Origin of the sequence: Amphritea pacifica (assembly GCF_016924145.1) — a bacterium.
Lineage (GTDB): Bacteria > Pseudomonadota > Gammaproteobacteria > Pseudomonadales > Balneatricaceae > Amphritea > Amphritea pacifica.
The window spans coordinates 1-57,671 of sequence record NZ_JAFFZO010000016.1 but is presented as its reverse complement, the minus strand read 5'-3'; the positions used below and the strand labels follow the sequence as shown (position 1 = coordinate 57,671).

General features: G+C 51.3%; 50 protein-coding genes (1 of these 50 running past the window's edge). 39 read left to right on the top strand and 11 right to left on the bottom strand.

Features of this window, described 5'->3' with window-relative positions; all coding sequences use genetic code 11:
- Nucleotides 1–351 carry the end of an HD-GYP domain-containing protein gene (locus tag JW499_RS10785; protein WP_205210603.1) on the top strand. The gene continues 462 nt to the left of window position 1, outside the view, so 351 of the gene's 813 nt are visible here — the last part of the coding sequence; its start codon lies off the left edge, out of view; the stop codon is at nucleotides 349–351.
- A 39-nt stretch (nucleotides 352–390) separates the two neighbouring features.
- Here the strand turns inward: JW499_RS10785 and JW499_RS10780 are convergent, their stop codons facing one another.
- Nucleotides 391–3,567, bottom strand: coding sequence for an EAL domain-containing protein (locus JW499_RS10780; RefSeq protein ID WP_205210602.1), 3,177 nt, complete (start codon nucleotides 3,565–3,567; stop codon nucleotides 391–393).
- 327 nt (nucleotides 3,568–3,894) lie between these two features.
- Here JW499_RS10780 and JW499_RS10775 point away from each other — a divergent pair, with 327 nt between their 5' ends.
- The 17 genes from JW499_RS10775 (at nucleotide 3,895) to JW499_RS10695 (ending at nucleotide 26,532) form a co-directional block, all read left to right on the top strand.
- Complete coding sequence (locus JW499_RS10775; protein ID WP_205210601.1) at nucleotides 3,895–5,727, top strand: ABC transporter ATP-binding protein; 1,833 nt, start codon at nucleotides 3,895–3,897, stop codon at nucleotides 5,725–5,727.
- A gap of 72 nt (nucleotides 5,728–5,799) precedes the next feature.
- A complete protein-coding gene (locus JW499_RS10770; RefSeq protein ID WP_205210600.1) occupies nucleotides 5,800–6,549 on the top strand; it encodes an ABC transporter permease in 750 nt (249 codons plus the stop codon).
- A complete protein-coding gene (locus tag JW499_RS10765; RefSeq protein WP_205210599.1) occupies nucleotides 6,546–7,451 on the top strand; it encodes a DMT family transporter in 906 nt (301 codons plus the stop codon). Before JW499_RS10770 ends, JW499_RS10765 begins: the two co-directional genes overlap by 4 nt.
- 51 nt (nucleotides 7,452–7,502) lie before the next feature.
- Nucleotides 7,503–8,135, top strand: coding sequence for a LysE family translocator (locus JW499_RS10760; RefSeq protein WP_205210598.1), 633 nt, complete (start codon nucleotides 7,503–7,505; stop codon nucleotides 8,133–8,135).
- Between the two features lies 1 nt (nucleotide 8,136).
- Nucleotides 8,137–9,168, top strand: a complete 1,032-nt coding sequence (locus JW499_RS10755; RefSeq protein WP_205210597.1) for an NAD(P)H-dependent flavin oxidoreductase — start codon at nucleotides 8,137–8,139, stop codon at nucleotides 9,166–9,168.
- Between the two features lie 162 nt (nucleotides 9,169–9,330).
- A complete protein-coding gene (locus JW499_RS10750) occupies nucleotides 9,331–9,813 on the top strand; it encodes an FKBP-type peptidyl-prolyl cis-trans isomerase (RefSeq protein ID WP_205210596.1) in 483 nt (160 codons plus the stop codon).
- A gap of 942 nt (nucleotides 9,814–10,755) precedes the next feature.
- A complete protein-coding gene (locus JW499_RS10745) occupies nucleotides 10,756–11,949 on the top strand; it encodes a hypothetical protein (RefSeq protein ID WP_205210595.1) in 1,194 nt (397 codons plus the stop codon).
- The gene (locus JW499_RS10740; RefSeq protein ID WP_205210594.1) at nucleotides 11,946–12,758 is read left to right on the top strand and encodes an Imm49 family immunity protein; all 813 of its coding nucleotides are present in this window, start codon (nucleotides 11,946–11,948) and stop codon (nucleotides 12,756–12,758) included. The genes JW499_RS10745 and JW499_RS10740 overlap by 4 nt, the downstream gene beginning before the upstream one ends.
- A 464-nt stretch (nucleotides 12,759–13,222) precedes the next feature.
- Nucleotides 13,223–14,032, top strand: coding sequence for an Imm49 family immunity protein (locus tag JW499_RS10735; RefSeq protein WP_205210593.1), 810 nt, complete (start codon nucleotides 13,223–13,225; stop codon nucleotides 14,030–14,032).
- A gap of 254 nt (nucleotides 14,033–14,286) precedes the next feature.
- Nucleotides 14,287–15,207 (top strand): AAA family ATPase, encoded by a 921-nt coding sequence (locus JW499_RS10730; RefSeq protein WP_091353747.1) that lies wholly within the window; start codon nucleotides 14,287–14,289, stop codon nucleotides 15,205–15,207.
- 35 nt (nucleotides 15,208–15,242) lie between these two features.
- Entirely contained in the window at nucleotides 15,243–16,247 is a 1,005-nt protein-coding gene (locus JW499_RS10725) for a DUF58 domain-containing protein (protein ID WP_205210592.1), read from the top strand.
- Nucleotides 16,244–18,232 (top strand): transglutaminase TgpA family protein, encoded by a 1,989-nt coding sequence (locus JW499_RS10720; protein WP_205210591.1) that lies wholly within the window; start codon nucleotides 16,244–16,246, stop codon nucleotides 18,230–18,232. Before JW499_RS10725 ends, JW499_RS10720 begins: the two co-directional genes overlap by 4 nt.
- 87 nt (nucleotides 18,233–18,319) lie before the next feature.
- The gene (locus JW499_RS10715; protein WP_205210590.1) at nucleotides 18,320–19,045 is read left to right on the top strand and encodes a M48 family metallopeptidase; all 726 of its coding nucleotides are present in this window, start codon (nucleotides 18,320–18,322) and stop codon (nucleotides 19,043–19,045) included.
- Nucleotides 19,046–19,299: 254 nt separating this feature from the next.
- Nucleotides 19,300–21,093: a methyl-accepting chemotaxis protein gene (locus JW499_RS10710; protein WP_205210589.1), complete on the top strand. Its 1,794-nt coding sequence runs from the start codon at nucleotides 19,300–19,302 to the stop codon at nucleotides 21,091–21,093.
- A 338-nt stretch (nucleotides 21,094–21,431) separates the two neighbouring features.
- Complete coding sequence (locus JW499_RS10705; protein ID WP_205210588.1) at nucleotides 21,432–22,550, top strand: porin; 1,119 nt, start codon at nucleotides 21,432–21,434, stop codon at nucleotides 22,548–22,550.
- A gap of 224 nt (nucleotides 22,551–22,774) precedes the next feature.
- On the top strand, nucleotides 22,775–23,938 hold the full coding sequence (gene nosP / locus JW499_RS10700; RefSeq protein WP_205210587.1) for a nitric oxide-sensing protein NosP: 1,164 nt from the start codon (nucleotides 22,775–22,777) through the stop codon (nucleotides 23,936–23,938).
- The gene (locus JW499_RS10695) at nucleotides 23,935–26,532 is read left to right on the top strand and encodes a hybrid sensor histidine kinase/response regulator (protein WP_205210586.1); all 2,598 of its coding nucleotides are present in this window, start codon (nucleotides 23,935–23,937) and stop codon (nucleotides 26,530–26,532) included. Before nosP ends, JW499_RS10695 begins: the two co-directional genes overlap by 4 nt.
- 117 nt (nucleotides 26,533–26,649) lie before the next feature.
- Here JW499_RS10695 and JW499_RS10690 read toward each other — a convergent pair whose 3' ends face one another.
- Nucleotides 26,650–27,318: a response regulator gene (locus tag JW499_RS10690; protein WP_205210585.1), complete on the bottom strand. Its 669-nt coding sequence runs from the start codon at nucleotides 27,316–27,318 to the stop codon at nucleotides 26,650–26,652.
- 494 nt (nucleotides 27,319–27,812) lie between these two features.
- Between JW499_RS10690 and JW499_RS10685 the strand changes: the two genes are divergently transcribed.
- Nucleotides 27,813–29,942 carry a sensor domain-containing diguanylate cyclase gene (locus tag JW499_RS10685; RefSeq protein WP_205210584.1) on the top strand — a complete coding sequence of 710 codons (2,130 nt, stop codon included), beginning with the start codon at nucleotides 27,813–27,815 and terminating at the stop codon, nucleotides 29,940–29,942.
- Here JW499_RS10685 and JW499_RS10680 read toward each other — a convergent pair.
- Genes JW499_RS10680 through JW499_RS10665 form a run of 4 tightly spaced genes read right to left on the bottom strand, consistent with a single transcriptional unit; the run spans nucleotide 29,902 to nucleotide 33,660 of the window.
- Entirely contained in the window at nucleotides 29,902–30,693 is a 792-nt protein-coding gene (locus tag JW499_RS10680) for an ABC transporter permease (RefSeq protein WP_205210583.1), read from the bottom strand. The two genes, JW499_RS10685 and JW499_RS10680, sit on opposite strands and share 41 nt — an antisense overlap.
- On the bottom strand, nucleotides 30,690–31,415 hold the full coding sequence (locus JW499_RS10675; protein WP_205210582.1) for an ABC transporter ATP-binding protein: 726 nt from the start codon (nucleotides 31,413–31,415) through the stop codon (nucleotides 30,690–30,692). The genes JW499_RS10680 and JW499_RS10675 overlap by 4 nt, the downstream gene beginning before the upstream one ends.
- A gap of 45 nt (nucleotides 31,416–31,460) precedes the next feature.
- Entirely contained in the window at nucleotides 31,461–32,441 is a 981-nt protein-coding gene (locus tag JW499_RS10670; RefSeq protein WP_205210581.1) for a YVTN family beta-propeller repeat protein, read from the bottom strand.
- A 37-nt stretch (nucleotides 32,442–32,478) separates the two neighbouring features.
- Nucleotides 32,479–33,660, bottom strand: a complete 1,182-nt coding sequence (locus JW499_RS10665; RefSeq protein WP_232846346.1) for an ABC transporter substrate-binding protein — start codon at nucleotides 33,658–33,660, stop codon at nucleotides 32,479–32,481.
- 157 nt (nucleotides 33,661–33,817) lie between these two features.
- On the opposite strand from JW499_RS10665, the gene JW499_RS10660 reads away from it, so the two are divergent.
- From JW499_RS10660 to JW499_RS10635, 6 genes are all read left to right on the top strand, one after another.
- Nucleotides 33,818–34,258, top strand: coding sequence for a cupredoxin domain-containing protein (locus tag JW499_RS10660; protein ID WP_205210579.1), 441 nt, complete (start codon nucleotides 33,818–33,820; stop codon nucleotides 34,256–34,258).
- Nucleotides 34,259–34,311: 53 nt separating this feature from the next.
- Nucleotides 34,312–35,130 carry a tetratricopeptide repeat protein gene (locus JW499_RS10655; protein WP_205210578.1) on the top strand — a complete coding sequence of 273 codons (819 nt, stop codon included), beginning with the start codon at nucleotides 34,312–34,314 and terminating at the stop codon, nucleotides 35,128–35,130.
- A 395-nt stretch (nucleotides 35,131–35,525) separates the two neighbouring features.
- Nucleotides 35,526–35,969: a cytochrome c-550 PedF gene (gene pedF, locus JW499_RS10650; protein ID WP_205210577.1), complete on the top strand. Its 444-nt coding sequence runs from the start codon at nucleotides 35,526–35,528 to the stop codon at nucleotides 35,967–35,969.
- A gap of 12 nt (nucleotides 35,970–35,981) precedes the next feature.
- The gene (locus JW499_RS10645; protein ID WP_205210576.1) at nucleotides 35,982–36,887 is read left to right on the top strand and encodes a substrate-binding periplasmic protein; all 906 of its coding nucleotides are present in this window, start codon (nucleotides 35,982–35,984) and stop codon (nucleotides 36,885–36,887) included.
- Nucleotides 36,888–37,140: 253 nt separating this feature from the next.
- Nucleotides 37,141–37,425, top strand: coding sequence for a hypothetical protein (locus JW499_RS10640; RefSeq protein WP_205210575.1), 285 nt, complete (start codon nucleotides 37,141–37,143; stop codon nucleotides 37,423–37,425).
- Between the two features lie 176 nt (nucleotides 37,426–37,601).
- The gene (locus JW499_RS10635) at nucleotides 37,602–39,365 is read left to right on the top strand and encodes a PQQ-dependent methanol/ethanol family dehydrogenase (protein ID WP_205210574.1); all 1,764 of its coding nucleotides are present in this window, start codon (nucleotides 37,602–37,604) and stop codon (nucleotides 39,363–39,365) included.
- Between the two features lie 171 nt (nucleotides 39,366–39,536).
- Here the strand turns inward: JW499_RS10635 and JW499_RS10630 are convergent, their stop codons facing one another.
- Nucleotides 39,537–40,373, bottom strand: a complete 837-nt coding sequence (locus JW499_RS10630) for a 23S rRNA (adenine(2030)-N(6))-methyltransferase RlmJ (RefSeq protein ID WP_205210573.1) — start codon at nucleotides 40,371–40,373, stop codon at nucleotides 39,537–39,539.
- Between the two features lie 115 nt (nucleotides 40,374–40,488).
- Nucleotides 40,489–40,992, bottom strand: coding sequence for a helix-turn-helix transcriptional regulator (locus JW499_RS10625; protein ID WP_332873970.1), 504 nt, complete (start codon nucleotides 40,990–40,992; stop codon nucleotides 40,489–40,491).
- Between the two features lie 141 nt (nucleotides 40,993–41,133).
- Here JW499_RS10625 and JW499_RS10620 point away from each other — a divergent pair, with 141 nt between their 5' ends.
- Entirely contained in the window at nucleotides 41,134–41,739 is a 606-nt protein-coding gene (locus JW499_RS10620; protein WP_205210572.1) for a cytochrome b/b6 domain-containing protein, read from the top strand.
- Between the two features lie 65 nt (nucleotides 41,740–41,804).
- Here JW499_RS10620 and JW499_RS10615 read toward each other — a convergent pair whose 3' ends face one another.
- Complete coding sequence (locus JW499_RS10615) at nucleotides 41,805–42,710, bottom strand: LysR family transcriptional regulator ArgP (RefSeq protein WP_205210571.1); 906 nt, start codon at nucleotides 42,708–42,710, stop codon at nucleotides 41,805–41,807.
- 106 nt (nucleotides 42,711–42,816) lie between these two features.
- Between JW499_RS10615 and JW499_RS10610 the strand changes: the two genes are divergently transcribed.
- On the top strand, nucleotides 42,817–43,443 hold the full coding sequence (locus JW499_RS10610; protein ID WP_205210570.1) for a LysE/ArgO family amino acid transporter: 627 nt from the start codon (nucleotides 42,817–42,819) through the stop codon (nucleotides 43,441–43,443).
- A 29-nt stretch (nucleotides 43,444–43,472) separates the two neighbouring features.
- On the opposite strand, the gene JW499_RS10605 is transcribed toward JW499_RS10610, so the two are convergent.
- A complete protein-coding gene (locus JW499_RS10605; protein ID WP_205210569.1) occupies nucleotides 43,473–45,032 on the bottom strand; it encodes a methyl-accepting chemotaxis protein in 1,560 nt (519 codons plus the stop codon).
- Nucleotides 45,033–45,335: 303 nt separating this feature from the next.
- On the opposite strand from JW499_RS10605, the gene exaC reads away from it, so the two are divergent.
- From exaC to JW499_RS10555, 10 genes are all read left to right on the top strand, one after another.
- Entirely contained in the window at nucleotides 45,336–46,856 is a 1,521-nt protein-coding gene (gene exaC, locus JW499_RS10600; RefSeq protein ID WP_205210568.1) for an acetaldehyde dehydrogenase ExaC, read from the top strand.
- Between the two features lie 468 nt (nucleotides 46,857–47,324).
- On the top strand, nucleotides 47,325–47,738 hold the full coding sequence (gene arfB, locus JW499_RS10595) for an alternative ribosome rescue aminoacyl-tRNA hydrolase ArfB (protein WP_205210567.1): 414 nt from the start codon (nucleotides 47,325–47,327) through the stop codon (nucleotides 47,736–47,738).
- A 39-nt stretch (nucleotides 47,739–47,777) separates the two neighbouring features.
- Nucleotides 47,778–47,954: a DUF3012 domain-containing protein gene (locus tag JW499_RS10590; protein ID WP_205210566.1), complete on the top strand. Its 177-nt coding sequence runs from the start codon at nucleotides 47,778–47,780 to the stop codon at nucleotides 47,952–47,954.
- Nucleotides 47,955–48,115: 161 nt separating this feature from the next.
- Nucleotides 48,116–48,187 (top strand): pyrroloquinoline quinone precursor peptide PqqA, encoded by a 72-nt coding sequence (pqqA, locus tag JW499_RS10585; protein ID WP_003243383.1) that lies wholly within the window; start codon nucleotides 48,116–48,118, stop codon nucleotides 48,185–48,187.
- A 78-nt stretch (nucleotides 48,188–48,265) separates the two neighbouring features.
- Nucleotides 48,266–49,213, top strand: coding sequence for a pyrroloquinoline quinone biosynthesis protein PqqB (gene pqqB, locus JW499_RS10580; RefSeq protein ID WP_205210565.1), 948 nt, complete (start codon nucleotides 48,266–48,268; stop codon nucleotides 49,211–49,213).
- Between the two features lie 11 nt (nucleotides 49,214–49,224).
- Complete coding sequence (pqqC, locus tag JW499_RS10575) at nucleotides 49,225–50,010, top strand: pyrroloquinoline-quinone synthase PqqC (RefSeq protein WP_205210564.1); 786 nt, start codon at nucleotides 49,225–49,227, stop codon at nucleotides 50,008–50,010.
- Nucleotides 50,007–50,300 carry a pyrroloquinoline quinone biosynthesis peptide chaperone PqqD gene (gene pqqD / locus JW499_RS10570; protein ID WP_205210563.1) on the top strand — a complete coding sequence of 98 codons (294 nt, stop codon included), beginning with the start codon at nucleotides 50,007–50,009 and terminating at the stop codon, nucleotides 50,298–50,300. Before pqqC ends, pqqD begins: the two co-directional genes overlap by 4 nt.
- Entirely contained in the window at nucleotides 50,275–51,450 is a 1,176-nt protein-coding gene (gene pqqE / locus JW499_RS10565; protein ID WP_205210562.1) for a pyrroloquinoline quinone biosynthesis protein PqqE, read from the top strand. The genes pqqD and pqqE overlap by 26 nt, the downstream gene beginning before the upstream one ends.
- Nucleotides 51,451–51,497: 47 nt before the next feature.
- Nucleotides 51,498–53,510, top strand: a complete 2,013-nt coding sequence (locus JW499_RS10560) for an alpha/beta hydrolase family protein (RefSeq protein ID WP_205210561.1) — start codon at nucleotides 51,498–51,500, stop codon at nucleotides 53,508–53,510.
- 110 nt (nucleotides 53,511–53,620) lie between these two features.
- Complete coding sequence (locus tag JW499_RS10555; protein ID WP_205210560.1) at nucleotides 53,621–54,199, top strand: PhnA domain-containing protein; 579 nt, start codon at nucleotides 53,621–53,623, stop codon at nucleotides 54,197–54,199.
- A 41-nt stretch (nucleotides 54,200–54,240) separates the two neighbouring features.
- On the opposite strand, the gene JW499_RS10550 is transcribed toward JW499_RS10555, so the two are convergent.
- Nucleotides 54,241–55,200, bottom strand: coding sequence for an integron integrase (locus JW499_RS10550; RefSeq protein WP_205210559.1), 960 nt, complete (start codon nucleotides 55,198–55,200; stop codon nucleotides 54,241–54,243).
- Between the two features lie 337 nt (nucleotides 55,201–55,537).
- Between JW499_RS10550 and JW499_RS10545 the strand changes: the two genes are divergently transcribed.
- The gene (locus tag JW499_RS10545; protein WP_205210558.1) at nucleotides 55,538–56,242 is read left to right on the top strand and encodes a tetratricopeptide repeat protein; all 705 of its coding nucleotides are present in this window, start codon (nucleotides 55,538–55,540) and stop codon (nucleotides 56,240–56,242) included.
- A gap of 54 nt (nucleotides 56,243–56,296) precedes the next feature.
- Nucleotides 56,297–57,514 carry an SEC-C metal-binding domain-containing protein gene (locus tag JW499_RS10540; protein WP_205210557.1) on the top strand — a complete coding sequence of 406 codons (1,218 nt, stop codon included), beginning with the start codon at nucleotides 56,297–56,299 and terminating at the stop codon, nucleotides 57,512–57,514.
- The last annotated feature ends 157 nt before the right edge of the window (nucleotides 57,515–57,671 follow it).

The window sequence follows — 57,671 nt, the reverse complement described above, 5'->3', positions numbered from 1 at the left end:
GCTATCATGAAAGAGCATCCGGTGATCGCCCGGGATCTGATGAAAGATATTGAGTTTCTCAAGCCCTCAATCAATATTCCATATTGCCACCATGAACGCTGGAACGGCACTGGCTATCCACAAGGGCTGGCGGGGAAACAGATTCCCCTGGCGGCAAGAATTTTTGCCATCGTAGATGTCTGGGATGCGCTATCGGAACACCGGGTATATAAACAGCCCTGGCCTGAAGATCAGGTTCTGCTCTATATCCGTGAACAGGCGGGCATCCATTTTGATCCGGAGATTGTGGAGGTGTTTCTGGATAATTACCCGGAGATCAAAGCGGCGGCAATGCAGCCATCGATTTTTTAAGGCCGTGTCAGCGGGCTGATAATATCGCTGCAGGGTCTATTAATTGGGCAGCAATAATGGTTGTTCACTAAACGTTTTGTGCCACTGTTCAAACTGTCTGGCTGTCATCGCACTGGCATAGAAAAAGCCCTGACCATAATCGCAGTTTGCCTGCTGCATCAGGGTGTGTTGTTCAGCGGTTTCAATCCCTTCTGCGATCACTTTAATGCCCAGGGTATGAGCCATAACAATGATGGCATTACACAGCATCAGATCATCAGAACCGCCATGCAGGTTGCGCACAAAGGTGCGGTCAATCTTCAGATAGTCGATATCCATACGGCGCAGGTGTGCCAGCGAAGAGAAGCTGGTGCCAAAGTCATCCAGGCCAATCTGAATATTGGCGTCCCGTAACTGGACGAGCTTTTGCCGGGTCTCTGCGGATGATTCCATCAGCAGGCTTTCGGTGATCTCTATACTCAGCTCAGCATCGTTAAGACCGGACTCACGGGCTATCGCTATCCAGCGCTCATGAGCCGGGTTTTGCGCGGTGTCGTCGAAATGGCTCGGCGACGCATTGATACAGATCTGCATCTGCGGGTTGAGTTGTTTGCGCCACTGTTTTACCTGCTGCTGCGCTTCGCGGAAAATCCAGTCTCCCAGCTCCTGGATAATGCCTCCCTGTTCGGCGGCCTGAATAAACTGATGAGGGAACATCAACCCCTCGTCCGGGTGGTTCCAGCGGATCAGGGCCTCGGCTTTTACCACTGTCATGCTCTCCAGATCGATAACCGGCTGGTAGTAGAGCTGGAACTGATGTTTCCGGATCGCCTCGCGCAGGGCGTTGATCAGCCGGGAGCGTTTGAGTGACAGGGTTTGCATACCCGCAGTAAAAAAGTGAAGTTTGCTACGGCCCGCGGCTTTTGCTGCATACATCGCCTGGTCAGCATTTTTAATCAGCTGTTCTGCGTTATCCGCATCCTGAGGGTAGAGCGTGGCGCCGATACTGGCAGAGATATAGCGCTGCTGGTTTTCCAGCATGAACGGTTGTTTTAGTACGCTGAGGATCTTCTCGCCAACCTGCTCCACCTGTGAGCTGCTTTCAATCTGCGGCAGAATGATTGTAAATTCGTCGCCCCCCAGCCGGGAGATGGTGTCACTGCTGCGCACCAGGCTTTTAAATCGTTCGGCCACTTCAATCAACAACTGGTCTCCGACATTATGGCCCAGAGTATCATTGATCTCCTTAAAGCGGTCGAGGTCGAGAAACAGGAGTGCCAGTGATGATTTTGAGCGGGCCGCCAGGCGAATTTCCTGCGTCAGCCGGTCCATAAACATCCTTCGGTTTGGCAGATTGGTCAGGGGGTCAAAATTTGCCTGGGTCCATATCAGCTCTTCAGTCCGTTTTTTCTCGGTGATATCAGAGAAGGTGGCGATCCGTTGATAGACTGTATTGTCGTCATTGAAGAGGGTGTTGATATTCAGCCAGGCGATGTAGATTGAACCATTCTTGTGACGGTTCCAGATCTCTCCCTGCCATTTGCCAGACTCGCTCAGGGTTCCCAGCATATCTTCGTAGAATGGACTTTTATGTACTCCTGAGCGCAGCAGAGCGGGGGAGTGGCCAATCGCTTCCTCCGCCTGGTATCCGGTAATCTGTGTGAAAGCATTATTGACCTTAACAATCTTGTTGTCGGCATCGACGATCATAATCGCATCGTTACTTTCGAATGCCGCAGCAGCCAGACGCAGTTGCTCGGTTTGTCTCTGTTGCTCGAAGTTCATATGGGTTCCGGCGATGCAGATAGGGTGGCTGTTTTTGCCAAATCTGATCGGTTTGCCGCGACACTTTATCCAGAGCCAGCGGTTGTCTTTGGTCAACAGCCTGAACTGAATCTCGGCGGTAAGGTTGTCCAGCACCTGGGGGAGGAAGTTAATGTAGAAGCGCACCTGGTCTTCCGGGTGCATCAGCTTACGGAACAGTTGACGGTTGAGATGAAACTCCTGATCTTGATAGCCGAGCATCTTGTAACACTGGCTGTCCCACTGAATCGAATCATTTGTCAGGTTCCAGCTCCACAAGCCGGTCTGAGTTGCCTCCATCGTCAGCCGGTAACGCTCCTCCGAGTCTCTCAGAGCCTGCTCATAGCGGTTATGATTGCGGTGGAGCTGATTGAATGCCCTGATTAGTTGCCCCACCTCATCATTGCTTTGCACTGCAAGGGTCTGCTCTGGAAGCTGCCCCTCAGCCATTTTACGAATATCACGGGTGGCATTGCGCAGTGGCGTCAGCAGTTTTCTTAACAGATAGGCGATCAGGCCCGCCATCATAAAACTGATAAGCAGGATCACAACGATGATCGTTTCGGTGAGGATGTTAATGGACGTCATCGCTTTACTCAGCGGGTAGGTGCGGATCACAACCCAGCCCATCTTGTCTAGCATGGCGGAGGCATAAATGATCTGATTGCCCCGGCTGTCGGTGGTTATACCCGACGCTTCTCCAGCCTGGATCCGTTCAATACAGTCACAGTGCTTCTCTTTTTTATAGCTTTCAAGCGGCACTCCTTTAAGGGTATCGGTTACATAGATCCCCAGATTCGGGTCTATCACCATCACCCGGCCACCGTCGGTAAAAGAGATGCGGGATATCTCTTTAAGCAGGTTATCCTGAGCCAGCAGGTTGACACCGAAGATATAACCCAGTATCCGGTCTGAATCGGAGAGTATCGGTGTGTTGATAGCAAACAGCGGGCTTTTCAATCCCTTACCCATCAGGGGCATGGTGATTACCGTTGATTTTAAACGGCGCGCTTTCTCCAGATGCTTACGGTCAGAATAATCGATGCCGGTGCGGTTGGGGATTGTTGGATAATCCACCAGTGATATACCCTCCCGGTTCAGTACTACAACCCCGCCATTAAACAGCGCGTGTAGCTGGGTATCCCGCTTCAGGGCTTCCTGCATTCTTTCATTTGGGTGCAGCCGGTATCGGGAGTGCAGCAGATCAGTGAACTCTTCCAGGTAGGTCACCCGTTTTTGCAGAGCTGAATCCATCTGCCGGACCACCATGTCTACCATGGTTTGCTGCTGTTCTACCAGAAGTCTGATTGAGCCTTGTTGCAGGTAATTAAAAATGAGTAGCGCTATGCCTCCGGCAGATAACAGAAAGCCTACCAGTGTCAGAATTAAAACCCGGTTATGCAGGGATGTGGGTAAAAAACGGCTAAAAACCATTCATGCATATCCATAAATTTAAACGATAAAACAAAGCGTCTGTATCAATAAGCAGGGTTAGAACAGAGTTAATTGACAGTCTCCAGCGCGTATGATTGATAATGGTTTGAAGTTAAATACTTGATATCCCTTCAGCTTAGCCTAGTCAGGTTAAATATAAACGGCAAAGTGGTCAAAATGGTGATTGATCTTGCCAGTGTCTGAGGCCCTGGCGGAGCATAGGAATCTTCCTTCCATGGGGGCAGCAGGCATATTTTACCGCCCGGCTTTCAGGTATGATTTCTGACTTTTGTAACGGGCCTGCGCTAGGGCCTCCGGATTCTGTAGATGCTGCAATTTTTTGAACGTCTGACCAACCCATATCCTGAGCCGGAACCCGGTCAGCCGCCTAAAGGGCTATACCGGTTCTGCCGTTATTATATGCGGGGGATGGAGTGGCCGCTGTTGCTGATGACACTGTGCTCTGCGCTGTTGGCGATGCTTGAGGTCTCGCTGTTTGGTTTTCTCGGTCAACTGGTGGATTGGCTGAGCAATAAGCAGCCCGATACATTCTGGCAGGAGGAGGGAGATACTCTGACGCTGGTGGGCGTACTGTTGCTGATCGGGCTGCCGCTGTTGGTGGTGCTCCACTCCCTGATCGTACATCAGGTGTTGCTGGGGAATTTTCCCATGTCGGTTCGCTGGCTGGCGCACCGCTATCTGTTACGTCAGAGTTTGTCGTTCTACCAGAATGACTTTGCCGGGCGGATCGCCACCAAGGTGATGCAAACGTCACTGGCAGTGCGGGAAGCTGTGATGAAACTGCTTGATGTACTGGTCTATATCGCGGTGTATTTTCTCTCCATGCTGGTGCTGGTGGCACAGTCTGATCTGCGCCTGATGTTTCCGTTACTGGGCTGGCTGGTGGGTTACTGTCTGCTGATGTGGTATTTCGTTCCCCGTCTGAGGGATGTGTCAGCGATACAGGCAGATGCCCGCTCATCGATGACCGGGCGGATTGTCGATAGTTACACCAATATTTCCACCGTGAAACTGTTCTCTCATAGTCAGCGTGAGTCGGATTATGCCCGGGAAAGTATGGATGGTTTTCTGACCACGGTTTACCGGCAGATGCGTCTGGCCACTGGCCTTAATGTGACGGTGCAATGCCTCAACTATCTGTTGCTGTTCATCACCACTGCAGTGTCGATCTACCTGTGGAGTTTCAGTCTGGTGACGGTGGGGGCCATCGCTATCGCAATCAGCCTGGCTTTGCGTCTCAACGGTATGTCTCAGTGGATTATGTGGGAAGTGAGTATGCTGTTTGAGAATATTGGCACCGTCAATGATGGTATGAACACCCTGTCTCAGCCACTTGATGTCACCGACCGCAGCGATGCCAAGCCCTTAGTTGTTGAGACGGGAGCGATCCGCTTTAACGATGTTTCTTTTCACTACGATAAGCGTGAAGGGGTGATTGAGCATCTGAATCTGGATATCAGACCCGGTGAAAAGGTCGGTTTGGTGGGGCGCTCCGGCGCAGGAAAATCCACTTTGGTTAATCTGTTATTACGCTTTCATGATCTGGCTGATGGGCAGATTCTGATTGATGGGCAGGATATCAGCCGGGTGCAGCAGGATAGTCTGCGGCATCAGATCGGCATGGTAACTCAGGACACCTCCCTGCTGCATCGCAGTGTGCGGGATAACATTCTCTACGGTCATCCGGATGCATCTGAGGCGCAGATGATCGATGCTGCCAGGCGGGCAGAGGCCCATGAGTTTATACTTGGACTGAGCGATCCTCAGGGGCGCACCGGTTATGATGCTCAGGTGGGTGAGCGGGGGGTGAAGCTGTCCGGTGGCCAGCGACAGCGGATCGCGATTGCCCGGGTGATTCTGAAAGATGCTCCGATTCTGATTCTGGATGAAGCGACTTCGGCACTGGATTCCGAGGTCGAAGCGGATATTCAGCGGGGCCTGTCCAATCTGATGCAGGGCAAAACCGTTATCGCTATCGCCCACCGGCTGTCCACAATCGCCGCCATGGACCGGCTGATTGTGCTGGATCAGGGGCGTATCGTAGAGCAGGGTAACCACCATCAGTTGGTGCAACAGGGGGGGATCTATGCCCAGCTCTGGGCGCATCAGTCCGGTGGTTTTATCGGTATGGATACCTGATCCCTCATAGGCCTGCCGTTCAATAGCGCGCCGTAGTACAGCGGGGAAAACCGCTTAATAAGGAGAATCCGGATGCATGTAATTTCATGGGGCTCACTCGCCTGGTGTGCTATCCCGGTGGTATTGATTGCAACTGTCTATACCCGCTGGTCGGGAAAAGCCTCAGAAGTGTTGTTGTCAGCGGCACGAATGACACTGCAACTGATCGGCGTCGGCTATGTATTGGTAGCGCTGTTTGAAAATCCCTCTCCCTGGATCACTGGCGGGGTGCTTGTGCTGATGATCTGTATCGCCAGCTGGATCGCACTGCGTCCGGTGAATCATCAGCGCAACTACTTTAAACCCACGCTGATCGCGCTGACCTGCGCTGCCGGATTACACCTGTTTATCTCACTGGTTCTGGTGATCGGCGTTGACAGCTGGTACGAGCCAAGAGTGATTATCCCGCTGGCAGGGATGTATTTTGCCAATACCATGAATGCGATCAGTCTGGCAACCGAGCGATACCATTCTGAACTGCAGGACGGTAAACCTGAGCCAAAAGCGCGGCTGACCGCGTTTCAGGCGGCGATGATTCCGCAAATCAACAGTCTTCTGGCGGTGGGCCTGGTGTCGCTGCCCGGGATGATGACCGGTCAGATCCTTTCCGGTGTGTCACCTCTGATCGCGGTACGCTACCAGATCATGATCATGACCATGGTGCTGGGTAGCGGAGGCTGCGGTGCAGCCCTGATGCTGTGGCAGTTGGGGCGAGCGGATCACTCCGGGCGGCAGAGTGATAGCGACCCGGTCGAACCGGGCCTGGTGGAGAATGACCCATGACTCAGCCAGCCCTGTTAATGACAGTCCTGTATACCCTGTTTGCCTTGCTGGCGTTTGCTGGTAATTCGGTGCTGTGCCGTCTGGCGCTGGGTGAACAGAGTATCGATGCGGGCAGCTTTACGGTGATTCGCTTGCTGTCGGGCATTGCGGTACTGTCAACGCTCTGGTATCTGACACAGAAGCGCAAAGCCGAAACCGATCCGGGCCGAGGGAGGGGCAGCTGGACCGCCGCACTGATGCTGTTTATTTATGCGTTGGGATTCTCTTACGCCTATATCAGTCTCGATACCGGTACCGGTACCGGTGCACTGATTCTGTTCGGCGCAGTGCAGATCACCATGATTATGGTGAGTCTGTTTCGTGGCACCCGCCTGGTTTGGGCTGAGTGGTTGGGGCTGGCACTGGCGTTCAGCGGTTTTGTCTATCTGCTTAAACCAGCTATCAACACCCCATCTCTGTGGGGATTTGTACTGATGACTGCGGCGGGTGTTGCCTGGGGAATGTACACTTTGAAGGGGCGTGGGTCGGTTAATCCGCTGGCCGATACCCACTTTAATTTTTTCCGTACCCTGCCGCTGGTTCTGCTGACACTCCTCTTTACCCTGACGCTGAGTCATGCCGTCATCACCGTCAATGGGGTGTTGCTGGCGATGCTCTCCGGAGCGATCGCATCGGGCATCGGTTATGCCGCCTGGTACCGGGCACTCAGCGGTTTATCGGCTGTGCAGGCTGCGGTGCTGCAGTTGTTGGTCCCGGTCATCGCGGCAGCCGGTGGCGTGGTGTTTACCGATGAACAGATCACTACTCGCCTGCTGATTGCGGCACTACTGGTGCTGGGAGGGATTTTTCTGGTGGTGGTCGGACGCTATTATCTGCTCGTTCGGCGCAGTTCGTCAGTCTGAGGAGGATGTTTTGAATTCACTGAATCTGTGTAGTGAGGAGTTTTACTGCTGATGGAGAGTCATCTGTTTACCACTTTTCTGGTTGCCATTACTCTGTTAACCCTGACCCCCGGGGTTGATACCCTGGTGACTATCCGTAACAGCGCCCGGGGAGGGTGGAAGGATGGTTGCGCTACCAGTACCGGCATCTGCTGCGGGCTGTTCCTGCACGCAACAGTATCTGCGCTGGGGATTTCGGTCATCCTGTTGCAATCAGCCAACGCGTTTCAGTTTCTGAAGCTGATCGGTGCGGGGTATCTGATCTGGCTGGGATTCACCAGTCTGCGGGGGATCGTTCAGGGAGATAGCGTATTCAGGCTCCCGGATACCGGCAGCAGACCCTTTGTGATCTGGCGTTCGCTGAGGGAGGGGTTTCTGTCGAATGCCCTGAACCCCAAAACAGCGCTCTTTTATATGGCTTTTCTGCCTCAGTTTATTGATCCGCAGGGGAACGCTCTGATGCAGTCGCTGTGGCTGGCGGCGATACATTTTGTTATTGCCATGCTGTGGCAGTGCTCACTGGCGTTGGTGGTTAACAGCGCCCGTCACTGGTTACAGAGTCAGCCGGTCAGTATTGGATTGAATGCGCTCAGTGGCTCGGTGCTGATCTATCTGGGTACCCGGTTGGCGCTAACGGAGAATTAAAATGGATATAAGACAACTCTTCGGTATTGAGCTGCCGTTGATTCAGGCGCCGATGGCGGGCGCGCAGGACGCTGCACTGGCGATAGCGGTGAGTAACGCCGGAGGACTGGGGTCACTGCCCTGCGCCATGTTAACCCCGGAGCAGCTGCGCGCCGAACTGGAAATAATCAGAGCGGCAACCGATAAGCCGGTCAACTTGAACTTTTTTGCCCATACCCCTTCGGCTGTTGATCCCCAACGGGAGCAACAGTGGCGTGAGCAGTTGCAACCCTATTATCGCGAATATGGCATCGATCCTGATACTATTTCCGCCGCACCAGGTCGTGCGCCTTTCAACCGTGAGATGGCGGTGGTTGTCGAGCAATACCGCCCGTCGGTAGTCAGCTTTCATTTCGGTTTACCCTGTCCTGATCTGCTTGAGCGGGTGCGCAGTTGTGGTTGTAAAGTGATCTCCAGTGCAACCACCGTGGCAGAAGCCGTATGGCTGGAACAGCAGGGGGTCGACGCGGTGATTGCACAGGGTGTAGAAGCGGGAGGCCATCGGGGATTTTTTCTTAACCGGGATCTGAATAGTCAGACAGGCACTATGGCCCTGGTGCCGCAGATGATCGATGCCATCGGAGTGCCGGTTATTGCTGCCGGAGGTATTGCCGATCAACGTGGCATCCAGGGGGCTCTGGCGATGGGGGCCGCCGGGGTGCAGCTGGGGACGGTATTTCTGCTGTGTGATGAATCGCGGGTCAGTGAAATCCATCGTCGGGCTTTGCGGCAACCCACCCCTCCTACCGCGCTGACCAATATTTTTTCAGGAGGAGCCGCCCGGGGGATCGTCAACCGGGTGATGGCCGAGTTAGGACCTGTGGTATCGCAGGCGCCCGAGTTTCCGCTGGCTACGGCATCAATCGCTCCTCTGCGGGCAGCGGCTGAACGGCAGGGGCTGGGGGACTTTTCGCCTCTGTGGAGTGGGCAGAATCGTAGCGGCTGTCGTGCTGTACCTGCTGCCGAGCTGATTGCTGAATTGTTCCGCTATTAGGCGCAGGGCGTGGCCAAACGGTTTGCCTGCTGCGTCGCTGACGGTATAAAATTTTACTCAGGGGTTGATATCCTATTTCTCACCCCCAGATTAAAAATATTCCACTAATCTAGGCCTCTGTCAGCAGTGCTGTTCACGTCTTTAACACTTGAGGTCTGAACAATGCAGATTGCTGACAAAAAAATTGTCCTGATACACTACACCCTGAAAAACCTGGATGATGAGGTGATGGACTCCTCTGAGGGGGCCGAGCCGTTAGCGTACCTGCATGGTACCGGCAGCATCGTTCCGGGTCTGGAAAAAGAGCTGGCGGGCAAAAAAGCCGGTGACAAGGTGAATGTAGAGGTCTCTCCTGAAGAGGGTTACGGCGAACTCAACCCGGAACTGATTCAGGAAGTTGACCGTGCCGCGTTTGAAGGGGTCGATAATATTGAAGTGGGTATGCGCTTTATGGCCCAGACTGCCTGGGGTCAGCAACCGGTTGTGGTAACCGCTGTGACCGATGAGAGCGTTATTGTTGATGGCAACCACCCGCTGGCAGATCAGACGCTGAAGTTCGATGTCGAAATCGTTGAGGTACGTGATGCCACTGAAGAAGAGCTGGAACATGGGCACGCCCATGGTGAAGGCGGTCATCACCACTGATTTTACGGATTCACAACAGTAACTCTCGGTTAAAAGGCGCTCAGCGCCTTTTTTTACTTTGGTTTATCGTGTGTTATAGGGAGAGATAAAGAAAAGGTAGCGTCTTTCCGGATAAGCGTGTTTTTGATCGGTAGGCTCGCATTTTCAGATGCGATAAATCTCTGTAAAGCTATCTTTCGATAGAGAGTCTATGGTTTGCGGATGCTTGACGCTAAAAAACATAGGAAAGCGTTTTGCCACAGAACTCAAAGGACATGCTAAGGGCGCAGAGATCCACAGAGAAGGGCTTTTTAATAAGTTTACCGGTGCGCTTAGTGTGCCGGGTGCCATCAGCAACATTTTTATCGCCCCAGGTACCCAGAGGGCCTGCCAACCGGGTTCCTACGAGTGTGATGTATTGTAGGAGCCCCTTCCAGGGGCGATAAGATTCTAAAGAGGAGGGCGTCACTACAGCACCCAAAGGGCATGCTAAGGGCACAGAGATCCGCAGAGAAGAGCTTTTGTGTAAGAGCGGTTTTACCACAGTACCCAAGGGGCATGCTAAGGACACGGAGATCCACAGAGAAGAGCTTTTGTTATAGCTATCTTTCCTCGGTGCTCTCTGTGTTCTCGGTGGTGAGTGATCTTTTTGGCTGTACCACAGTACCTAAAGGGCATGCTAAGGGCACAGTGATCCGCAGAGAAGAGCTTTTGTGTAAGAACGGTTTTACCACAGAGGACACGGAGATCCACAGAGAAGGGCTTTCGTTATAGCTATCTTTTCCTCGGTGTGCTCTGTGCTCTCTGTGGTGAGTCTGTTTTAGCTTGTGGGAGCCAAAGCCGGGGTCAGGACAATTGAACCCCCTTATTGACGGCTAATAGTCCTAAGCTTGCGGGGCGGTAGACCAAGGCTTATTAACTTTGCTATTCTCTCGCCTCAATTCAGGGATGGAATGAAATACAATGCCGAGAATCAAACGGGCATGGGATCTGAAGGAAGAAGATCTTCCCTATATTATGAGCCCATATAACGCCTTATCAGTATTATGCAATACAGTCCCCAGGCCAGCCAGTCGCTATGTCCTGCATCATGATGCCTGGTACGGAAACATCACCGAGTCACATATCAAAGATGGCACTTACGTGCTGCTTGATTTTCGACCACAATATTATGCGGTCGATGAAGGCACGGGAAATATAAAACACTTCTTACCCAGCAGTCTCGATTTTAATATCAGAAACTTACTGGGTATCACCCAGGGCGGCGGTGGAAACACCGATGAGCTCCAATCCGAAGCCAAACCCGATTGGTGGGACGAGGTAAAAGGCGCCACTAAACAGGTCGTCAATGACATCGTCCGCGCCCAGGCTGCAAGTTCGGCAGAATGGATGCAGGAAGAGGGCATTGTCCAGTTTAAAGACAGCAGCGGCAAAACCCTGTCAGCAGAAGAAGTCTCCCAGGCATACCGGGATAGCGGCAAAGAAGCCCTTAACATACTCGACAAAGAGCAACAGGGAGCCACCGCTATTGCAGCGGTACCAGCATATCCTGCGATTCTGCTCGCCCTGGAGGTTTTGCTAACCCGTGGCCGTAAAGCTGTCCGTCACCCCCAGGATATGTACAACGATATGATGAAGGCGGTAAAAGATGCCCGCTCTGAAGCTGAAGCATTGGGTAATCTGGGGATGGAACAGGCAAAGAGACGGCTGGGCCATACCACCGATCCAAGCTATAAAAACCGCTACCACGGCCCGGACGACATAACCAGGGACACTCACGGCAGACGCGCGGAATGGGAAAGTAAAGGCAACCAGAGCAGCAGCCGAACGGTGGCCGAAGATGTCAAGGGCAACAAGCAAGGCTCAAAAGCAAAAAACAGACGTCGGGCTGAGATAATGAGAGAAAAACAACCGAAGGTTGGTCAGCCATCCAACCGCCAGGGCGGCCCTTATACGCAGGCGGAAATAGATCTATGGGAAAGTATATTGGTTATTCGAGGTGAAAAGCGCCATATCTCTAGCCACACCAATACTGCGACGGGTGAAACGGTGGTATTTGAACGAGATTTTCGGGGAAATATTGTCTCGGAACTGGATCGATTTAAGATAGAAAATTTTGATGAAGCCAAGGAAACCATACAGGGGTTGTTTAAATGAGCAAAATAACCGTGGAAGATGTTCAGGGCTGGATTGATTGTAATAATGAGAATATTGTTAGAAGCCAAAAAAATCTGGATTCTGGGTTTTACGAACGTGAGAACGTCCCCATTGAATCTCACTACAGTGGCCAAGGATCCAGCCATTCTCGTGTTGCGCGTTGTTATGCCTATCTGGGGGATTTTGCCCAGGCGAAAGCCTCTTTTCGTCTGGCTGCAGAAAATACCGCCAAACCTTTTTTTATGATCTATGATGCCAACGACCCGGATCATCACCGCATCAGGCCCGACTACTCGGAAGTATCTGAGACGAACTGTATGGAGGCGATCAATTATGCCCTCTGTGCCAACGATCTGGCGCAGGCCCGAACCATCGCGAAAATCTGGCAAAACCCGGGAGACGGGGTACTTAAACACGCCCCGATTAACCGCTTTATCCATGCGTTAACCTACTGCCTGTTGGATCGCTCAGCTGACGCAGTACCTCTACTGCAAGAAACCCTGGAGTGGTTTCAGACCCGCAAACCCAGCAAGAAACTAACCTGGCAACTCAATTTCTATACTCTGAGTCTGGCACTCTATGGCATTGCGAAGCAGGATCAGACCCTGTTCAACGATGGTCTGGAGCTGCAACTTGAGTTCCACAAGCGCTATGCCCGCTACGGTGAGATACACGACACACCGGAAGCGTTAGTATCAGACAACTGTATCGCGCTTGCCAACCTTGCCCTGCTGCAGGGCCTTAATGTTACGATTAAAGACCCGATGATTCCTGAAGCGCTGCTGCATATAAACCAATCATCCCAATAAAAGGAGATACCTGCCTCTCCTGATACGGCCCATCTGATGCCCGATTTCTGGTCGAGAAGATGTTGCTCTTTTCTCCTCTGTGTATTCGGTGTCCTCTGTGGTGAATTATCTTTTGGGGTGGTTTACCGCAGTACCCAAAGGGCTGCCAACGGGTTCCTACGCGTGTGATGTATTGTAGGAGCCCCTTCCAGGGGCGATAAGATTCTAAAGAAGAGCACGTCACCACAGTACCAAAGGGCATGCCAAGGGCACAGAGGTCCACAGAGAAAGGCTTTTGTTATAGCTATCTTTCCCCCGGTGCTCTCGGTGTTCTCTGTGGTGAGTCTGTTTTAGCTTGTGGGAGCCAAAGCCGGGACGGATCGCAATTTTGAACGAGATTTTCGGGGGAATATTATCTCGGAGCTGGATCGATTTAAGATAGAAAACTTTGATGAAGCCAAGGAAATCATAAAGGGGTTGTTTTAATGAGTAAAGTCACCGTTGAAGACGTTCAGGGTTGGATTGAATGCGATAAGGGTAACATTACTAGAAGCCAGAAAAATCTGGACTCTGGATTTTATGAGCGCGAGAACGTCCCCATTGAATCTCACTACAGTGGCCAGGGATTAAGCTACGCCCAAATGGCAAGGAGTTATGCTTATCTGGGGGATTTCGAACAGGCCAGAGCCTCTTTTCGTCTGGCTGCAGAAAATACCGCCAAACCCTTTTTTATGATCTATGATGCCAACGACCCGGATCATCACCGCATTCGGCCCGATTACTCGGAAGTGTCAGAGACGAACTGTATGGAGGCGATCAATTACGCCCTCTGTGCCAATGATCTGTCGCTGGCCAGAAGCATTGCTAAAATTTGGCAAAATCCGGGAGACGGAGTGCTCAAACACGCTCCGATTAACCGCTTTATCCATGCACTCACCTACTGCCTGCTTGATCGCAGTGCCGATGCGATACCACTGCTGCAAGAAACCCTGGAGTGGTTTCAGGCCCGTAAACCTAGCAAGAAGCTAACCTGGCAACTCAACTTCTACACCCTGAGCCTGGCACTGTATGGCATTGCGAAGCAGGATCAAACCCTGTTCAATGATGGTCTTGAGTTACAACTGGAGTTCCACAAGCGCTATGCCCGCTACGGTGAGATACACGACACCCCGGAAGCGTTAGTATCAGACAACTGTATCGCGCTTGCCAACCTTGCCCTGCTGCAGGGCCTTAATGTTACGATTAAAGACCCGATGATTCCTGAAGCGCTGCTGCAAATTAATGCTCCCTTATAAATATTCAAGAAAAGTAAATCTGCTCCGACCCATTCTCTTTGGTGGGGAAGGTTGGTGTACTCCAATAATCTCGCTACGGGGATAGTCTTTTTCAGTAAGCGTGGTGTACATATTGTTGTTGGATCGGCCTAAGGTTGATTAAGAAGCTCTGAACATTTTGGATACTTTTTGCTTTTGAGTCATCGATTATTTCCCCCGTTGCTGTATATATAATGGATAGGATGTTTACCCAGCCAAAGGAAGAGTGAGTCCCGATGCGAGACCAGATTGAAGCGGTGATTAAAGCGGTATCCAGTGTGCTTTACGGGAAGCAGGAGCAGATCAAGCTTGCCCTGACCTGTATTTTCAGTCAGGGGCATCTGCTGATTGAGGACCTGCCGGGGATGGGTAAAACAACCCTGGCCCACGCGCTGGCTAAAGTGCTGGGGCTGGACTATCAGCGCTTGCAGTTTACCAGTGATATGTTGCCGGCTGATATTCTCGGCGTGACGATTTTTGATCCTTCCAGCAACCGTTTTCAGTTTCATCCCGGGCCGGTATTTACTCAGTTATTGCTGGCTGATGAGGTCAATCGTACCACGCCCAAAACCCAGTCTGCGCTGCTGGAAGCGATGGAGGAAAGGCGGGTTAGTCTGGATGGGCAGACCCATCCGTTGCCATCCCCCTTTTTTGTTATCGCCACACAAAACCCGGTAACTCAGCAGGGGACATTCCCGTTGCCTGAATCTCAGCTGGATCGCTTTCTGATGCGGATAGAACTGGGCTATCCCGATGCCCGGGCCGAGCGGGAACTGCTGCGCGGTGGCGATCCCCGGGAGCGCCTGCAAACACTGGCGGCAGTGATATCCGCGGCAGAGTTAGAGCAGATAACCCAGGCTTGCAGCGCGGTTAAAGTGTCTGACAGCATTCTGGATTATCTGCAGCGGCTGATTGCCTATAGTCGCCAGGCGCCGGAGTTTAGTTTTGGTATCTCTCCGCGGGGCGCTTTAGCACTCCTCAGCGCAAGTCGAAGCTGGGCTTATATTGATGGGCGGGATTATGTACTGCCTGAGGATCTGCAGCAGTTGCTCGGGCCGGTTACCGGTCATCGCTTACGGGCGGCAGAAGATATCGGAGGCTTTGGTGCCAACGCCCTGATTCAGCAACTGCTGAGTCAGGTTGATGTGGTAGGCTGACTATCAACTATGCTACCTGAGTTGAGGTGTGAAAGTTGACTGGATCTATACGACAACGATTGGGACGGGCTGTGATTGACTGGAGCCTGCGCCGCAGTCCCCGATTAAAACAGCTGACCCTGAGTCAGCGGCGTATCTATATCATGCCCTCGCGGGCAGGAGCCGTGTTCCTGATGTTGTTGCTGGTGATGCTGATACTGGCGATTAACTTTCAGAACAACCTGATGTTTGCTGTCACCTTTCTGCTGGCCAGCCTGTTCGTGATAACCATCCTGCACACCTATGCCAATCTCTCCGGACTGACGATTCAGTTTGTCCGGGGGCACCCTTGTTTTTTGGGGGAACAGGCCGCTTTCGATCTGACTCTGACTGCCAGGGGGGCGCGGCAGTACGAGAGTATTCAGCTGCGTTTGCGCGAAGGGGAGGGAGCCGCTATTGATCTGGTTGAGGATCGACAGCGCAGTCTGACCCTGTATCAGAATACTCATCGTCGGGGTTATCTGCCGGCCGATGCTCTGTTGATTGAAACGTTTTATCCGCTGGGGCTTTTCAGAGCCTGGACCTGGTTGCAGGTCGATCTTAAAAGCCTGGTCTACCCACGTCCCGTCGAGGGGGGGCAGTTGCCCGATCTGCATGATGCGGCAGGGGGCGATCAGCAATCACCGCATCTGGCCGAGCGCCCCGGGGGGGAGGAGTTTACCGGACTGGAGCAGTATCAGACCGGCATGTCCCTGAAACGGGTGGCCTGGAAAAACTATGCCCGGGGGCAGGGGATGCACGCCAAGCAGTATGTCGAACTGAGTGATAATCGCAGATGGTTAAGCTGGGAGTTGTGGCCTGAGCTGTCTGGCGAAGCCCGACTCTCCCGTCTGACATGGTGGGTGTTGCAGCTGCATCGACGGGGTGAGGAGTATGGGTTGCGATTACCCGGTATCGAGATCCATCCCGACCGGGGAGAGTCCCACCGGGTCAGGGTGCTGGAAGCGCTGGCCTGTTTCGGTCTGGAGAGCCCGGTTCACGGGCAGGAGAGCCGCTCGTGAAACCACTGTTCCAACTGACCCGCTGCAGTATGATCTGGTTGTTGGTGAGCATTCTGATGGTCACCGCACCCTATGCCACGGTGGTCCCCGGCTGGTTGTTTCTGCTGGCGCTTCTGACCGTAGGCTGGCGCCTGATGGTACATAGCGGGCGCTGGAATTTCCCCCACTGGAGTGTACGTCTGGTGCTGCTCTTGCTGGTGCTGGTGGGGTTGCTGTTTGAGTTGCGCGCGGGATCGGCAATGGTGATCACCGTCAGCCTTCTGGTGGCGGCTTTTCTGCTCAAACTGACCGAGATGTATCGCCGGCGGGATGCGCTGGTGGTGCTCTATGTGGCGCTCCTGCTGATCGTTTGCAGCTTTCTGTTTTTTCAGTCAATACCGATGGCGTTTTATTGTCTGTTGTCACTGGTGGTTGTTACTGCCTGCCTGAATACCGTCTATCGCAGTCAGCAGAACAGTGATATCTGGCGGCCACTGAAACGCTCCGCCGTGCTCTATATGCAGGCGCTGCCGATGATGCTGGTGCTGTTTGTTATCTTCCCCCGAATGGGGCCGCTCTGGCAGGTGGATCTGAATACCGGGCAGAGCTTTACCGGTCTCTCTGATTCGCTTTCACCCGGGGATGTCAGCCGCCTGACCCGGTCTGCGGATATCGCTTTCAGAGCCCGCTTTGACGGTGACTTACCGCCAGAGAATCAGCGTTACTGGCGGGGGCTGACCTACGACCGCTTTGATGGCCGGCGCTGGAGCCGTGCTGAACCGCAACAGGAGGGGCAAATCCCCTTCCTGATTCAGCCCAATAGTGCTGATCAGGACTATCGTTATCAGATTGTCATGGAAGCCACCGGGCAGCAGTGGCGATATGGGCTGGATGTGCCGCTGAGCTTTCCTGCGACGATGAGTCGCCTCAGTGATCTGACCCTGCAGGGCGGGGAGCCCCTGATGCAGCGCAGACAATATTCGTTGGTGTCCCGATCTGCTCCTGTGCGGGAACCGTTGTTGGATGGCCGTTATCTCAGTTATCTGCAACTGCCTGAAAATGGTAATGAGCGCGCCCGGCAACTGGCGTTGAGATGGGCATCCGAACTGCCAGATGCGCAATCCTTTACGGCGCAGATGCTGACCTTCTTTGCCAGGGATTTCCGTTATACACTGGAACCGCCGCTGTTACCGGGGCGTGATTCTGTCGATCAGTTTCTGTTTCAGACCCGGCAGGGGTTTTGTGGTCACTTTGCCAGTGCCGGAGCCTTTCTGTTGCGGGCAGCCGGCATTCCTGCACGGGTGGTTGGAGGCTATCTGGGGGGGGAGATGAATCCGCTGGATGGTGCTCTTAGTGTGCGGCAGTACGAGGCCCATGCATGGCTGGAGTACTGGGATAGCGAGGACCTGAGCTGGCACCGGCTGGATCCCACCTCGGTGGTGGCACCTCTGAGGCTGGAGCAGTCCGCCGCGCAGTTGTTCAGTTCGGAGCCGTCATTTCTGGCCGATTCGATGTTGATGCGTAACGGCTTCCTGAGTGGTTCGCTGTTAAAACAACTGAGGCTGCGCTATGAGGCACTGAACTATGGCTGGCACCGTTGGGTGCTGAATTTTCATGAGCATCAGACCGGTTTTTTACGGCAGTTACTTGGCGAGATCTCCGTGATCAGAATACTATTACTGATTCTGGTGCCGGGAGGGCTGGTGTTGCTGGCGGTTGCGGGCAGCTTATTTCTCCGTCGCGCAGCGCGCAAAGACCCGCTGTTTCTCGCCTTGCAACGGCTGGATAAACGTTTGCAACAGCAGGGGATGCAACGTCTTCGCGGTGAGACTCCGGGACAGTTTTTTACCCGGCTTGGGCAGGTATTTCCTACACTTTCGGATGAGTTTTTTGCATTGTCCCGCTGTTATGAGCAGATCAGTTATGCGGAAAATTCTGATCCGCAGCTGCAGCAACAGTTCCGGCAACTGATAAACCGTTGTTGTACACAGATCCCTCAGTCATAACTCTGTCTGATAAGCCAGAAGGGTTGTTATGCCGCCGGATTTCGTCATGTCAGACAGGTGCACACATAAATTTGCGGAGAGACGCATTTGATACCCGATTATACTCTGCGGCGCAGTTCCCGGCGGCGCACCATCGAAATTCAGGTTCGTCCGGAGAGTGTCAGAGTGTTAGCTCCAGCCCGGGTGGCGCAGTCCAGAATTAACCAGTTGGTCGCCGAAAAGAGTGACTGGATTGCCACCCGACAGCAGGAGCTGCGGTTACGGTTACCGGTTTCCCCTCAACCGGTGGTGCTGGAGCAGGGCAGTGAGCTGCGCTGGCTGGGTGAGCCTGTGATGCTGGAACTGACAACCGGTCAGCCCGAGACAGCTGTTAACCTGAGTGCGGGGATTATTGAGCTATCGCTTTCCCGACGCATCCGTAAACCGCAGGCTGAAGCGGTACAGCAGCAGCTGGAGCATTGGTACCGGGAGCAGGCACAGCAGTATTTTAAGCGGCGGGTGGCTGAGTGGAGCGAACTGATGAAACTATCACCCTCAGCCATTGTGGTGCGTAGCTATCGACGCAAGTGGGGCTGCTGTAACAGCCGTGGTGTGGTTAGTTTCAACTGGTTGCTGATGATGGCGCCGGTGAGGATTATCGACTATGTTATTGTCCATGAGCTGAGTCACTTGAAACAGATGAATCACTCACCACGATTCTGGCAGGATGTTAACCGGTTTTACCCGGATTATGCTGAAGCGAAAGCCTGGCTAAATAGTCATGGCACGGGTTTGTGCTGGCCTCCAGTCGAAGCCCGTCCTGATCGGTTATAACTCCGCCCGCTTGCAGTTTTCAAACCTTGCTATAGAGAATTTTGATAAATAAAGATATTGATAATAAAGCTTAAGCGCTAGTGCTACTCAGGTAGCAGGACTTTGGTGTGATAAAATAATCCTTTAGTCTCTATCTCTCTGTTAATGGTGGTGATTACATGAAATGGGTAGTGTTTTGCTTTATACAGGGCGGGTTTTCATTTAAAACATTTACTACCGTATTTGAACAATAACGACAAAAGAAGTGGATGAGTATGGGGCTCTATGACACAGTAGAACGAAATTTTTTCAACTCACTAACCCGTAAAATCGTCGGGAATGTGGCTTTCCTGCTTCTGCCCTCGCTGCTTTTTATGGGGGTTAACTGGTATAGCCAGGGTCAGCTTGAGCAGGCTGCGGCGCAGTCGTCCAATAACGCTGAGCTGCTATCCAGGCTCAGTCAGTTGCAGTTTTACAACTGGTTAGTGCTGTGCTTTGCCATTGCCGCCTCGCTATTTACGATCTTTTTTATGCGCCACATTTTTTTACGACCGATTCGTAAAATGATTGATGTCCTCAGTGCGATCAAAGATAAAGATGGTGATATCTCCGCAACATTACCCGATTTTACTCACGATGAAATATCCACAATGGCGTCCAGCTATAACGGATTTTCCACCAGTCTGAAAAAGATTATTGCAGAGACCCGCAATCACAGTGTCCGGGTGGCGCTTAGTGCGACTCAGTTAAGCAAGGTCTTGCAGGAGGTTCATCAGTCAACCACCGATCAGGAAGAACAGGCACAACAGGTGCTGATCTCCAGCCAGGAATCGACCACGGCTATTCAGGAGGTGGCGGGTAATACCCTGAAAATATCCGAGTATACCAGTAACAACCTGAACGAGATCCGCAGTTCAAGCCGTGAGCTGGAACAGGTGCTGGGTCAGGTGCGCACTATCTCTGAGCTGGCATCCGGATTCCAGAATACGGTTGAAAAGCTCAGTGCCAGTTCCGAGACCATTACTGAAATTCTCTCGATGGTTAAACGCTTTTCTGATCAGACCAACCTGCTGGCACTGAACGCCTCCATTGAAGCCGCACGAGCGGGAGAAGCGGGGCGGGGGTTTGCTGTGGTTGCCGATGAGGTGCGAAATCTGTCACAGCAAGTGCAGAATGCGACTTCCGAGATCGATCAGAATATTTCGGTGATGGCTGATCTGGTCAATGATACCAAGACAAACTCCTCCAATATTCTCGAGTATACGCGCAACACGGAAGGCTTTATCAGTGATACCAGCGAACAGTTCACACGCCTGGTGCATGACTTTGAAGGCGTCAATAGTCAACTGACCACCATCAGCTCTACCCTTGATGAGCTTTCCTATACGAACAAAGAGTCTCACTCTCATGTGGAGCGTATCGCGGGTATCAGTGGTGATATTCGCGATGAGATGGAGCGCTCAAGAGAGTTTTCTGCAGAACTTGAGAGCTCAACCGAGGAGACTCAGGAGTTGCTGTCCCGCTTTATTATTGGCTACGGCAGCTTTGAAAATATTATTCAGGCAGGACGGGAGTGGACCCGTCAGATACAGGAGGCTCTGGAACAACTGAACAGCCAGGGCTTTGATCTGTTTGATCGCAATTACAAACGCACTAATGAGGGAGGGATTCCCGAAAAATTTGATGTCAGCTATGTTGAGGCGTTTGAAAAGCTGTTACGTCCGATGTATGACGACTACCTGAGACAGAAGCCTGATCTGATCTACGCACTGGCTATCAGTGTTGATGGTTATGCCCCCGCGCATCATCTGAAGGTGTCTGAACCGATGACCGGCGATTTCGATGTTGATAATGCCAAAAGTCGTCATCGTCGCTTCTTTAAAGGCAGTCGCGCAGAAGTCCGCCGGGTAACCAATACAGCCCCTTTCCTGTTGCAGACGTTTGTCCGTGATACCGGTGAGGTGCTTAATGATCTGACCTTCCCGCTCTATGTTAACGGCCGTCACTGGGGGGCGTTTGCGCTGGGATTCAAGCCGGAGCTGCTGCTCGATAGTGAGAGCAACAATTAAGCGATTATACGCCGATAACTAAAGACGTTGTTCAACAGGCCCGCTGTCCCAGGCAGCGGGCCTTTTTTGTCCTGACAGGACTGAGCCGGGACTGTGTTTTCTAATGAATAGTTAAGTAGCGGTTCAGCTACTAAAGACTTAATCACTGCCCCGCCGGAGTCTTAAGTACTTTCGCTGTACGCCTGCTCATCCTTTGCGGCCGGGGCGATAGCGGGGGGTGGAATGAGCATCTAATTGCCTGTCTGAATGGCTCCAAAGTCGCCTGTTGCCGGTGATCGCAAACCCCAATAATGCCCTGACTTAACAACAAACCAATCGATGAAGAATCAGAGGGCATAATGAATAATAAAAAACTATGGCGCAGCGTGCCGTTGGCCTTGGCAGTAGCATTCAGCAACAGTGCAATGGCCGGGATCAGTCTGTATGACCAGGACGGTACAACCTTCTCAGTAGACGGTTATTTCAACGCCTTCTACACCTATCAGGACAGCGAAGATAAAGTCGCTGACACCAACACTAAAACCTCCCGGGTACGGATGGGATTTCTGCCAAACTATATCGGCTTTAATGTCGGAAAAGAGGTCGGTGATCTGACAGTGGGTGGTCGTTCATCCTTCTGGGTTTCTATCAACGATAGCAATCAGGATGGTGACGGTACTAAAACTGACTCCATGATCGATGTTCGTCAGTTCTACGCCACCGTCGATGGTGATTTCGGTCAGGTGCTGTTTGGTAAGGACTTTGGCCTTTATGCCCGCAGCAATATCTTTGGTGATGAGCTGCTGATGGGTGTAGGCTTTGCACCGGCTACCACCAGTAATACGACGTTTGGCAATATCACCACAGGTTATCCTTATGCCAACCCGACCGCGCAGATCACCTACCGTTCACCAGTGATGAGTGGCTTCCAGGTTGCCGTAGGTGTACTGGACCCAAATACTACGGGCAGTACCGCTGCGGGTGATTCCAACGCTGCTCGTTTTGAAACCGAAGCGACCTACACTGCCGATTACGATGGTGTTGCAGTCAAGGCCTGGGTCGGTGGCGCCATGGGTGATTCCGTGACTTCAGGTGTTGATGCAAAAGGTATCTCTTACGGTGCCAGAATTGCTGCCGGAGGTTTTGCCCTGACTGCATCCGGGTTCGACCAGGAAGGCATCAGCAGTGTGTTTGCCAGCAATACGCTGACCGACAGTGCTGAGTCTGATGGTTATCTGGTACAGGGTTCCTATGCGTTTTCAACTAACCGTGTGGTACTCTCCCACGGCCAGACAAAAAACACCGCAGCTGGTAGCTCTGTGACCACCAAGGATTCTCTCACTGGCGCAGCATTGTTCCACAACATCAACGACAATCTGACACTGGTGGCTGAATATACGGTTCACAAAACCGATAACGGCAGCATCGATACTTCAGCAACTGATACCGTTGCTCTGGGCGCTGTGCTGAGCTGGTAATCTGTCAGCCAGCTCCCGCATCCTTACCGACAACCCCTTCCTCTGTCGGTGAGGATGCTTTTCTACTACTTTAGTCCTGCATTTTTCTATTATTAATTCCTATAAAACAATACCTTATTTAATTATTTTCAATTTCGTACTACTCTTCAGTACTCAAGTATAGTGTTTTCATTTGTCATTCCATTTTAGACTCAAGGGTCATTTCAAACGACGGTGTGACTACTGTGACCAAGCTATCATCTCAGAATATATGCCAGCCCGAGCTGCGCACTGCATTTACGACTGAACGTGATGAACAGGTGGCAGTGGACCAACTGCAGCAACAACTTAACTGGCCCGGTCTCAACTTTGTTCTTTTTTTCTGCTCGGCGGAATACCAGCTGGACAGGCTGGCTAAGGCGTTTCAACTGGGCTTCAAAGATCTGTTGGTGGTCGGTTGCACCACCGCTGGGGAGATAACCGTCGAGGGTTACGATCAGGGGTGTATCTCTGCGATCGGTTTTTCCCGCGAGGCGTTTGCTGTCAGTGGTCGCTTAATAAGCAGTCTGGAGCACTTTGATTTTAATGATGCTCAGGGGGTGGTTGAGCAACTATCTGAGCAGTGTCTCGAGCAGCAGGTGGCACCGATAAAGGATCATAGTTTTGCCCTGACACTGTTTGACGGGTTGTCGACTCAGGAGGAAAAGGTGCTGGTGACACTGGACTCCGCTCTGGGCAGTATTCCCCATTTCGGAGGGTCGGCTGGCGATGATATCTGCCTGGCGAATACCCATGTCTATTTTGATGGCGCTTTTCATACCAATGCGGCGGTGATTATTCTGATCAATACCAGTTGTGAGTTCAGAGTGTTCAGTGGTCATCATATGGAAAGCCGCGATACCAAGCTGGTGGTTACCGAGGCGGATAGTGAGCAGCGCAGGGTGCTGGAACTGAATGCTGAGCCAGCCGCAATTGAGTACTCCCGTATTGTCGGTGTGCCGGTGGATGAGCTGAACCATGAGTCGTTTGCGCTGAACCCGATTGCCGTGAGAATAGGCGATGAGTACTTCGTCCGCTCTATTCAGAGCGTCAACGATGATCTTAGTCTGACATTCTACTGTGCTGTTGAAAACGGTATTGTGCTGACGCTAATGGAGCCCGGCGAAATGATATCCAAGCTGGATCAGCAACTGACGCGTGAAGAGGAGGCGCTCGGCGAGCATCTGCTAACCCTGGGGTGTGACTGTTTTCTGCGCCGGCTTGAGGCACAGATCCGTGGTAAGAGTGATCCTGTGTCCCAACTGTTGCAGCGCCACCGGGTGGTAGGGTTTAACACCTATGGTGAGCAGATCGATGGGATGCATGTTAACCAGACCTTTACCGGTGTCGCGATCGGGAGAAAATCATGACGGGTATGGGGCAGGATCAGCCGATCGACCTTGTCCAGCGGGTTGAGCAACTGGAGCGGGAAAACCGCAAGTTGCAGAAGATCAACCGGGTGCTGATCGAGCGGGTTGAAGTCAGTGCTACCACCCGTACCGATCCCTATGCCGCTTTTGAACACTCTGTCGTGCTGGCCGAACAGGTACGCGAAAGAACCGCCGCACTGAATGTCGCGCTGGGCGATCTAAAAACCAGCAATACAGCCCTGAGTCAGGCAAAACAGCAGGCCGAACTAGCGCATCAGCGTCTGATTGATGGTATTGAAAGTATCTCCGATGCATTTGTCCTGTTTGATAGTGAGCGGCGTATTGTCCTTTATAACAGCAAATTTGAATCGGTCTGGGCGGGGACTGGCGTCTCCATTGAAGAGGGGCTGGGAATTCAGGATATTCGCCGTCTTGCGGATCAGCATGGGCTGATCGAGGAAGAGCTGCGGGGGGATGAAACGGATAACTCGGTGTTCTACCGGCTCAAGAATGGCCGCTGGTTCCAGGTGAGCGAACGGCCAACGCTGGATGGTGGTCTGGTTATTCTCTACACCGATATTACTGAGCTTAAACAGAACGAAACCGCGCGCCGGGAACGTGCCCTGGCGGATAAATCCCGGGTGTTACAAAATACCGTTGATAACCTCTCTCAGGGGGTGGTGCTGATCAATTCAGAGGGGCGGCTCGAGGTCTGGAATCAGCGCTTTCTGGAACTGTCAGGCTTTGGTGAGGATGAGTTGAATGAGCAACCCCTGTTTGAGGATCTGATCGCCCGGTGTGAACTGATTCTGCTGACCCCTTTCACCAATCACCACCACGCCGGGGGGACTATCGAACTGGAGCAGAGCCTGCGTAATGGTCAGGTGATAGAGATTCGTACCCATCCGATTCAGGAGGGTGGCTTTGTTAATACCTACACGGATATTACCGAGCGCCATCAATATGCTGAAACATTGCGTGAGAGTGAGCAGTGGATCCGCCTGATTACCGACCATGTACCAGCACTGATCGCTTATGTGGGCGATGATCTGCGATTCCAGTTTACCAACAAGGTGTATGAGGACTGGTATGGCTGGCCGCGGGAGGCGCTGATCGGAAAAACCATCACAATGGTTCATGGTGGCGATCAGTTTGTCAATCTCAAACCCTATATCGACAGAGCGCTGTCGGGTGAGAGTGTCACCTTTGAGATCGAAGAGAAAGATCCTCAGGGCGGACCGCGATATATGCTGAAAGCTTATGTGCCCAATCTGGATGCAGAGGGACATGCGGTGGGCTTCTTTGTGTTGATCAGGGATATTACTGAGCGGCGTAAAACCGCCTATGCCTTGCAGGAATCCTATCAGACGATGGAGCAGCGGGTGATTGAGCGCACCTCCGAACTGACCAAGCTGAACGATCAGTTGAGGCAGGAGATCACTGAGCGTAAACAGGTGGAGGGGCGTCTGCTGGAGGCCAGTAAACATGCTGAGCAGGCTAACCTGTCGAAAACTAAATTTCTGGCGGCTGTCAGTCATGACCTGTTGCAGCCGCTTAATGCTGCCCGGCTGTTTACCAGTGCACTGCAGGAAAAACCAGCGGTTCAGAGTGAGCGGCATCTGATCGACTCGGTGGGTAGTTCGCTGGATGATGTGGAGTCACTGCTGAGTACGCTGGTGGATATTTCCAAGCTGGATGCCGGTGTGATTGAACCTGACGTCACGGTGTTTCCGGCCAGCAGTCTGCTGAATAATATCGCCAATGAGTATCAGCAGGTAGCCAATAGCGAGCAGTTGAGGTTGCGCTATGTAGCAAGCAGTGCAGTGATCTGTTCCGATTCTCAGCTGTTGGCGAGAATTCTGAGAAACTTCCTGACTAACGCGATTCGTTATACCGATCATGGTTCAGTACTGCTGGGTTGCCGGCGCAAACGGAATAGTCTGGTTATTGAGGTGTGGGACACTGGTCTTGGTATCCCTGAAGATAAGCTGGGCGATATTTTCCTGGAATTTAAGCGTCTGAAAGACAGTCCTGTGGAGAATGATAAGGGGCTTGGGCTGGGGCTGGCGATCGTTGATAAGATATCGCGGATGCTGGGGCATCAGATCAGTGTCAGTTCAGTGCCGGGAAAGGGGTCAATGTTCTCGGTCGAGGTTCCTCTGGCCAGGCCTGATCAGCTTCCTGTCAGAACCAAAAAGCCGCATCAGCCAACGGCTGGAGACCAGCTTCAGGCGGCTGAGATCTGGTTGATAGACAATGATCCGGCGATCTGTCGGGGGATGCAAACCCTGCTGGAAGGGTGGGGCTGTGTTGTGCAAACGGTCCACGATGAGGAGCAGTTGATGGCGCTGCTGGATAACGGGGAAGCGCCGCAGTTATTGATCGCTGATTACCATCTGGATAATGATGAGAATGGTTTGGATGCTGCCATCCATTTTAACCAACGACTGGCTCAGCCGGTTCCGGTGGTGATGATTACCGCAAACTATACCAACGAACTGAAGCAGATCGTGCGCGAGCAGGGCTATCTGCTGATCAATAAACCGGTTAAACCGATGAAGCTGAAGATGACGCTCAATCATCTGCTGGAATAAGCGCCCCAGCAAATGAACCGCAGGGTGTCAGTGGCTCTGCTAATGTCGGCCAGTGTCAGGATTATAAAGCTTCACCAGGCACTGACTTTATTGCCTGTGTAGCCGGAAATGGGCAGGTTAACGTTTCAGGTACTGGTTGAAGTCTACATTGCCGGCAGAGAGCACCGCCTGAATGCGATTATGTACCCCAAGCTTGCGCAGTATTGCGCTGACATGAGCCTTGACTGTGGTCTCTGCGATATTGAGGGTGTAGGCGATCTGTTTATTGGATTCACCTTCAGACATACGCTCCAGTACCAGTAACTGCCGGCGAGTGAGTGAGGACAACATCTCAGGCGGGATCTGGCTCTCATCGTGACGGCGGTTGATGCTGCCTGAAGGCTTTTCTGAGCGGATGATGTCCGATGGCAGATAAACATTACCGTTAAGAATCTGCTGCAATGCTTCGGTCATCTGCTCCCGTGGTGAAGATTTGGTGATAAAACCGACCGCACCGTAGGTGATTGCCTGTAGTACAATCTGCTTATCCTGTTCCGCTGATACAATTACAACGGGAATCGTTGGCGAGTCATTGCGCAGGCTGATCAGCCCATTCAGACCGTGCATCCCTGGCATATTCAGGTCCAGCAGAATCAGATCAAGGTCCTCTTCCTCTTTGGCAATTTCCAGTGCACTGTCCAGGTCTTCAGTTTCGAGTGTTTCACAACCAGGAAAACCATTCGCGATGACGCCGCAAATTGCTTCACGAAACAGAGGGTGGTCGTCGGCAATAAGAATTTTATACACGTTGTTCTCCCGCTGGGCGACTGCCGGTTGGCAGATAGTTACCGCCCATTATAATTATTCTGTAATGGGACTGGGTTTATTACCCCAGTTTACTACATTGCAGTTTCTGTGTAGAAACTGCTTTACCTGTGATGCGTTTTAACCGCTGAAGATCTTCTTAGTCAGATATGTCCACAACCGCTTCCGAGCTGGTCGCAGGCCTGATCGCTCAGGTTAACATCCGCTGTATAAATTAACGCTTATTCTATTACACCGTTAGGAGGAGTTTATCGCCATTCTACTATGCGTGTAAAAAACCAATACTAAAGTACTATTATCTGTCATTGGGGAGCAAGTGACGGATAAATAAACATAATTTTACGTTTGTGATATGATCCTGCGGCCTGTATGCCTGCGTTAAGGTCTATACGATCTCTGCTTATGTGGTCTACCCGTGCAGTGAGTTGGTTTGAGTTAAAAAACGTTTTCCGTAGCAAATACGTTGGATCTGATCAGTGAATAAAAAAAATAACACGACCCGATTCCCTGCCCAGCTGTTGTGGGGCGTCTCATTTATTATTCTTATACTGTTGCTGTCACAAACTCTCTATTTCTTTTTCAGCACCAAAAATCAGTACCAGCAGCAGTTGGTGTCCCTGCGAGAAAACCTGATGCAGTCCCAGCGAAAGCGGCTCGACGCCGAGATGGCTGATGCTGAGTATATGATCAGACAGATGTTTACCGAAGCCACCGATCTGCTTAAACGTGAATCGCGTCTGCAAACCCGTCAGGCCCTGCAACTGATGAACTCGCTCTACCAGCGCTATCATAAACAGCTCAGTGAAGCTGAGATGAAACAGTTGCTGGTTGAGGCGCTGCGGCAGATCCGTTTTTTTGATGGCCGGGGGTATTATTTTATTGATCAGATGGATGGCACCGCCGTGTTGTTGCCGATCGCCCCGGAGATGGAGGGGCGCTCCCTGCTGAACAACCGGGATGATACCGGGCACTATATTATGCGCGGGCTGATAGAGGCGGTATCTAACACTCAACGTGCCGGATTCTCCAGTTATCGTTGGTATGCACCCGATAACAATCAGGTGATGAAAGATAAGATCGCCTACGTCGAGGTGTTTGAACCCTACAACTGGATTGTTGGTACTGGTGATTATCTGTATCGGTTTGAAGATGATCTTAAACCACGAATCTATAACTACATCCGCAACATCCGCTTTGGACATACCGGTTATTTTGCGCTGGCGAACAATGATGGAACCCTGCTGGCCAGTGGTGTCACTCCTGAGCTGGAGGGGGTTAATTTTACAGATGATCCAGACCCCAGGATTCGGGATAGCGCGCAGACCGTAGTAGAGACTGCCCACAATGGAGGCGGTTATCGCTTCTATGACTGGTTCAGACCAGGGGAGAGTACCCCCAGTAAGAAGCTATCACTGATTCAGCCTCTGCATGATCGTGGCTGGATTCTGATAGCGGGTATCTTTCAGGATGAGTTGAGTGAGTTGTTGTTGACGCAGGAGCAGTCCCGCGATCGGGAGATTCGAACCGTTGTGATCAAGCAGGTGATCGCCTTTACCATCATTGGCTTATTAGCCTTGCTGTTGACGCTCACCTATAGCCGCTGGCTGCAGTCGCGCTTTAAGCGCTATGAGAACGATATCCACAAGCAGCAGACTATGCTGCGTAACACGGCCGACTCTCTTAAACTCAGTAGCCTGATTTTTGAGTCAGCCTATGAAGGGATCATCGTCAGTGATGCCGACAACAATATTCTGCAGGTGAACAGCGCAGTGACCCGGATTACTGGCTACCGGCAAGATGAACTTATCGGTAAAAATCCGACAGTGCTTGCTTCTGACCGTCAGGACGCCGGCTTTTACCGGCGTATGTGGCAGAGTCTGGATAGCGAGGGCGTCTGGCGTGGCGAGATCTGGAATCAGCGTAAAAACGGTGAGGTATATCCTGAATGGCTATCGATCAGTGTTAACAAGGATTCCAGCGGTAAGGTGCAGAACTATATTGCTATCTTTTATGATATTACCCAGCGTAAAGAGCTGGAACAGCAGTTACGCAGTATGGCGGAAACCGATCCGCTTACAGGGCTGGCAAACCGGCGCACCCTGATGGACAGTCTGAACCGGGATCTGGCTTTTAAAGAGCGTTATCAATCTCCGGGCATCGCTCTGTTTTTTGTTGATCTTGACCACTTTAAGGCAATCAATGATAACTATGGACATGATGTTGGAGACACGGTGTTGAGTGAGGTGGCGAATCGCTTAACCAACTGTCTTCGTGAGTCCGATCTTGCCTGCAGAGTGGGAGGTGATGAGTTTGTTGTGCTGAGTAAATTTAAAGATGATGGCGACTCCCGGCAATTACACCAACTTAGCCGGCGGTTATTGAGTGAGTTGCTGAAACCGGTGCGTTTTGCCGATGTTGAAATCGCGATCAGTTGCAGTATCGGCGTGGCTGTCCACCATCAGGGCGAGGATGCATTTGAACTGATGAAATCGGCAGACCAGGGGCTTTACATGGCCAAGCATCAGGGACGCGGCCGGGTTATCTTCTATGGTGACAACCCCGGCACTATCGTTTGCCCATCCCCTGCTGAGGCTGAAATCCCCTGACGGCGACGATCGAAGCCACCAGCGTTACTATAATCACGATGCTCAGCGCTGTGCTGTTTACCTGCTGGTATAGTGCAAACCGGATCAGTTCAACTCCGTGGCTGAAGGGGTTCCAGGCGCAGATCCAGTAGAGCCATTCGCTCGCTTCACGCATCTTCCATAACGGGTAAAGGGCGGAAGAGAGAAAGAACATCGGAAAAATAACGAAGTTCATCACCCCGGCAAAGTTTTCCAGCTGCTTGATTTTAGCTGAGATAAACAAACCGATCGCACTCAGCATCATCGCAACCAACAGGAAGGCAGGAAGTGCGGTGAGATAACCCCAGAGAGGCGCTTCAACCCCCCAGAACCAGGCAATCACCAGAAAACCATAAACCTGTAACAGGGATATCAGCGAGGTTGCCAGCAGCTTGGATAGCAGTAAGAAAGGCCTTGGCATGGGGCTCACCAATAGCACCCGCATACTCCCCATCTCCCGGTCGTACACCATTGACAGCGAGCTTTGCATACCGTTGAACAGAATAATCATGGCGCACAGTCCCGGCACAATATACACCTCATAGGTGATATAGGTTTCGTAAGGCGCAATGATGGCGATACCCAGTGCTGCACGGAAGCCCGACGCAAATACAACCAGCCACAACAAGGGGCGAACCAGGGCGCTGAAAAACCGCGAGCGCTGCTGCACAAAACGCAATAGCTCGCGCTGTAACAGACCATTAAAACAGATCAGTGCATCGCGAAGAGTCATGTTGATGTTCCTGTAAGTGATCGGAACAGAGTACTGATGTCTGCACTCTGATGTTGCTGGCATAACTGATCGGCAGTATCGCTGGCGAGAATCCGGCCTTTGAAGAGGATAGTAACGGGGTCATCATTATGCACCTCCTCAATCAGATGGGTAGCCCAGAGTACGGTGAGATGCTGTTGTGTGCATAACTGACGAATATGTAGGTTGAGGGATTCCCGGGTGGCGGGATCAAGGCCAACACTGGGTTCATCGAGTAGCAGTATTTCGGGCTGATGCAGCAATGCCCGGGCGATTTCAACCCGGCGTCGATGACCACCGTTGAGGGTGCGGACCTTATCGTGCAGTCGCTGGCTGAGATCAAAGCGGGCCAGCTCTTCGGTGATCCGGGGCAGGGCTTGTCGCTTCGACATACCGTGCAGCGCTGCGTGGTAGTAAAGGTTCTGCGCCACACTCAGATCCAGGTCCAGTGTACTTTGCTGAAATACCACGCCGAGTTTGCGCATCACCTGGGCTGGATGATGCGCAATACTGTGTCCGGCAATGGTGATCTCGCCACTCTGCAGCGCGTAGAGTCGTGATAACAGCGCAAACAGTGTGCTTTTACCTGCACCGTTAGGCCCCAGCAGGGCATTAAAACAGCCCTCCTGTAGTGCCAGATTGATATCCTGAAGGGCATTCAGAGAGCCATAACTGAAACTGAGATTGCGGATGATGATGCTCATAGTCGATGCTCATAGTTGCCAGATAGCTGCCTGGGGATTAAGGAGTCAGGGTTTGATCCGGATTCCCCAGGGATAGCGTCCCACTTTGATCGATTTGATTACCTTCATCCGGTCAAGGTCAATCACCGACACATCGCCGCTGATACCATTGGTGGTGAGCAGGCGGCTCTGGTCAGTATTAAATTCCATATGCCATACTCTGCGACCGACCAGTAGATAATCCAGTATTTCATAGGTTTTGGCATCGACAACCGCGACATGATTGGCAGGTCCCAGCGCAACAAAGGCATACTTGCCGTCATCGGTTAGTTTTATACCGACTGGCTGTATCTTGTCCGGGTGTACCCCTTTGATCTTGAAGTGAAGCTTATGGCTTATCTGACGACTGGCAACATCGATGATTGACACGGTACCGCCAATTTCGGATGAGGCCCAGACAGTGGTGCCCTCTTTGTTAAACTCGATGTGTCGCGGGCGCTGGTCTACCAGGGTGTTATCCACCACCTCATGGGTTTCAGTATCGATCCAGTGCACCATATTGGTGGTCTCGCTGGTGGCCAGTGCCCATTTGCCATCGGGGCTGACTGCCATCCCTTCCGGTTCAACCCCGACATCAATCTGCGAGATCACCTCCTGGGTTGTTACATCCACCACCGTGACCACTGCATCATTCTCATTGGCGATGTAGAGTCTCCGGTCATCCGGGTGCAGAGCAAACTGTTCCGGGTCTTCCCCTGACGGCAACTGGGCGATGATACGGTTGTTTTTCAGATCCATCACCTGCACCGTATCTGAATCGCTGGCACAGATGTACAGGCGGGTTTTATCGTGGCTGAAAATGATCCCCCGGGGGCGTTCACCTACCGCGATCGTATCGGTAACCTCCAGGGTGTCCAGGTCGATAATGGAGAGGGTATCGTCCTTTTCGTTTGACACATAAGCCGTTTCAGCAACCGCCTGATGACATACTATCGCGGTACTCAGGGCGAGCGCTACAGACGGGACTAGTTTGGTTAAATATCTCATAGAGCAGATCCTGTTTTTCTTCTTATTCCGGGAAGCGTTAATGGGAAGCATAGGTTACTTTGCAGCTTGACTCCGGCTGATCAAAACCCAGTGTGTCCAGATCGGTGACCGGATGGAGAAAACCCTCCAGCGGTGGCTGAGCGACCAGTGAACGGGGTTGTACTAATGGAATCGGCTGGCGCAGCTGACCGCTCCAGCTGCGATAGTTCAGTTTACGGCCTTTAAATGCAGCCAGTTGAAACTTATCTGAGTTGATAAAATTAAACAGGGTTTCTGCGTCAGACGATTTGGTTTGTGTGACCGCTTCGCCAATCGTCCTGATAGCGGCCCAGGCGGCGTAATCCTTGCTGTTCATCCAGCGTTTAAACTGGTCTTCAAAACGACTCTGAAGCTGCGCCGCACCCCACTGTTCCACCACCCGGTGCCAGGCTACCGGGGTTAGCCCCTGAGTGCCGGCCACAGGTCTTGGATACCAGGTGTTATATAGCACGTATTCGCCAAAATCGCCCTGTTCATCGGCAATAACCACCAGATCATACTCATCTGTCTGGGTAAACAGGGGCAATTCCCGCTGTGCCGTGCGCCGCAGATCAGTATCAAAACTCCAGGTTTTCTCTGCCACAATTTTCAGACCAAAGCGTTTAGCGGTACGTTTCAGGGCGTCAGCATAGGCGATGTCCCCGGGTTGCGAGCCTTTAATCAGCAGCCAGCGCTGCAGACGCCGGGCATTACTCCACTGTCCCAGGGCGTCGGTCAGCATAGCGCGGCTTGGCAGAGTATGCAGGGTATTTGCCAGACATTCACGGGTGCGCAGCTCATCGGCGTAACTGCCGGCATTAAACAGGATCGCGCCATAGGGGCTGGCCAGTTGGTTCAGTTCGATCAGCTGCTTTTCTGGCAGATCCGTAATCAGTAGTCTCAGACCGTCCCCGAGCCATCGCTGTGCAATCTGATTGACCTGTTCCGGTGATGCGGCAAGTTCTGAGGTCAGGGTATAGTGCTGTTTCAGGAAGCGGCCTGTGGTGTTGTTATCTTTGAGTCCCAGCTGGGCACCACTGAAACCACGGTCTTCCGGTTCCGGAATCAGGTTTGAAAGTACCGGTCCCTGATGGGGGTGGTAAGCGATGTAGCCGATACGGATCTCCTGGGGGGCTGCCAGAGCATAAAGACTGAATATGGAGCCCGCCAGAATCCAGGATAGTGATTTGAGTGTGCGCATATAAGAACTCATTGGTCAGAAGCTTTCAGGATAGGTGCTACCGTAAGCGGGTTAAATATGCGGAAAGTACTGAACAATTAGTTCTGAAGTACTATTTTTAAAAAGCAGTATCAGCTTAGCATTGATCATAAATAATGATAAGCAGAGGAATATGGGCATGATGCGGGTGATATTAAGTGGTATTGCGGTGGTCACTATCACTATCTCAATGATGTTCAGCGGCAAGCTGTTGGCAGAGGGGGATCTGACTCTCAAGCCGCAGCGTCTCCCTGAACTGGTGATGGGCAGCGAAGAGAGTGACTACAGTCTGTCGCAAAAAACCTATGAACTGGAAACCGGCAAAGCGTATCGACTTGAACTGATTGCCAGTGGTTTAAAACCCTATGCGTTTCGAGCCCCGGAATTCTTTTCCTCGATCTTTCTGCGCAAGGTAGAGGCGGGAGATATGGAGATTAAAGCGGTCAGTCTGACCGAGCTGGAGTTTGAAGATGAGGGCAGTGCAGAGCTGTTTTTTGTGCCTGTTAAACCCGGAACCTTCGAGTTTTATATTGCGGGGCTACGGCATAAAGGGATGGAAGGAGTGTTTATCGTTAAGTAACTCCCTGTCTTAAAACGCTTATGAACCCTGTCACGGGCCAACCGGATTCAACCATGAAAAACGTTTCCGCTTCGATCATTCTTACTGTTTCACTGGCACTGGCCGCAGCTGTTCATGGGGCTGATGCTGATAGCGGTCTGCCGGAGGAGTTTCTTGATGCCCGGCCCAGTAATCAGCTCTATATGGCTTACGCCGAATTTAAAATGGGCCATCACGATCTGGCGCGGCAGATGTGGATGCATATTGGTGGTTCTGGCAGGTCTGAAGCGCTGTTTAACCTGGCTAACCTTTATATCCAGGGCGTTGGCGTCGATAAAGATCCTGGGCGGGGTATGCAGCTTTACCGTCAGTCCGCTAAAGCGGGTAGCAGGGCGGCGGCCTATCAACTGGGGCTGATCTATCTGCATTCACCTGACTATAAGAATCATGATCAGGCTCGCCACTGGTTAACCGTTGCCGCTTTGGATGGTGATAGTGATGCGGCAGGTCTGTTGGCCAGTCTGGAACGTGATAAACCTGGCGACCCCCTGTCGCAGGTTGAGGCGTTGTTGATTCATGGTGACAGTGATCAGGCCCTGGAGCAATTGGAAACACTGGCCGCAGCATCGCCACCGGATTATCGCGCAGTCACCCGGCTGGCCTGGCTGTATGAGAGTGGTCTGGCGGTAGAGCGGGATATTGACCGGGCTGCCGAGCTGTTCATGCAAGCTGCAGAAGCGGGTAACGCTGAAGCACAATATGCCCTCTCAGTGATGTATCAGACCGGTGTAGGGCGGGTGCAGGACGATAGTCTGGCAAAGCAGTGGTTGCAAAAATCAGCGGCCCAGAGCTATCCTCCGGCGCTGGATCAGTTGAAACAGATTGATCAATAATCCTATCCTTCAACCATCAGATTTCAGCGTTTGGCTGGATAGCTTTGCGCTGCACTCTGACCGATTAAGAGCCCTGGTCAGATGGCTTTCCCCTGCTGATTCTGGCTTTTGTTAATATCAGTTTTTGTCTGTTTCGCAAATTATCGCTCATAAAAGGCAGATAATATTCTCATGTTTTTATTTATAAGCTGATGATATATAAGAATAAAACTATCTCAGCGGATATAGCTAGTACGAAGGTACTAGTTTTTCGGCACCAAAGCAGAATTCTGGAGCTTTCTCCTCCCGTTCTATTATGTCTCCTATAGCGATCTCCCGCTCTTTTGTGAAGTGTGTGCCAGGGTAAGCCTGGGAGATCCAGAATTTTTAAAACTCTAATAAGACTGGTGATGTAAATGAGAAAGCCAACTAAAACTCTGGGTGCTGTTGCTGCGGGGACTCTTTCTATGCTGTTGTCGGCGCAGGTATTGGCGCATGGTGATGTAACACCGCAGTCGGTGGATACTCATGAGCTGAAACAATTGGGTGATGAGTGGCTGGATGAGAATCCCTATGGTGAAGATTACGAAAAACACGATGTTGCATTGGAGATCGGTTTTTCGGCCTACACCCAGAACTGTGCCCGCTGTCATGGTCTGGAAGCGATCTCAGGTGGTATTGCCCCGGATCTGCGCTACCTTGAGCCCGGCATCGAAGGCGATGACTGGTTTAAATACCGGGTGATTAACGGTGCGGTTCGTGATGGTCGTGTCTACATGCCAAAGATGGCAGATTACCTGAGTCAGGAAGCTCTTTGGGCAATCCGCACCTGGTTGGTTTCAGTGTCAACCACAGAGTAACCGGAGTCTGAAATGCGAATTCTGCTGCTGTTGACTGTATTGACCCTGAGTTGGGCAGGTGCGGCTCAGGCTCGCTATTACGATGATGTAATCGCCAGTGGTGTTATTCACATTGGCGCTTACAAAGACTTCCCGCCGTACTCTTTTGAAAAAGAGGGTATACCCGTAGGGGTGGATATCGAAATTGGTCATCGGATCGCTGAAGCCTTTGGCGTGAAGATGGAGGTTCACTGGATCACGCCGGATGAGAGTCTTGAGGATGATCTGCGTAATAATGTCTGGAAAGGGCATTACCTGGATAAAGACGAGAATGATCCGCTTGCGGCAAAGCATCTGGCTGATGTGATGATGCGGGTGCCATATGATCGGGAATACGCATTTAAGCGGGATGATCAGGGGCTGCTGATCAATGATCAGGTGGTGCTGTTCGGACCCTATCAGCGGGAACGCTGGCAGGTGGCATTTGATAGCGAAAAGCTTGACCGGGTAGGGACAGTGGCGGTGTTTCAGTATCACCCTATCGGTGTTGAAATTGATAGCCTGCCGGACTTCTATCTGACCTCCGCTTTTGGCGGGCGGATGCGGAAAAACACCCATCACTATTTCTCCAATAGCGAAGCGTTTGCTGCCATGCAGGCGGGCGAGGTCGATGCTGTCATGGGCATGCGGGCAGAGGTCGACTGGCAGATCGGTCAGGCCGGAAATCCACGCTACAAGCTGGCAGAAAATGGTTTTCCAACCATGGGTAAGCAGCAGTGGGATATCGGCATGGCGGTTTCGCAACGCTATCGTCAACTGGGTAATGAGGTTGACGTAGTGGTTGAGCGACTGATTCGCAGTGGCGAGATAGAAAAGATATATGCCCGGTATAACCTGCGCTATGAGCTGCCAGGGTTATATCAGGATGTTGCTCAGTAATAACGATTGCTCTGGTGCTGTCAGCCTTATTAAGAGGAACGGTGTCAGGGCATAGTGTGTTTCAGCCTGGGATATCGGCCCTGCGTTGCAGAGCTATGAACCAGGCTGGTGAGTTGCCAATATCGCGGTATTCACCAGCGTTTAGTATCAGGGGCTGGTGGTTAAACGCCTGTTTTTAAGGCTCGGTTTATAGCGGGCGGGAATCAAAAGGATATCTGTCTGTGTGTTCAGTGTTAGCGAGGGAGGCTTTGTTATGATCACTGCAATGCCTGGGTTGATGCCGGTACTTAATGCCGACTGTAAGCTATATTTTGATGGTCAGCATGATCGCTGGGTGTTGAAAGGCCCGCAGCAGCTTATCTTTCCGGATCGACTGACACTGATCACTCTACAGGCTTGCGACGGCAGTTGCAGTGGTGCACAGATCGCCCGCTCACTGGCGTCATTCTCAGATCTGAAGAATGTCACAGAGTACGATGTACTTGATGTTCTGGAGGAGTTTGAGCGACGCGGATTTATCTCTGTGTTGAATGCATGAGCCATAGTATGACTGCCCTGAGGGCAGGTAGTACTACTAAGTAAGTACAAAACTCATTCCCCCGGTTAATTGTTGGAATGGGTGTAAATTTACAGAATGTCAGCAGGTCTGGAATCTTTGCTCAGATCTGTTGAGAGTCAGAAAATAAGAACAATCCTTAATCAAGGAGCAATGCAATGAAGAAGTTCAGCGGCAGTTTTGCTGTGTCAGCGCTGGTTGCAGCAATGTCTTTATCGGGCGTGAGCCAGGCAAATGTAACCGATAAAGATATTCTGCAGGATCAGAGTACGGTAGAAGATGTGGTATCCAACGGTCTGGGTCCGCGCGGACAGCGTTATAGTCCGCTGGATAAGATCAATACCAATACTGTAAAAGATATGCGTCCGGTCTGGTCGTTCTCGTTTGGTGGCGAGAAACAACGGGGTCAGGAATCTCAGCCGATGGTTAAAGATGGCGTGATGTATGTCACCGCTTCTTATTCCCGGGTATTCGCTGTGGATACCAAAACCGGGGACGAACTGTGGGAATACAATGCTCGTCTCCCAGATGGCATTATGCCATGTTGTGACGTGATCAACCGGGGTGTCGCACTGTACGACGATCTGGTGATCTTCGGTACACTGGATGCCAAACTGGTCGCTCTGGATGCTAAAACCGGCAAGGTTAAATGGAAAAAAACCGTTGCAGATTATAAAGAGGGCTACTCCATTACAGCCGCTCCGATGATCGTTAATGGCAAGGTTATCACCGGTGTGTCCGGTGGCGAATTCGGTATTGTGGGTAAAGCTGAAGCCTATGATGCTAAAACCGGTAAGATCCTCTGGTCCCGTCCGACCGTTGAAGGTCATATGGGTTATATCTGGAAAGATGGCAAAAAAATAGAAAACGGTATCTCCGGCGGTAAGCCTGGTCAGACCTGGCCTGGTGATCTGTGGAAGAGCGGTGGTGCAGCAACCTGGCTGGGTGGCACTTACGACCCTGATACCAATTCAGTGTTTATCGGTACCGGTAACCCGGCTCCGTGGAACTCCCATATGCGTCCGGGCGACAACCTGTTCTCCTCCTCCCGTCTGGCGATCGATCCGGATACCGGTAAGATCAAATGGCACTTTCAGACTACCCCTCATGATGGCTGGGATTACGATGGTGTAAACGAGCTGATCGCGTTTGACTATAAGGATGGTGGTAAAACCGTTAAAGCGGCTGCAACCGCTGACCGTAACGGCTTTATGTATGTCCTGAACCGCACCAACGGTGACTTTATCCGCGGCTTCCCATTTATCGATGAGATCAACTGGGCGAAGGGTCTGGATAAGAATGGTCGTCCGATCTACAACGATGAGATGCGTCCGGGCAACCCAAGTGCCTCTGAAGATGGTAAGAAAGGCTCTTCTGTACATGCAGTACCGGCCTTCCTGGGTGGTAAAAACTGGATGCCTATGGCCTACAGCCAGGATACCGGACTGTTCTATGTACCTTCCAACGAGTGGGGCATGGATATCTGGAACGAGCCAACAGCGTATAAGAAAGGTGCAGCCTATCTGGGTGCAGGCTTCACGATCAAGCCGCTGAGTGAAGATCATATCGGTGTGCTGCGGGCTATGGATCCGAAGACCGGTAAAGAGGTATGGCGTTATCAGAACTTCTCTCCACTCTGGGGTGGTGTTCTGGCTACCGCAGGTAATCTGGTCTTTATCGGTACTCCGGAAGGTTACCTGAAAGGCTTCGATGCTAAGACCGGTGAAGTTAAATATCAGTTTAATACCGGCTCCGGTATCGTTGGTTCTCCGATCACCTGGGAACAGGATGGCGAGCAGTTTATCTCAGTTGTCTCAGGCTGGGGTGGTGCGGTGCCTCTGTGGGGTGGTGAAGTTGCCAAACGTATCAAACACCTGAATCAGGGTGGTTCAATCTGGACCTTCAAACTGCCTAAGTCTTAATTCGCTTAAGCGTTTAGATAAAAAAGCCGATGCATTTGCATCGGCTTTTTTTGTTGTGCTGAAAAAGTATTGTGATCACAGATAGCAGTGGAGAATCGCATGAAAGAGGTTATCAGGTGATCTCTGCTTCCCCGGCGGTGAGTCTTTTGCGTGAATCAACCCAGGCAGTCTTTATTCCGGGACCAGAATATCACAGCTGTAAAACGCTCCTTTGCCCTTATCAAGGGTGTCAGCCAGTTGAGGTAGCAGGGTTTTCATCTGCTCCAGCAGGGTCCAGGGAGGGTTGATAACAATCATCCCTGATGAGGTCATCCCCCGTTCAGCAGAGTCGGGTTCAAGCCCCAGTTCAAAGCGTTGAATATTGCGTATTCCGCTGCTGATAAACAGCTTTTCAAGTTTACGGATACGGTGTCGGTCAACCACCGGATACCAGAGCGCATAGGTTCCGGTGGCGAATTTTTTATGGGCGTTTTTCAGTACTTTAAACACCTGGTCATAGTCGCTTTTGATTTCGTATGAGGGGTCCATCAGCACCAGTGCTCGCCGGGAAGCTGGTGGCAGCAGAGACAGGAGACCTTCGAGGCTGTCCTGATTCAATACTCGGATGCGGCGATTACTACGGGTATTCTGGCTGAGTAATTTAAAATCGGTTGGGTGCAGTTCATACAGGGTTGCGCGGTCCTGGGGACGCATGAAATGGCTGGCGATCAGGGGGGAGCCGGGATAAAACCGTAATCCACCTTTCGGATTGCAGCGGCTAATGGCGGCGAAATAGCTGGCAAGGGCGGGCCACTGCTCCGGCTTCAGTTGACCGATGCCGTTGCTGAACTCGCCCAGCTTTTCCGCCTGATCTGACTGCAGATCATATAAACCGGCCCCGGCGTGGGTATCGATATAGTCAAATGGTTTATCTTTTTTGATCAGATGTTCGAGGATCTCTGTCAACACGATATGTTTCAGAAGGTCGGCAAAGTTGCCTGCATGAAATGAGTGTCGATAACTTAGCAAAACAGTGTCCTGATCAGAAGGTTAGGTTGAGAGCATCATGATGGCGGGTGACTATCGTTGTATTCATCCGCCGGGTCAATAGATTCGCCGGTTAATATGCCGCCTTAATAAAAGGTTATAGCAGGTCTTCAATAAACCAGGCGGAGAATGCATGTCTGCCCGGTGTCCCGGACTTTTGATAAATAGCCGATGCCTGTTGACGGATTGTTTTGTCGGCAGTGCCCCGTAGTGCTGCAATCTCTTTCAGACTGTAACCCTTAAGAAGCATGATGCCAACATCCCGTTCGCTGGCTGTCAGTTGCCACTCGGTAAACTGTTCATTGATGGCCTGACTCAGCTGTTGCCGGGCCGCGAGCACTGCAACTGATTCGGGAACCGGCATATTTTTTGCCGCTTCCAGCTCCTCCTTCAGCTGTCGGATCTGGCTTTTTTTTATAAAGTTATCAAAGATCAGCAAAGACAGAATGATCAGCGCAAAGAGTAAAATGGTGATTTCCTGCAACAGGTGGGTCAGTCCGGCACCGTGGGACAGATCCGCAGCGATGTCGGTGCCACTGGCACTGACGATCACCACCAGGAATAGCATCAATAGATAATCCTGAGAGAAATGCTTCAACACGTTAAATCCTTGTCATATTTTTGTTATATCATCTGCTCCGGCAGATGCCGGATCGATTTGCTGCTTTGTTTAAGGAATTATAAAGCAGTAAGTTTACTATTTTTCTGAATCTTTATTCACGTCTTCATACATGGTGGGATTATGTCCGAAAAAGTTTACGTTTGGGATAAGTTTGTGCGTTTGTTTCACTGGTTGCTGGTGGCCCTGTTTGCCATTAGCTATATCTCTGCTGAAGAGGTCGAGTGGTTGCATGTTTATTCCGGTTATACGATCGCTGCGCTGATTGTATTACGTATTTTCTGGGGGCTGATTGGCAGCCGGTATGCGCGGTTTAGCGATTTTGTGCCCTCAGTTGCTTCGACCAGGGCCTATATTTCGGGAATCACGTCCGGTAAACCGACACGTTACCTGGGACACAATCCACTGGGAGGCCTGATGGTAGTGGCGTTTCTGGTGATGCTGACGCTGATTACCCTGAGTGGAATGAAATTGTACGCGGTTGAAGAGGGTAAAGGTCCGCTGGCAGCAGCCCCGCAGATACACCTTATCAGCCAGGCATACGCGCATGAAGGGTATGAGCATGAAGATGAGGGTGAGGGCGATGAGTTCTGGAAAGAGATACATGAATTTTCCGTTAACCTGATGGTGTTGTTGATTCTTCTGCATGTCGCCGGTGTCGTTATGTCCAGCAGACTGCATAACGAATCATTGGTTAAATCGATGCTGACCGGTTTCAAAGAAAAGTAGTAACTGCGATCCCGGGTTATCGTCGTTGCTCAGGCTCCGCCGCAGTGTAACGACGATACGCTGCGCTAGATCGGCAGTTTGCTGGATTGTTGCAGATGGTGCTGGCAGTACCGGGTGAGCTGCTGCGTCAGCTTTTGACCGGTTTCTGTGACCAGATTCCAGCTGTGCCAGTATAGCGGCACCTCAAGACACTGTCCCACTGATATTTCCCTCACCGCACCCTGATCGATCAGAGTCTGCATCTGCAGATCCGGTGCCATTCCCCAGGCGAATCCTCGCCGTATCAACTCTGTGAACGCTTCAGAGGAGGGAGCCCGGTGGCGGGGGTAATCGTCTACTGCGGGATAGAAACGTTGAATGAAGCTGTCCTGCAGCTCGTCTTTCTCATTGTATTCAACCGCCGGAGCATGGCTCAGAGTCTCAGCGGTCACGCCATTGGCAAAGTAACGTTGAATATACTCCGGACTCGCCAGGGCAAGATAGCGACTGATGCCCAGAAAGACCGCATTGCTCCCCTGTAAGGGTTTGTTGCTGGCGCTGATGCAACCCTGTACATCGCCTTGTCGAAGCAGCAGATGGGTCTGATCCTGATCGTCAACCCGAAGATCCAGCAGTATCGGACTCTGTGCCAGTAACGGGTGTATCGCATCCATAAACCAGGTAGCCAGGGTATCCGCATTTAAACCAATTGTCAGTTTGGTAAATCCTTCCTGATGGGCACTGTCCAGGGTTTTCAGCAGTTCGCTCTGCAGCAGAGTCACTTGATGATAGTGACGTTGCAGATGTTCTCCGGCTGCGGTCAGTCGTAATGGCTGGCTGCGCACCAGCAGTAACTGGCCCGCTGATTCCTCCAGCTGTCTGATCCGCTGGGAGATAGCCGACTGGGTTAAAAACAGCCGCTTTGCTGCGCGCTCGAAGCTCTGTTCTTCGATCACAGTGGCCAGGGCTTTTAGCTGACGATAATCAAACATAGATCTATATTAGTTTTGTTAATGAAAGATAAATATTATTAGTTTTACTAACTTTTGTCGATCTCTTACCCTTGCTGCATTCCAGAAAATCGAAACAGGTTGCCTCATGCTGTCATTGATATTTGCCCCGTTTACTGCCGGTCTGGCGACCAGTGCCGGCCTGATAATTGCCATCGGTGCCCAGAATGCGTTCGTTCTCAGTCAGGGGGTGCGCCGGGAGTATCACTGGTCGATAGCGGCGTTGTGCAGTGTTATCGATGCGCTGCTGATTACCGCCGGTATTGCGGGTATGGGGGTGTTGATCGGTCAGTCAGATCTGATGCTGAAACTGATCAGTTGGGCCGGCGGGGCATTTCTCCTGTGGTATGGTGCGAATGCACTTCGTTCAGCGTTACGCAGTGAATCCCTGAGGCTCTCCGGCAGCAACTTTTCCAGCCTCAGGTCGGCGCTGCTGGCCACCCTGGCCCTGAGTCTGCTGAACCCCCATGTGTATCTTGATACCGTCGTGTTGCTGGGCAGTATTGGTGGTCGCTATCCCGATCAGCAGCGCTACTGGTTTGGCGCCGGAGCGGCACTGTTCTCTTTTGTCTGGTTCTTTTCCCTGAGTCTTGGCGCCCGCTGGCTGGCTCCGCTGTTCCGCAAACCGGTCAGCTGGCGCATTCTCGATATGCTGGTTTGTGTGATGATGTGGACGCTGGCGGTTTTGCTGCTGAACGGCAACCTCAGCCCCTGAGGGGCAGGGGCATCAGATTGGCGTTTTGGCTATCGAGTGGTCCGGTTGACGATCTGCGACAGATCCGTTACCAGTCGGGCGAGATTATCGATAGCCTGGTTGGTACAGCTAATCGACGCTTTATTGCTATCGGAAATATCCCGTATTGAGATAATACTCTTGCTGAGACTCTCTGCTGTTTCGTTCTGTTCATCGGCCGCCAGCGCGATCTGCTGGCTCTGATCGGAGATCTGATCAAGGGACTGGCTCAGCTGATCGAACGCCTGACCGGCTATCTCCGCCCGGCTGATGCTGTCTTTCGCCTGAGTATGGGTTTTGCTCATCGTATCAGCGGTATTGCGAACCTGATTCTGAACGGCGCCAATACTGGATTTGATCTGCTCCGTCGCTTTCTGTGTGCGTATGGCTAACTCCCGCACCTCATCTGCCACCACTGCAAATCCGCGGCCATTATCACCCGCTCTGGCCGCTTCGATGGCCGCATTCAGCGCTAACAGGTTGGTCTGGTTCGCAATATCATTGATCATGGTCGTGATATGGCCGATCTCTTCGGTTTGCTTATGTAACTGGTCAGAAAGCTCGGAAGCCTGCTTCACCTCGTCGGTCAGCAGTTCAATAGTTTTGAGCATGTCGTTGATGGTGGTGCGGCCATTCTGGGCCTCCATTGCCGCCTGATGGGTTACCTCGGAAGTCCGGGAGGTGTTTTCTGCAACGTTATGGGAGGACGACGCCATCTCCGTACTGGCTGAGGCCAGCATATCGCTCTCCAGATTCTGCTGTTCAATGCCCGTGGTGGTCTGGTTGAGACTCTGATGAGTCATGTCCATCACCTCTCTGAGGGTTTTGATGGCATCCTCTACACGGCCGGTAACGGTATGTAATTTGGCTTCCAGCAGTTGAATGGCGACATTAAAGGCACCCATTTCATCCATCCTGCCGGTGATCGCCTGCTGAGACAGGGGGTTGTCATAGATTTTCAGCGCCTGATTAAGACTGTGTTGCAGCGGTGTTAATTGCCAATAGGCGAGGGCGCTGATGGCGCAGGTGAACAGACCGGAGAGCAACAGTTTTATCGGCATATCCAGTGGTGTAATACCGATCAGAGATACGGCCAGTAATCCTGAAAAGACGGTGGCGGGGATGCGGTAACTCAGGCGGATGCGGGACAGTGATAACCGTTTCGGATTGCTGTTTACCCGGTCATAAAGTGCCTGTGCCTGACGTTTAATCTCATTGGGAAGCCGGCCGCGCACCGACTGATAACCGACTTTTTTGCCATCGTTATCATATTGCGGTGTGACATACGCAAGCACCCAGTAGTAATCGCCGTTTTTACAGCGATTTTTTACTGCGCCCAGCCAGGGTTTATCGGCATTCAGGTTGCTCCACAGGTCAGCAAAAGCCGCTGCGGGCATATCCGGATGCCGGACAATATTGTGGGGTTTGCCTACCAGTTCTTCGCGGCTATAACCCGAAATATCGATGAAGTTCTGATTTGCATAGGTGATGCACCCGGACAGAGTGGTGGTCGAAATTAAACGGCTGCTTTCAGGGAAGTCCCGCTCCTTACTGTGTGTACTGCTGGTCATCTGGAGTGCCTCCCCTTTATTTCGCTTGCAGCCCTGACCAGTGTAGTCATTAGATCTGAATGTTGTGCCAGGCCGTCAATGTTCAGTTTACTAAGGCAATCTCAATAATATGTTTTATCTGGCGATGTTGCTAACCCTTTATCCTCAAAGTGGTAATTGTATTCAATACATGAAACTACTACTAAATAACTAATTTTTCAGTGCCAAGGGAGCATAGGTGAAAACCGGGGTTACTGACTAATATGGAAGGGTAGTCAAACGGCCCGCAGAGTGCGGTGTATAACAAAAAGAGAGGCTTGGACAATGATTTACGCACAGCCAGGAACCGAAGGTTCTGTTGTTTCCTTTAAAGAACGTTACACAAACTATATTGGTGGTGAGTGGGTTGCGCCAGTAAAAGGTCAGTATTTCCAGAATACAACACCTGTCACTGGCGAAGCATTCTGTGAGATCCCGCGCTCAACTGAAGAAGATATTAATCTGGCGCTGGATGCTGCACATGCAGCTAAAGACGCCTGGGGGCGTACCTCTGTTACAGAACGCTCCAACATTCTGCTGAAAATTGCAGATCGCATTGAACAAAATCTGGAAATGCTTGCTGTTGCCGAAACCTGGGATAACGGTAAAGCGGTTCGTGAAACACTGGCTGCTGACGTGCCTCTGTGTGTTGACCACTTCCGTTACTATGCCGGTTGTATCCGTGCTCAGGAAGGTTCCATGGGTGAGATCGATGAGAACACTGTTTCTTATCAGTTCCATGAGCCACTGGGTGTTGTTGGGCAGATCATTCCGTGGAATTTCCCGTTGCTGATGGCTGCCTGGAAACTGGCGCCAGCACTGGTAACCGGTAACTGCGTGGTACTGAAACCTGCTGAGCAAACCCCTGTTTCTATCCTGAAACTGATTGAAGTGATTGGTGATCTGTTGCCACCGGGTGTACTGAACATCGTAAATGGTTTTGGTAAAGAAGCGGGTGAAGCGCTGGCTACCAGCAAGCGTATTGCTAAGATCGCCTTTACCGGATCGACTCCGGTTGGTGCGCATATCCTTAAATGTGCCGCTGATAACATTATCCCATCAACCGTTGAGCTGGGTGGTAAGTCTCCGAACATCTACTTTGAAGATGTTATGGATCAGGAAGAGGCGTTTGTCAGTAAAGCGGTTGAGGGTGCAGTTCTGGCATTCTTTAACCAGGGTGAAGTATGTACCTGCCCATCCCGCCTGCTGATTCAGGAAAGCATTTACGATCAGTTTATCGCTAAAGTAATTGAGCGTGCTAAACAGATCAAACGTGGTAATCCGCTGGATACCGATACCATGGTGGGTGCTCAGGCTTCTCAGCAGCAGTTTGACAAGATCATGTCCTATATGGAGATCGGTAAGTCAGAAGGTGCAGAGTTCCTGATCGGTGGTGACTCTCACGCAAATGAAGGTGAGTTCAGTAAAGGTTACTATGTACAGCCTACTCTGATGAAGGGGCACAACAAGATGCGCGTCTTCCAGGAGGAGATCTTTGGTCCTGTGGTTGCCGTGACAACCTTCAAAGATGAAGCTGAAGCGCTGGAAATCGCCAACGATACTGAGTTTGGTCTCGGTGCCGGTGTCTGGACGCGTGACATGAACCGCTCTTACCGCATGGGTCGTGGTATCCAGGCTGGTCGGGTATGGACAAACTGCTATCACCTGTACCCAGCACACGCTGCGTTCGGTGGTTATAAGAAATCCGGTGTAGGTCGTGAGACTCACAAGATGATGCTGGATCATTATCAGCAGACCAAGAACATGCTGGTCAGCTACGATATCAATCCACTGGGCTTCTTCTAAGCCGGATTTATCGCCTATAGCTATTCCCAGGGGCAGCTGGTCTGCCCCGCTTCTCAGTCTCCAGTCGTCGTTTGGAGATTCGCACCGCAGCCCACTCTGTACGAGTGGAATGCACTCCGCATCCGGTGTTCTTTTCATGCCGGATTATGTCGGTGTTTTTTGGCGGCCTTCTGGCCGCCTTTTTTCTTTCCATCTCTCTGCCTGAATTATTTCCTGTTGGCTCAGCTTATAGTGAATAGGCGTGAGTATGGTTAAATAAAGACTTTGTGAAAACGTATTTTCGCCTGCTCTGGACCTATCGGCCGATGCCGGTTTGCTGCAGAGCCGTTGATGATGATCTGTGTGAGAGAGCCGTTCTGGTTGAATCGGCAATGCCGGAGGTCGTATCACGTCCGGCAGGACAATCCCGTCCGTACAGGCCAGAGGAAACTGATATAATCGGCCCATTGATCTGAAATGGGCTGAGTTGTGCTGATAATATCCAACAATGTATCGATACCGGATGACGAGATTGAGCTGAGTGCAATCCGCGCTCAGGGCAGCGGAGGGCAAAACGTTAACAAGGTTTCATCCGCCATCCATCTGCGTTTTGATATTCATGCCTCCTCACTCCCTGAGTTTTACAAGGAACGCTTGCTGCAGTTAAAAGACTCACGTATTACCAAAGAGGGGGTGGTGGTGATAAAAGCCCAGCAGTTTCGCACCCAGGAGAAAAACCGCGAAGACGCGTTGCAGCGATTGCAGTTACTGATTCGCAGTGTCTCCGTGGTTCAGAAGGCGCGTCAGCCGACCAAACCGACCCGCTCATCCCAGCGCAGGCGGGTGGACAGTAAAACCAGGCGGGGTCAGATTAAATCGTTGCGGGGCCGTGTTACCGATTAGCGGGTAACAGATTAACAAAAAAGGAATGGGAAACAATCGATGAAAATGATTAAACAACTGAGTTTACTAATGGCAATGGGCGTTACCGTGATCAGCCTGCAGGGCTGCTCGCCTGAAGTGGGCACTAAAGCCTGGTGCGAAGAGCTGAAAGAGAAGCCTAAGGGCGACTGGACAGCGAATGAAGCAAAAGACTTTGCAAAAAGCTGTATCTTCTAACTGACTGATGTTATTCAGAAATCCGACATCAGGAGATGTTATATAGACTAAAACAGGAGTGCTTTTAGTTCCAAAGTACCATATGTGATTGGCACGCCTCTTCATATGATTAAAGACAGTCACAAGACTGGAACAATCTAATAACAAAAGAGGTAATGAGTATGTGGACTAAACCAGCTTATACAGATCTGCGCATCGGCTTCGAAGTAACAATGTACTTCGCTAACCGCTAAGCAATCTATCAGACTCCGCCTTCGGGCGGGGTCTTTTAGTTTTCTCTGTTCAGACCCACCGACAAGATAATAATAACAATGAAAATACAAGTATTAGGCTCCGCAGCGGGCGGCGGCTTTCCCCAGTGGAACTGTAACTGCCGTAACTGTGCCGGCTATCGGGCCGGAACCCTCAATGCCAGATCCCGGACTCAGTCATCCATCGCTGTGAGTGCCAACGGTGAAGACTGGATTCTGTTTAATGCCTCGCCGGATATTCGCCAGCAGCTGGCCGATTTTGCGCCGATGCAACCGAATCGTAAGATTCGTGATACCGGCATTGCGGCGATTGTCTTCATCGACAGCCAGATCGACCATACCACCGGTCTGCTGATGCTGCGTGAAGGCTGCCCCCATGAGGTCTGGTGTACCGATATGGTGTATCAGGATCTGACCACCGGTTTCCCTATCTTTAAGATGCTGGAACACTGGAATGGCGGCATCAAGCGCAACCGGATTCCCGTTGAGGGATCGGTAGAAGAGGGCACCAACACCTTTGTGATCCCTCAGGTACCCGAATTAAAACTGACAGCGGTCGCGCTGCTCAGCAGTGCGCCACCCTATTCACCGCATCGCAACGATCCCCACCCAGGGGACAATATAGGTATCCTGATAGAAGATACCCGCAGCGGGAAAACTCTGTTCTATGCCCCTGGTCTCGGCCAGATTGAACCCCACCTCAAACCGATTATGAAAGACGCGGACTGTCTGCTGGTTGACGGCACCATCTGGCGCGACGACGAGCTGATCACCTCCGGTGTTGGCGATAAGCTTGGCGTCACCATGGGCCATCTGGCGCAGTCCCGTAATGATGAAACCGGTAAGGGTGGCATGATCGACTTTCTGGATACGCTGGATAAGCCCCGGAAAGTGCTGATCCACATTAACAATACCAATCCGATTCTTGATGAAGACTCACCGGAAAGGGCCGAAGTGGAAGCCCACGGTATCGAAGTCTCCTGGGATGGAATGGGTATAGAACTCTGAGAGGTTTTACCATGAATGTACAGATGAACGAAGCGGGTACACAAACAGTTCAGCCACCCATGAGCCGGGACGAATTTGAACAGGCGCTGCGGGCAAAAAGCGCTTTCTATCATACTCAGCACCCTTACCACATTGCCATGTATAACGGCAGCTGCACTAAGGAGCAGATTCAGGGCTGGGTGGCTAACCGGTTCTATTATCAGATCTCCATTCCGGTGAAAGATGCCGCGATTATGGCCAACTGTCCCGACCGGGAAGTCCGTCGTCACTGGGTACAGCGGGTGCTGGATCATGATGGTTATGATGGCGCCGTGGGCGGCATCGAAGCCTGGTTGCAACTGGGCGAAGCGGTGGGCCTGACCCGCGAAGAGATCCTCTCTGAGGAACACGTCCTGCCGGGGGTTCGTTTTGCGGTGGATGCCTATGTCAATTTTGCCCGCCGGGCCGACTGGCATGAAGCGGCCAGCTCCTCTCTGACAGAACTGTTTGCACCGACGATTCATCAGAATCGTCTGGATACATGGCCGGGCCACTATCCCTGGATCAAGGCAGAGGGCTACCAGTACTTTCGTAACCGTCTGACCGAAGCCCGTCGCGATGTGATACATGGTCTGGAGATTACGCTGGATTACTACAAAACCCGCGAGCAGCAGGAGCGGATGCTTAACATCCTGCAGTTTAAACTGGATGTACTCTGGACTATGCTGGATGCCATGACTATGGCATATGAACTGAACCGTCCGCCGTACCATACGGTTACCGACGAGAAAATTTACCATAAAGGTCTGTTTGCATGAGCAGTGCAGACCAGACGGCTGCGATAACCCTGGAATCGGTGCCTGCGCTGAATCGCATGTTCCGCTTCCAGTGGGAGAAAGCGCAGGACTGTTATGTACTGCTCTATCCCGAGGGGATGGTTAAACTGAACGGCCCTGCCGGTGAAGTGCTGGCATTGGTCGATGGTCGGCGAACTGTAGCGGATATTATCCTGACACTGCAGGCGAAGTTCCCCGATGCCGAAGGGATCGACCGGGATATTCTGGATTTTTTAGGAGACGCCCGTGAGCAACTCTGGATCAGCCTGTAACGGTCAGCCTTCACAGGCACCGTCTTTAAGTAATCTCCCTGGTCATGGCCAGCCGCTCTGGTTGCTGGCCGAACTGACCTATAAATGTCCGCTTCAGTGCCCTTACTGTGCCAATCCGGTAGATTTCGCCAGTAAAACCGGCGAGCTGAGCACCGCGGAGTGGATCGATGTGTTTACTCAGGCCCGTGAACTCGGCGCGGCGCAGTTAGGCTTCTCGGGTGGTGAACCACTGGTACGTCAGGACCTGATTGAATTGATTCGGGAAGCGCGTAACCTCGGCTACTATTCCAATCTGATCACCTCCGGTGTGGGGTTAAACGAGCGTAAGATCGCTGATTTCCGCGAGGCAGGGCTGGATCATATTCAGGTCAGCTTTCAGGCGGCCGACCCGGAAGTGAACAACCTGCTGGCGGGTTCTGAAAAAGCGTTTAAACAGAAACTGGCGATGGCCCGGGAAGTGAAAGCACAGGGTTATCCGATGGTACTTAACTTTGTCACCCATCGTCACAATGTCGATCAGATCGACCGTATTATCGAGCTCTGTGTTGAACTCAAAGCCGATTATGTTGAACTGGCCACCTGTCAGTATTATGGCTGGGCATATGAGAACCGTAACGACCTGTTGCCCACCCGGGCGCAGCTGGAGCGGGCCGAGCGGATCACCAATGAATACCGTGACCGGCTGGCCGCAGAAGGCAATCCGATCAAAATTATCTTCGTCACGCCGGACTATTACGAAGAGCGGCCCAAAGGCTGCATGAATGGCTGGGGCCAGGTGTTTCTCACCGTAACCCCCGATGGCACCGCGTTACCCTGTCACAGTGCCCGTATGCTGCCGATTGAGTTCCCCAATGTGCGGGAGCAGAGTATCGAGGCTATCTGGAACCAGTCCAATGGCTTCAATCACTTCCGTGGCTATGAGTGGATGAAAGAGCCCTGCGCCTCCTGTGACGAAAAAGAGAAGGATTTTGGTGGCTGTCGCTGTCAGGCCTTTATGATGACCGGCGATGCCAACAATACTGATCCGGTGTGCAGTAAATCCCCCAATCACGGCATGATTATTCAGGCGCGGGAAGAGGCCGAGCTACCCTCTCACAAAGAGCCGATCTACCGTAACGAGCGCAACTCAAAGGTGTTCTGCAAAGGCTGATATGATAGCCTGATGCTCTTAACAGCCTGAGCGGATGCGACCGGTTTATGCCCAAGTATGGTTTTTTTGAATCTTCACTCTCCGCCGCTAATGCGGTGGCGGCGGGGCTGGAATATGGTCAGCTGCAAGCCTGCGAACAGGGGCTTTTCTGGGTTGAGTACCGGCCTGCTGATGGTGGTCGCAATCTGCTGATTCAGCGTAGCTGGGAAGGCAAAACCACCTGTCTTACGCCCGCGGATTTCAGTGTTCGCAGCGGTGTCTATGAGTACGGCGGTAAAAGCTGGTGTGTAGCCGGTCAGCAAGTCGCATTTGTGAATGCCGCCGATCAGCAGATCTGGTTGCAGGCCGGAACTCTGCATCCGCTTCAACTGACCCAAACCCCGGATTGCCGTTACGGCGACCTGCTATTTGATCCACACTTTCAACGTATCCTCGCCGTTCAGGAACAGGCCACCGACAATCCCACCCAACCGACACACCGGCTGATTGCGGTTGATAGCGTCAGCGGGCAGGTGACGGTTCTGGCAAGCGGTGATGATTTCTATGCCTCTCCGACACTCAGCCATGATGGACGCAGGCTTGCCTGGATAAGCTGGGATCATCCCCATATGCCCTGGGTCAGCACCCGGCTCAACCTCGCCAATATTAATACAGACGGGTCTTTAACCGGCCATCGAATGATCGCGGGAGATTCAACCGAGGAAGCCATTCAGCAACCCCGGTTTCTGCAGGATAACGCGCTGGTTGCCATAACCGATAACAGTGGCTGGTGGAATTTATACCGTTATCTATATAGCGAGAAGGATATTGAGAGTGACCTGCGAGAAACCGGTTCGACAGGGGCGAGGAAGCGATTAGCGTCGAAGGAGCAGCGATCAGCGTCAAAGGAGCAGCGATCAGCGTCAGAGAGGCTGGGATCAGTTTCAGCGGCCGGAGTTGCCCAGCCGGTCTGGTCCCGGTCTAACGATTTTGGTATTCCCCAGTGGCAACTGGGGGTATCCACCTGGGATCAGCTGGATGAAAACCGCTGGGTCGCCGGTTATATGCAGCAGGGGGAGGGGCGCTTAGCCATCGGCGTGCTAGCGGCAGATCAGCACGGGGTAACTGAAGAAAAACAGCTGGCATCTGAGTACCACCTGTTTCGTCATATCTGCTGTTTCGAAGGGCGGATCTACTGTATCGCCTCCGCTCAGGATCGGTCACCATCAATACTGGATATCACTCCAAACCAGGATGATAGGAATAGCGTCACCGTCATTACCGGTGGTTCAGCAACTGAGCTGAAACCGAGCCTGCCCCGGCCGGTCAGCTATCCGGTAAGCGGTGAAACGGCCTATGGTTTTTTTTATCAACCGGAACGGAGACCCGGGAGCGCCGGAAAACCACCTTTGATTGTTTTCAGTCACGGCGGCCCAACCGCTGCAACCTATCCGGTGTACAACCCTAAGATCCAGTTCTGGACCAGCCGTGGCTTTGCGGTTATCGATCTGAATTACCGGGGCAGCAGCGGCTATGGGCGGGATTATCGCTTACGCTTAGCGGGCAGCTGGGGAGATACCGACTGGCAGGATGCCGAAGCCGCGGTTGATTATCTGGCGGCGGAAGGTCTGATCGACGCGGAAAATGTCTTTATCCGGGGCAGTAGCGCGGGAGGCTACACCACCCTCTGTGCGCTGACCTTCAGTGACCGGTTTAAAGGCGGGGCCAGCTATTACGGTGTCAGTGATCCGCTGGCGTTAACCCGGGACACGCATAAATTCGAAAGCCACTATTTAGACTGGCTGATCGGCGATCCGCAAAAAGATGCCGACCTTTATAGCCAGCGCAGCCCGCTGGAACACGCCACACAGATTCAATGCCCGATGATCTTCTTTCAGGGCGGCAGAGACCGGGTGGTGGTGCCGCAGCAGACCGAAATGATGGTCAGCGCCCTGAAGCAGCAGAATATTCCGGTTGAATATCATCTATATCCTGAAGAGCAGCATGGATTCCGACAGTCGGATAATCAGATTTACAGTCTCGAAGCTGAACTGAAATTTTATCGTCGTCTTCTGACCTGATGCGCTAATCTTCTGGTACAATGCGCGACTTTACAACATCGTCTTTAATCCTGCTGCCATTAGGCAGAGGTATCGTGACTAACTGTCATGAATAAACTACCGGAGTGATCATGAGTACAGAACAAGCCCTACGGGACCGCAGCGAATCTAAATGTGAGCTGTGCAGCGCGACTGATAACCTGAGTGTCTATGAAGTGCCGCCAGGTTCAGTGGGTGGTGTCGATGACTCTGTACTGGTGTGCAGCACCTGCAAAAGCCAGATCGAAAACCCGGAAACCATGAATGCTAACCACTGGCGCTGCCTCAACGATAGCATGTGGAACCCGGCAACCGCTGTTCAGGTGGTCGCCTGGCGGATGCTTAACCGTCTGAAGAGTGAGGGCTGGCCACAGGATCTGCTGGATATGATGTATCTGGATGATGAAACTTCACTCTGGGCGAAAGCTACCGGTGATCATCTGGATGACTCTGAAAAAGTGATCCACCGCGATAGCAATGGCGCGATACTGGAAGCGGGCGATAACGTTGTACTGATCAAAGATCTGGATGTCAAAGGCGCAGGTTTCACCGCCAAGCGCGGCACCGCTGTACGGGGCATCTCACTGGTGCAGGACAACGCAGAACATATCGAAGGCCGCGTCAACGGCACCCGCATCGTTATTCTGACCAAGTTTGTGAAGAAATCCTGATTCGGTTGTGAATGTTAAGAACGCGCCTCAGGGCGCGTTTTTTATAGTAAATCTAAAGGGCTTGATGTACCTGCATAGTGTTCTCCAATCACATGTGTATAGATCTGAGTGGTTTTAACATCGCTGTGACCTAACAGTTCCTGTACGGTGCGGATATCCCGTCCTGCCTCAAGCAGGTGGGTCGCAAAAGAGTGTCTGAAAGTATGACAACTTACACGCTTGAATCGAATATCAGTTTTAGCGAGCGCTTGTTTTAATGCCTTTCGGGGGGCTGAGTCATGTAAGTGATGGCGGCATAACTGGCCAGATAATGGGTGTGGACATAACGTGGTCGAGGGGAAAAGGTACATCCATCCCGGTTGACGAAACGCGTTTGGGTATTTTTTACCAAGGGCGAAGGGCAAAGAAGGCCCCAGTCCCTGACGGTTGTCCTCTTGTTGGATCGCCATCGCTTTAGATATTTGCGCATCAATGACTGGAAACAGACTCTGGCTTAAAATGGTTTGACGGTCTTTGTTTCCTTTCCCATTGCGTACCAATAATACTTTACGTTCAAAGCAAATATCCTCAAGACGTAAACGCAGACACTCTGTAATTCTCAGGCCGCTTCCGTAAAGCAGAGAGAAAATCAGCCGGTTGTGGCCTTCCAGCTGATTGAGTATTGAATTAACTTCTATCGGAGTTAACACCACAGGGATTTTTCTCGGGCGTCTGGCTTGATTAAAGCCCAGCTCTCCCAGCTCAATCTTAAGAATTTTGTTGTACAAAAAAGCTAAGGCGTTAAGTGCGGTTTTCTGAGTGTTAATCGAGACATGTTGTTGATTAGCCATCCAGGATAAAAAAGCTGTTACCTGCACAGCACCCATTTCTGCAGGGTGTTTTTTTTTATGGAACAATATGTAGCGTTTGATCCAAAGAAGATAGGTTTTTTCAGTGCGTATGCTGTATCCGCGTAATCTGATCTCTTTGCGAACCTGTTCCAGAAAAGGACTTTTAGGCATAAGGCACCTCCGTGTGTAAATTATGCGTATATGTATATATACAGTTTATTTTATTCTGTCCAGCGGTTATGCTCGTTTAATCGTTTGAGAAGGCTCGTTTTGCTGCTGGCATCATTAGCAAAACATCATAAAAACAAAGGGATAGGTAAAAAACGCTGGTGGGATACTACGCCGGGCCAGGAATGCATATGCGCATTCTCGTTTTTGTCTTAAAGGAGATCGCGATGATTATAAATTCCTCTTTACTATCTGATAGTTATCATCCCTTTAGTCAATTCAGCTCGGCATGCATATGCGCCGGCATAGTATTAAAATGTTATCTCCTAAGAGGTAGTTGATGTACTTTAGAATTCTCGTATTTATTCTTTTTATAATTTCTGCAAGTGCTCACGCTGTCGAGGATAGTGATTTCACTGCTGGATATGCGGCGTATGAAAAAGAAAATTACGAAGCGGCTCTGGTATATTTTGTTAAGTCAGCAGAGAGTGGCAATGTATCGGCCCAAAATAATCTTGGGTGGATGTATCTTCACGGGCTAGGCACCGACATAGATTACGATATGAGTTTCTATTGGTACCAAAAGGCCTCGGTTTCGAATGAACCATTGGTTCTTTATATGCTGGGGCAGGCTTATTTATACGGTCACGGTACCACTAAAAGTAAAGAAACGGCTTTCAAATTTTATCACCAGGCCCATGGCCAGGGGATTCCTGAGGCTGATTTAAGAGTCGGTATGGACTATTACTTTGGAATAGTATCAAAGCAGAATCTTGAAAAAGGCAGGATGCTCATATTGCAGTCAGCTGAGGCTAATCAGCCATATGCACAATGTTTCATGGGCATACTTGCCTTAGAGAATAACGATAGGGACAAAGCTTTATCATGGTTTCGTCGTGCCGAAGCTCAAGACTACCAATTTGCTAGTGCACTTATTAGTGCACTTGAGTTAGAAGAAGATAGTTACCTAGAAGCAACGAAGAAGATATTGTCTGGAGCATCAGCCTTTACTTCACTAGAAATCACAGTAACTGAGAGTGAGTAGAGATAACAAAGCCATCAATTTGACCGCCTTACGCTGCGCTCCAGGCGGCAAATTATGGCGGCGTTAAATGCTCAATGGAGAATGAAGTATATGGATGATTTATCGGAAAGATTGAGCAGTATGATACGAAGCTTCGATGAGGAAACTAAAACTCGATTTTGTCATGCAATCATCCAAGCCTCACAAACTGGGCGCTATCAAGCTTGTTGGTGTCAAAGTGGAAAAGTCTATAAAGACTGTCATCTCGAAAGGGATAAGCACCGAAAAATAAGTGATGGAGAAGTAAGAAAAGAGCTATCAAAGATTTTTGACAGTAAAAAATACTGTTCAGCTACTTTTGATGATAGAAACTGTAAGCTTCCAATAAAAGGTGCACATACAGTGCAACGAGGTAGAGTGCTGTCTAGTATGGCAAAAGATGGTCACGTAGGAACCTTCTATCGGAATATAAATGGTTTTGAACAGCTAAGAGATATAAAAACAGGCATCAAAAAGGAAGCGTCAATATTTTATGGGTTCTGTGAATATCATGATACTGAGCTGTTTAAAGACATAGAATTAAATGAATTCATTGCTACACCGGAGAATTGCTGGGCTAGTTCATATCGTGCGGTTTGCCATGAGTATTATCAGAAAAGTGCTGCTAAAAAAGCAGTTGTCTGGCAATTAGAAAACTTGGATAAAGGCTATGAGTTGAGTGAACAGTTGATTCTTCAGGAAAAATTGTTTCTCCTAAAAAGAGATGTAATCAAAGGATTTGAAGATATTTCATCAATTAAAAATGAATATGAGAGAGCAAAAGTACAAGGTGAGTATGATTTGCTCTCTTCCTATGTGATTGTTTTTGATGAACCTCTCTGTCTTTCTGTAAGCGCTACAATGTCGCCATATTACAATATCAGTGGAGTCAAGGTTCAGAACTTAGGTGATCCTAGGTATCTCTTTCAACATTTTTCTTTGTCTACGGTAACCGTTAATGGTTGTGCTGCTTATGTGGTTTCTTACTTGAAAGAGCATAGTGTTATAGAAAAATACTTGGAGGAAGTTTTTGAGAAAGGTTCGGAGTTCGTCAAATCGTGGTTAACGAAGTGTATTTTTGCATACGCAGAAAATGCTTTTTTTAATTTGGATTGGTGGAGTAACCTTAGAGAGGATAAAAAAACTTCGATATACAATCTTGCAATGTCTGAGAATTATACTGTGCACTTTGAAATAGATGACTTGGTCAGTAGTGAAGTACCAGGTTCAATAGTATCTATAGAGCGCATTTAACAAAGCATTGCAGCGGACAAGCCGCTGAATGCGGCGTTAGTGCGACAAGCGAAGCTTGTCACAACTTGCAGGGTGAAAGTCCCTGTCGGGTAAGAGTTAGCCACTCACCCGTATCGAGTCTTGCGCGGTGCGCGGAGTCTGAGATTAGTGAGTCACT

Coding starts and splice junctions, on each gene's coding strand:
- JW499_RS10615 (WP_205210571.1), bottom strand. CDS start 42,710: ATGTTTGATTATCGTCAGCTAAAAGCCCTGGCCACTGTGATCGAAGAA.
- JW499_RS10670 (WP_205210581.1), bottom strand. CDS start 32,441: ATGAGATATTTAACCAAACTAGTCCCGTCTGTAGCGCTCGCCCTGAGT.
- JW499_RS10775 (WP_205210601.1), top strand. CDS start 3,895: ATGCTGCAATTTTTTGAACGTCTGACCAACCCATATCCTGAGCCGGAA.
- JW499_RS10710 (WP_205210589.1), top strand. CDS start 19,300: ATGGGGCTCTATGACACAGTAGAACGAAATTTTTTCAACTCACTAACC.
- JW499_RS10610 (WP_205210570.1), top strand. CDS start 42,817: ATGCTGTCATTGATATTTGCCCCGTTTACTGCCGGTCTGGCGACCAGT.
- exaC (WP_205210568.1), top strand. CDS start 45,336: ATGATTTACGCACAGCCAGGAACCGAAGGTTCTGTTGTTTCCTTTAAA.
- JW499_RS10620 (WP_205210572.1), top strand. CDS start 41,134: ATGTCCGAAAAAGTTTACGTTTGGGATAAGTTTGTGCGTTTGTTTCAC.
- JW499_RS10645 (WP_205210576.1), top strand. CDS start 35,982: ATGCGAATTCTGCTGCTGTTGACTGTATTGACCCTGAGTTGGGCAGGT.
- JW499_RS10760 (WP_205210598.1), top strand. CDS start 7,503: ATGGAGAGTCATCTGTTTACCACTTTTCTGGTTGCCATTACTCTGTTA.
- JW499_RS10540 (WP_205210557.1), top strand. CDS start 56,297: ATGGCGGCGTTAAATGCTCAATGGAGAATGAAGTATATGGATGATTTA.
- pedF (WP_205210577.1), top strand. CDS start 35,526: ATGAGAAAGCCAACTAAAACTCTGGGTGCTGTTGCTGCGGGGACTCTT.
- JW499_RS10740 (WP_205210594.1), top strand. CDS start 11,946: ATGAGCAAAATAACCGTGGAAGATGTTCAGGGCTGGATTGATTGTAAT.
- pqqB (WP_205210565.1), top strand. CDS start 48,266: ATGAAAATACAAGTATTAGGCTCCGCAGCGGGCGGCGGCTTTCCCCAG.
- JW499_RS10675 (WP_205210582.1), bottom strand. CDS start 31,415: ATGAGCATCATCATCCGCAATCTCAGTTTCAGTTATGGCTCTCTGAAT.
- JW499_RS10755 (WP_205210597.1), top strand. CDS start 8,137: ATGGATATAAGACAACTCTTCGGTATTGAGCTGCCGTTGATTCAGGCG.
- pqqD (WP_205210563.1), top strand. CDS start 50,007: ATGAGCAGTGCAGACCAGACGGCTGCGATAACCCTGGAATCGGTGCCT.
- JW499_RS10635 (WP_205210574.1), top strand. CDS start 37,602: ATGAAGAAGTTCAGCGGCAGTTTTGCTGTGTCAGCGCTGGTTGCAGCA.
- JW499_RS10765 (WP_205210599.1), top strand. CDS start 6,546: ATGACTCAGCCAGCCCTGTTAATGACAGTCCTGTATACCCTGTTTGCC.
- pqqC (WP_205210564.1), top strand. CDS start 49,225: ATGAATGTACAGATGAACGAAGCGGGTACACAAACAGTTCAGCCACCC.
- JW499_RS10605 (WP_205210569.1), bottom strand. CDS start 45,032: ATGACCAGCAGTACACACAGTAAGGAGCGGGACTTCCCTGAAAGCAGC.
- JW499_RS10545 (WP_205210558.1), top strand. CDS start 55,538: ATGTACTTTAGAATTCTCGTATTTATTCTTTTTATAATTTCTGCAAGT.
- JW499_RS10750 (WP_205210596.1), top strand. CDS start 9,331: ATGCAGATTGCTGACAAAAAAATTGTCCTGATACACTACACCCTGAAA.
- JW499_RS10560 (WP_205210561.1), top strand. CDS start 51,498: ATGCCCAAGTATGGTTTTTTTGAATCTTCACTCTCCGCCGCTAATGCG.
- JW499_RS10655 (WP_205210578.1), top strand. CDS start 34,312: ATGAAAAACGTTTCCGCTTCGATCATTCTTACTGTTTCACTGGCACTG.
- JW499_RS10745 (WP_205210595.1), top strand. CDS start 10,756: ATGCCGAGAATCAAACGGGCATGGGATCTGAAGGAAGAAGATCTTCCC.
- JW499_RS10735 (WP_205210593.1), top strand. CDS start 13,223: ATGAGTAAAGTCACCGTTGAAGACGTTCAGGGTTGGATTGAATGCGAT.
- JW499_RS10695 (WP_205210586.1), top strand. CDS start 23,935: ATGACGGGTATGGGGCAGGATCAGCCGATCGACCTTGTCCAGCGGGTT.
- JW499_RS10590 (WP_205210566.1), top strand. CDS start 47,778: ATGAAAATGATTAAACAACTGAGTTTACTAATGGCAATGGGCGTTACC.
- JW499_RS10665 (WP_232846346.1), bottom strand. CDS start 33,660: ATGCGCACACTCAAATCACTATCCTGGATTCTGGCGGGCTCCATATTC.
- JW499_RS10640 (WP_205210575.1), top strand. CDS start 37,141: ATGATCACTGCAATGCCTGGGTTGATGCCGGTACTTAATGCCGACTGT.
- JW499_RS10660 (WP_205210579.1), top strand. CDS start 33,818: ATGATGCGGGTGATATTAAGTGGTATTGCGGTGGTCACTATCACTATC.
- JW499_RS10680 (WP_205210583.1), bottom strand. CDS start 30,693: ATGACTCTTCGCGATGCACTGATCTGTTTTAATGGTCTGTTACAGCGC.
- JW499_RS10550 (WP_205210559.1), bottom strand. CDS start 55,200: ATGCCTAAAAGTCCTTTTCTGGAACAGGTTCGCAAAGAGATCAGATTA.
- JW499_RS10555 (WP_205210560.1), top strand. CDS start 53,621: ATGAGTACAGAACAAGCCCTACGGGACCGCAGCGAATCTAAATGTGAG.
- JW499_RS10780 (WP_205210602.1), bottom strand. CDS start 3,567: ATGGTTTTTAGCCGTTTTTTACCCACATCCCTGCATAACCGGGTTTTA.
- JW499_RS10730 (WP_091353747.1), top strand. CDS start 14,287: ATGCGAGACCAGATTGAAGCGGTGATTAAAGCGGTATCCAGTGTGCTT.
- JW499_RS10705 (WP_205210588.1), top strand. CDS start 21,432: ATGAATAATAAAAAACTATGGCGCAGCGTGCCGTTGGCCTTGGCAGTA.
- JW499_RS10770 (WP_205210600.1), top strand. CDS start 5,800: ATGCATGTAATTTCATGGGGCTCACTCGCCTGGTGTGCTATCCCGGTG.